Annotated in this window: 55 protein-coding genes and 1 other RNA gene (2 of these 56 running past the window's edge); 38 read left to right on the top strand and 18 right to left on the bottom strand. The window is 61.0% G+C overall.

What is annotated here, in order from left to right:
• The 3 genes from tgt to C0V97_RS03190 form a co-directional block, all read right to left on the bottom strand.
• Positions 1-270: the 5' portion of a tRNA guanosine(34) transglycosylase Tgt gene (tgt, locus tag C0V97_RS03200; protein ID WP_127100592.1), read on the bottom strand. Its footprint begins 903 nt before the window's first position; the window shows 270 of its 1,173 coding nt (coding positions 1-270); the start codon lies at positions 268-270; its stop codon lies off the left edge, out of view.
• A complete protein-coding gene (gene queA / locus C0V97_RS03195; RefSeq protein ID WP_127100590.1) occupies positions 267-1,304 on the bottom strand; it encodes a tRNA preQ1(34) S-adenosylmethionine ribosyltransferase-isomerase QueA in 1,038 nt (345 codons plus the stop codon). Before queA ends, tgt begins: the two co-directional genes overlap by 4 nt.
• A 153-nt stretch (positions 1,305-1,457) precedes the next feature.
• Complete coding sequence (locus C0V97_RS03190; RefSeq protein ID WP_127100588.1) at positions 1,458-2,447, bottom strand: LysR family transcriptional regulator; 990 nt, start codon at positions 2,445-2,447, stop codon at positions 1,458-1,460.
• A 159-nt stretch (positions 2,448-2,606) separates the two neighbouring features.
• Between C0V97_RS03190 and C0V97_RS03185 the strand changes: the two genes are divergently transcribed.
• The 5 genes from C0V97_RS03185 to C0V97_RS03165 all read left to right on the top strand — a co-directional run bounded on the left by C0V97_RS03185 (position 2,607) and on the right by C0V97_RS03165 (position 5,455).
• Positions 2,607-3,218, top strand: a complete 612-nt coding sequence (locus C0V97_RS03185; RefSeq protein ID WP_127100586.1) for an FMN-dependent NADH-azoreductase — start codon at positions 2,607-2,609, stop codon at positions 3,216-3,218.
• Between the two features lie 29 nt (positions 3,219-3,247).
• Positions 3,248-3,865: a YceI family protein gene (locus C0V97_RS03180; protein WP_127100584.1), complete on the top strand. Its 618-nt coding sequence runs from the start codon at positions 3,248-3,250 to the stop codon at positions 3,863-3,865.
• 28 nt (positions 3,866-3,893) lie between these two features.
• Positions 3,894-4,481: a cytochrome b gene (locus C0V97_RS03175; protein WP_233581934.1), complete on the top strand. Its 588-nt coding sequence runs from the start codon at positions 3,894-3,896 to the stop codon at positions 4,479-4,481.
• Positions 4,478-5,077, top strand: coding sequence for a YceI family protein (locus C0V97_RS03170; protein ID WP_233581933.1), 600 nt, complete (start codon positions 4,478-4,480; stop codon positions 5,075-5,077). The genes C0V97_RS03175 and C0V97_RS03170 overlap by 4 nt, the downstream gene beginning before the upstream one ends.
• A 153-nt stretch (positions 5,078-5,230) precedes the next feature.
• The gene (locus C0V97_RS03165; RefSeq protein ID WP_127100580.1) at positions 5,231-5,455 is read left to right on the top strand and encodes a hypothetical protein; all 225 of its coding nucleotides are present in this window, start codon (positions 5,231-5,233) and stop codon (positions 5,453-5,455) included.
• Between the two features lie 114 nt (positions 5,456-5,569).
• On the opposite strand, the gene C0V97_RS03160 is transcribed toward C0V97_RS03165, so the two are convergent.
• From C0V97_RS03160 to C0V97_RS03150, 3 genes are read right to left on the bottom strand one after another with little or no spacing between them, the layout of a single operon-like run.
• Positions 5,570-5,962 carry a VOC family protein gene (locus C0V97_RS03160; protein ID WP_127100577.1) on the bottom strand — a complete coding sequence of 131 codons (393 nt, stop codon included), beginning with the start codon at positions 5,960-5,962 and terminating at the stop codon, positions 5,570-5,572.
• A gap of 28 nt (positions 5,963-5,990) precedes the next feature.
• Positions 5,991-7,073 (bottom strand): AbrB family transcriptional regulator, encoded by a 1,083-nt coding sequence (locus tag C0V97_RS03155; RefSeq protein ID WP_127100575.1) that lies wholly within the window; start codon positions 7,071-7,073, stop codon positions 5,991-5,993.
• Positions 7,074-7,112: 39 nt separating this feature from the next.
• Positions 7,113-7,679, bottom strand: coding sequence for a hydrolase (locus tag C0V97_RS03150; RefSeq protein WP_127100573.1), 567 nt, complete (start codon positions 7,677-7,679; stop codon positions 7,113-7,115).
• Between the two features lie 104 nt (positions 7,680-7,783).
• Here C0V97_RS03150 and C0V97_RS03145 point away from each other — a divergent pair, with 104 nt between their 5' ends.
• The gene (locus C0V97_RS03145; RefSeq protein WP_233581932.1) at positions 7,784-8,314 is read left to right on the top strand and encodes a TetR/AcrR family transcriptional regulator; all 531 of its coding nucleotides are present in this window, start codon (positions 7,784-7,786) and stop codon (positions 8,312-8,314) included.
• Between the two features lie 169 nt (positions 8,315-8,483).
• Here the strand turns inward: C0V97_RS03145 and C0V97_RS03140 are convergent, their stop codons facing one another.
• Positions 8,484-9,008, bottom strand: coding sequence for an SspB family protein (locus tag C0V97_RS03140; RefSeq protein WP_127100568.1), 525 nt, complete (start codon positions 9,006-9,008; stop codon positions 8,484-8,486).
• Between the two features lie 161 nt (positions 9,009-9,169).
• Positions 9,170-9,502: a transfer-messenger RNA gene (gene ssrA / locus C0V97_RS03135) on the bottom strand.
• Positions 9,503-9,683: 181 nt separating this feature from the next.
• Here ssrA and thyX point away from each other — a divergent pair.
• The 4 genes from thyX (at position 9,684) to C0V97_RS03110 (ending at position 12,294) form a co-directional block, all read left to right on the top strand.
• A complete protein-coding gene (gene thyX / locus C0V97_RS03130; protein WP_127100566.1) occupies positions 9,684-10,592 on the top strand; it encodes an FAD-dependent thymidylate synthase in 909 nt (302 codons plus the stop codon).
• A gap of 4 nt (positions 10,593-10,596) precedes the next feature.
• Positions 10,597-10,848, top strand: a complete 252-nt coding sequence (locus C0V97_RS03125) for a hypothetical protein (protein WP_127100564.1) — start codon at positions 10,597-10,599, stop codon at positions 10,846-10,848.
• A gap of 543 nt (positions 10,849-11,391) precedes the next feature.
• Positions 11,392-11,607 (top strand): hypothetical protein, encoded by a 216-nt coding sequence (locus tag C0V97_RS03115; RefSeq protein WP_127100562.1) that lies wholly within the window; start codon positions 11,392-11,394, stop codon positions 11,605-11,607.
• Positions 11,608-11,679: 72 nt separating this feature from the next.
• Positions 11,680-12,294, top strand: a complete 615-nt coding sequence (locus C0V97_RS03110; RefSeq protein ID WP_199751584.1) for a hypothetical protein — start codon at positions 11,680-11,682, stop codon at positions 12,292-12,294.
• A gap of 122 nt (positions 12,295-12,416) precedes the next feature.
• On the opposite strand, the gene C0V97_RS03105 is transcribed toward C0V97_RS03110, so the two are convergent.
• Complete coding sequence (locus C0V97_RS03105) at positions 12,417-13,358, bottom strand: hydrogen peroxide-inducible genes activator (RefSeq protein WP_127100755.1); 942 nt, start codon at positions 13,356-13,358, stop codon at positions 12,417-12,419.
• A gap of 144 nt (positions 13,359-13,502) precedes the next feature.
• Between C0V97_RS03105 and ahpC the strand changes: the two genes are divergently transcribed.
• From ahpC to C0V97_RS03085, 4 genes are all read left to right on the top strand, one after another.
• On the top strand, positions 13,503-14,066 hold the full coding sequence (ahpC, locus tag C0V97_RS03100; RefSeq protein ID WP_127100560.1) for an alkyl hydroperoxide reductase subunit C: 564 nt from the start codon (positions 13,503-13,505) through the stop codon (positions 14,064-14,066).
• An 83-nt stretch (positions 14,067-14,149) separates the two neighbouring features.
• Positions 14,150-15,709 (top strand): alkyl hydroperoxide reductase subunit F, encoded by a 1,560-nt coding sequence (ahpF, locus tag C0V97_RS03095; RefSeq protein WP_127100558.1) that lies wholly within the window; start codon positions 14,150-14,152, stop codon positions 15,707-15,709.
• Between the two features lie 102 nt (positions 15,710-15,811).
• The gene (locus C0V97_RS03090) at positions 15,812-16,924 is read left to right on the top strand and encodes a DNA topoisomerase IB (RefSeq protein ID WP_127100556.1); all 1,113 of its coding nucleotides are present in this window, start codon (positions 15,812-15,814) and stop codon (positions 16,922-16,924) included.
• Between the two features lie 119 nt (positions 16,925-17,043).
• Complete coding sequence (locus C0V97_RS03085; RefSeq protein WP_127100554.1) at positions 17,044-18,027, top strand: aldo/keto reductase; 984 nt, start codon at positions 17,044-17,046, stop codon at positions 18,025-18,027.
• Positions 18,028-18,108: 81 nt separating this feature from the next.
• Here C0V97_RS03085 and C0V97_RS03080 read toward each other — a convergent pair whose 3' ends face one another.
• The 3 genes from C0V97_RS03080 to C0V97_RS03070 form a co-directional block, all read right to left on the bottom strand.
• On the bottom strand, positions 18,109-19,539 hold the full coding sequence (locus tag C0V97_RS03080) for a calcium-binding protein (RefSeq protein WP_127100552.1): 1,431 nt from the start codon (positions 19,537-19,539) through the stop codon (positions 18,109-18,111).
• Positions 19,540-19,934: 395 nt separating this feature from the next.
• A complete protein-coding gene (gene dps, locus C0V97_RS03075; protein ID WP_127100550.1) occupies positions 19,935-20,471 on the bottom strand; it encodes a DNA starvation/stationary phase protection protein Dps in 537 nt (178 codons plus the stop codon).
• Between the two features lie 84 nt (positions 20,472-20,555).
• Positions 20,556-20,933 (bottom strand): AtzH-like domain-containing protein, encoded by a 378-nt coding sequence (locus tag C0V97_RS03070; RefSeq protein WP_127100548.1) that lies wholly within the window; start codon positions 20,931-20,933, stop codon positions 20,556-20,558.
• A gap of 47 nt (positions 20,934-20,980) precedes the next feature.
• On the opposite strand from C0V97_RS03070, the gene C0V97_RS03065 reads away from it, so the two are divergent.
• The gene (locus tag C0V97_RS03065; protein WP_127100546.1) at positions 20,981-22,192 is read left to right on the top strand and encodes an MFS transporter; all 1,212 of its coding nucleotides are present in this window, start codon (positions 20,981-20,983) and stop codon (positions 22,190-22,192) included.
• 274 nt (positions 22,193-22,466) lie between these two features.
• Here the strand turns inward: C0V97_RS03065 and C0V97_RS03060 are convergent, their stop codons facing one another.
• Positions 22,467-24,968, bottom strand: a complete 2,502-nt coding sequence (locus tag C0V97_RS03060; protein ID WP_127100544.1) for a glycosyltransferase family 2 protein — start codon at positions 24,966-24,968, stop codon at positions 22,467-22,469.
• Between the two features lie 150 nt (positions 24,969-25,118).
• Between C0V97_RS03060 and C0V97_RS03055 the strand changes: the two genes are divergently transcribed.
• The 7 genes from C0V97_RS03055 to C0V97_RS03025 all read left to right on the top strand — a co-directional run bounded on the left by C0V97_RS03055 (position 25,119) and on the right by C0V97_RS03025 (position 31,474).
• A complete protein-coding gene (locus C0V97_RS03055) occupies positions 25,119-26,057 on the top strand; it encodes a glycosyltransferase family 2 protein (RefSeq protein ID WP_127100542.1) in 939 nt (312 codons plus the stop codon).
• 137 nt (positions 26,058-26,194) lie between these two features.
• On the top strand, positions 26,195-27,169 hold the full coding sequence (gene pstC, locus C0V97_RS03050) for a phosphate ABC transporter permease subunit PstC (RefSeq protein ID WP_127100540.1): 975 nt from the start codon (positions 26,195-26,197) through the stop codon (positions 27,167-27,169).
• Positions 27,166-28,035 carry a phosphate ABC transporter permease PstA gene (gene pstA, locus C0V97_RS03045; protein WP_127100538.1) on the top strand — a complete coding sequence of 290 codons (870 nt, stop codon included), beginning with the start codon at positions 27,166-27,168 and terminating at the stop codon, positions 28,033-28,035. The genes pstC and pstA overlap by 4 nt, the downstream gene beginning before the upstream one ends.
• Before the next feature lie 19 nt (positions 28,036-28,054).
• A complete protein-coding gene (gene pstB, locus C0V97_RS03040) occupies positions 28,055-28,876 on the top strand; it encodes a phosphate ABC transporter ATP-binding protein PstB (RefSeq protein WP_127100536.1) in 822 nt (273 codons plus the stop codon).
• A 31-nt stretch (positions 28,877-28,907) separates the two neighbouring features.
• Positions 28,908-29,624: a phosphate signaling complex protein PhoU gene (gene phoU, locus C0V97_RS03035; protein WP_127100534.1), complete on the top strand. Its 717-nt coding sequence runs from the start codon at positions 28,908-28,910 to the stop codon at positions 29,622-29,624.
• The gene (gene phoB / locus C0V97_RS03030) at positions 29,621-30,316 is read left to right on the top strand and encodes a phosphate regulon transcriptional regulator PhoB (protein ID WP_127100532.1); all 696 of its coding nucleotides are present in this window, start codon (positions 29,621-29,623) and stop codon (positions 30,314-30,316) included. The genes phoU and phoB overlap by 4 nt, the downstream gene beginning before the upstream one ends.
• Before the next feature lie 168 nt (positions 30,317-30,484).
• Entirely contained in the window at positions 30,485-31,474 is a 990-nt protein-coding gene (locus C0V97_RS03025; RefSeq protein ID WP_233581931.1) for a cell wall metabolism sensor histidine kinase WalK, read from the top strand.
• Between the two features lie 140 nt (positions 31,475-31,614).
• On the opposite strand, the gene C0V97_RS03020 is transcribed toward C0V97_RS03025, so the two are convergent.
• On the bottom strand, positions 31,615-31,986 hold the full coding sequence (locus tag C0V97_RS03020) for a DUF4870 domain-containing protein (protein ID WP_127100528.1): 372 nt from the start codon (positions 31,984-31,986) through the stop codon (positions 31,615-31,617).
• Between the two features lie 107 nt (positions 31,987-32,093).
• Between C0V97_RS03020 and pstS the strand changes: the two genes are divergently transcribed.
• The 3 genes from pstS (at position 32,094) to C0V97_RS03005 (ending at position 34,591) form a co-directional block, all read left to right on the top strand.
• Complete coding sequence (gene pstS / locus C0V97_RS03015) at positions 32,094-33,086, top strand: phosphate ABC transporter substrate-binding protein PstS (protein ID WP_233581930.1); 993 nt, start codon at positions 32,094-32,096, stop codon at positions 33,084-33,086.
• Between the two features lie 213 nt (positions 33,087-33,299).
• Entirely contained in the window at positions 33,300-33,767 is a 468-nt protein-coding gene (locus tag C0V97_RS03010) for a low molecular weight protein-tyrosine-phosphatase (RefSeq protein ID WP_127100524.1), read from the top strand.
• 2 nt (positions 33,768-33,769) lie between these two features.
• Complete coding sequence (locus C0V97_RS03005; RefSeq protein ID WP_127100522.1) at positions 33,770-34,591, top strand: fructosamine kinase family protein; 822 nt, start codon at positions 33,770-33,772, stop codon at positions 34,589-34,591.
• 79 nt (positions 34,592-34,670) lie between these two features.
• Here the strand turns inward: C0V97_RS03005 and C0V97_RS03000 are convergent, their stop codons facing one another.
• Together C0V97_RS03000 and C0V97_RS02995 are read right to left on the bottom strand one after the other, a co-directional pair.
• A complete protein-coding gene (locus C0V97_RS03000) occupies positions 34,671-35,987 on the bottom strand; it encodes an FGGY family carbohydrate kinase (RefSeq protein WP_127100520.1) in 1,317 nt (438 codons plus the stop codon).
• Positions 35,988-36,034: 47 nt separating this feature from the next.
• Positions 36,035-36,817 (bottom strand): class I fructose-bisphosphate aldolase, encoded by a 783-nt coding sequence (locus tag C0V97_RS02995; protein WP_127100518.1) that lies wholly within the window; start codon positions 36,815-36,817, stop codon positions 36,035-36,037.
• 389 nt (positions 36,818-37,206) lie between these two features.
• On the opposite strand from C0V97_RS02995, the gene C0V97_RS02990 reads away from it, so the two are divergent.
• Positions 37,207-38,223, top strand: coding sequence for a zinc-binding dehydrogenase (locus C0V97_RS02990; protein ID WP_127100516.1), 1,017 nt, complete (start codon positions 37,207-37,209; stop codon positions 38,221-38,223).
• A gap of 109 nt (positions 38,224-38,332) precedes the next feature.
• Positions 38,333-39,100, top strand: coding sequence for a GntR family transcriptional regulator (locus C0V97_RS02985; RefSeq protein ID WP_127100514.1), 768 nt, complete (start codon positions 38,333-38,335; stop codon positions 39,098-39,100).
• A gap of 118 nt (positions 39,101-39,218) precedes the next feature.
• Here C0V97_RS02985 and C0V97_RS02980 read toward each other — a convergent pair whose 3' ends face one another.
• Positions 39,219-40,841: a dihydroxyacetone kinase subunit DhaK gene (locus C0V97_RS02980; protein ID WP_127100512.1), complete on the bottom strand. Its 1,623-nt coding sequence runs from the start codon at positions 40,839-40,841 to the stop codon at positions 39,219-39,221.
• Between the two features lie 331 nt (positions 40,842-41,172).
• On the opposite strand from C0V97_RS02980, the gene C0V97_RS02975 reads away from it, so the two are divergent.
• Complete coding sequence (locus tag C0V97_RS02975) at positions 41,173-42,579, top strand: amino acid permease (protein WP_233581929.1); 1,407 nt, start codon at positions 41,173-41,175, stop codon at positions 42,577-42,579.
• A gap of 272 nt (positions 42,580-42,851) precedes the next feature.
• On the opposite strand, the gene C0V97_RS02970 is transcribed toward C0V97_RS02975, so the two are convergent.
• Complete coding sequence (locus tag C0V97_RS02970; RefSeq protein ID WP_127100510.1) at positions 42,852-44,099, bottom strand: dicarboxylate/amino acid:cation symporter; 1,248 nt, start codon at positions 44,097-44,099, stop codon at positions 42,852-42,854.
• Between the two features lie 342 nt (positions 44,100-44,441).
• Between C0V97_RS02970 and C0V97_RS02965 the strand changes: the two genes are divergently transcribed.
• The 10 genes from C0V97_RS02965 to C0V97_RS02915 all read left to right on the top strand — a co-directional run.
• Complete coding sequence (locus tag C0V97_RS02965) at positions 44,442-44,726, top strand: hypothetical protein (RefSeq protein WP_127100508.1); 285 nt, start codon at positions 44,442-44,444, stop codon at positions 44,724-44,726.
• A 705-nt stretch (positions 44,727-45,431) separates the two neighbouring features.
• Entirely contained in the window at positions 45,432-47,543 is a 2,112-nt protein-coding gene (locus C0V97_RS02955) for a hypothetical protein (RefSeq protein ID WP_127100504.1), read from the top strand.
• 217 nt (positions 47,544-47,760) lie between these two features.
• Entirely contained in the window at positions 47,761-48,195 is a 435-nt protein-coding gene (locus tag C0V97_RS02950) for a DUF3576 domain-containing protein (protein ID WP_233581948.1), read from the top strand.
• Between the two features lie 47 nt (positions 48,196-48,242).
• A complete protein-coding gene (leuS, locus tag C0V97_RS02945) occupies positions 48,243-50,840 on the top strand; it encodes a leucine--tRNA ligase (RefSeq protein WP_127100500.1) in 2,598 nt (865 codons plus the stop codon).
• Between the two features lie 4 nt (positions 50,841-50,844).
• Complete coding sequence (locus C0V97_RS02940; protein ID WP_127100498.1) at positions 50,845-51,495, top strand: hypothetical protein; 651 nt, start codon at positions 50,845-50,847, stop codon at positions 51,493-51,495.
• 6 nt (positions 51,496-51,501) lie between these two features.
• Positions 51,502-52,512: a DNA polymerase III subunit delta gene (holA, locus tag C0V97_RS02935; protein ID WP_127100496.1), complete on the top strand. Its 1,011-nt coding sequence runs from the start codon at positions 51,502-51,504 to the stop codon at positions 52,510-52,512.
• 109 nt (positions 52,513-52,621) lie between these two features.
• The gene (locus C0V97_RS02930; RefSeq protein WP_127100494.1) at positions 52,622-53,602 is read left to right on the top strand and encodes an ABC transporter permease; all 981 of its coding nucleotides are present in this window, start codon (positions 52,622-52,624) and stop codon (positions 53,600-53,602) included.
• Positions 53,599-54,579 carry an ABC transporter permease gene (locus tag C0V97_RS02925; protein ID WP_127100492.1) on the top strand — a complete coding sequence of 327 codons (981 nt, stop codon included), beginning with the start codon at positions 53,599-53,601 and terminating at the stop codon, positions 54,577-54,579. Before C0V97_RS02930 ends, C0V97_RS02925 begins: the two co-directional genes overlap by 4 nt.
• The gene (locus tag C0V97_RS02920; RefSeq protein ID WP_127100490.1) at positions 54,569-55,516 is read left to right on the top strand and encodes an ABC transporter ATP-binding protein; all 948 of its coding nucleotides are present in this window, start codon (positions 54,569-54,571) and stop codon (positions 55,514-55,516) included. Before C0V97_RS02925 ends, C0V97_RS02920 begins: the two co-directional genes overlap by 11 nt.
• Positions 55,513-56,366: the 5' portion of an ABC transporter ATP-binding protein gene (locus C0V97_RS02915; protein ID WP_127100488.1), read on the top strand. The gene runs 82 nt beyond the window's last position; only the first 854 of its 936 coding nucleotides appear in the window; it begins with the start codon at positions 55,513-55,515; its stop codon lies off the right edge, out of view. The genes C0V97_RS02920 and C0V97_RS02915 overlap by 4 nt, the downstream gene beginning before the upstream one ends.

Genomic DNA, 56,366 nt, shown 5'->3' with positions numbered 1-56,366 from the left:
GGACCAGTCCATCATGCGATGCAACCCGCCCATCTTGCGCACGCGCTCGGCGCCGGGGCGCAGCATGAGGTGATAGGTATTGCCCAGAATGATACCCGCACCCGTCGAGCGCACGGCATCCATGGTCATGGCCTTGACCGTGCCCACCGTGCCCACCGGCATGAAGGTAGGGGTCGGGATCGTGCCATGGGCGGTATGCAGATGGCCTGCACGTGCCTGACCGCAACAGGCCTCGGCCTTCCACTGCATTTTCGTGGCAGATTCGGTCATGGGGCGCGATCCAGCAAGCAGGCATCTCCATAGGAATAAAAGCGAAAGCCCTCGGCAATCGCATGGCGATAGGCGTCGCGCATCGTCTCGGTTCCGGCCAGCGCACAGACGAGCATGAACAGGGTCGAGCGTGGCAGGTGGAAATTGGTCATCAGCCGATCGACCGCACGGAAACGATAGCCCGGCTTGATGAAAATCGAAGTCTCACCTTCCCAGGGGTGGACGATGCCGTGCTCGTCCGCGGCGCTTTCTAATAAACGTAGGCTTGTCGTACCCACGGCCACGATTTTCTTGCCACTAGCGCGGGTGTCGTTGATGCGCTGCGCTGTCTGGGCGTCGATGCGGCCCCATTCGGCATGCATCTTATGGCTGGCAATCTCATCACGGACGGGCAGGAAGGTGCCCGCTCCTACATGCAGGGTGAGGGTGTGACGCTTCACACCACGTGCGTCGAGCGCGGCCAGCAGGTCGGGGGTGAAATGCAGTCCCGCTGTCGGGGCGGCGACGGCGCCCTTATGGCGCTCGAAAATTGTGGCGTAGTCGCTGTCATCCTGCGCGGTCGGGCCGGTAGGGCGGTCGATATAGGGGGGCAGGGCCAGCACACCGGCCCGTTTGAGGAAGTCGTCGAAGGCCTTCCCTTCGGCCGAGAACCGCATGGAGATGGCCCCATCTCCTTCATTCTCCACCACCTCAGCCGTGACAGGATCGCTGCCGAAATGCAGCGTGTCGCCGGGCCTGAGCTTGCGGGCATTCTTCGCCAGCGCGTGCCAGCTGCCATCGCTCAGGATACGGTCGAGGGTGATGCCGATCTTTGCCTCGCCGCGTCGTGCCGCGAGCTGAGCGCGTATGACGGCTGTGTCATTGGCCACCAGCAGATCGCCCGGCTCCAGCAGAGAGGGGAGATCGCTGATACGCGCCTCGCTCAGGGGCTGGCTGGCAGCCACGCGCAGCAGGCGCGCTGAATCGCGCGGTCGGGCGGGTTCCAGGGCGATATTCTCGCGCGGAAGATCGAAATCAAAATCGGATATCTGCATGGGCGGCTCGGTTTAGGCCAGAACCGCCCGTCAATGCCAGTGCAAATCAGGCGGTGGGCGGCTCGGATATCTTCAGACGATACGGCTCTGATGAGGAGGCGATCCGCAGTGGAAACGGCGCGTGCCGCGCCCGTATCACGCCTGTCGGCTTTTTCAGGATAGGGCCGGCTGCCTGGTACGGCAGATCGTTTGCGCGATTTGCGGCTCTGGGGGCGCCTGGCCCGTATCGGGTCCGGTCACGCCGTGTCGCCCCGGGCAGAGCTTGAGGTGATCGATCAGCCAGCGTCCTGCCGGGCCGGGGGGCTCGGCAGTTGGGTAGACAACCGTCATGGGCATGGCCGAACCACCGGGCGTGAACCCATCCATCTGCAGTTCCACCAGACGACCCGCTTCGAGATCGGCGCTGATGCTGTGCACCGGCATGCCGCCCCAGCCAAGCCCGCCGAGGAGAAAATGATGCTTCGCATACAGGTCGGCCAGACGCCACGTAGCGGGCGAGAAGATACCGCGCTCGCGACCAGCGGAAAGATCGGTCCGATCGGTCAGGACCAGTTGCACATGGCGCGCCAGTTCTTCCTTGGGGATCGGGCCGTCATGGCGGGCGAGAGGATGCTCCGCCGATGCCACCATCATGAATCGGATGTCACCCAGCGCCTCCGAGGAAAGGGCATCGGGCAGATCGGGCAGGGGGCCTGCAATGCCGATCTGGGCGCGTGACTCGAGAATAGGCTGAAAGACCCCGCCCAGCGCCTCGACATAGAGACGCAGCGGCGTCTGGGGGAAAGTCTCGCGAAAGCCGCGCGCCACGCGGGTCATTCGGTCCATGGGAAAGAAGACATCCACTACCACGGAAAGCTCGGGCTCGATGCCCGACGCCATGCCATAGGCACGCGCCTTCATGTGATCGACGCCCATGACGATACCGCGCGCATCGGCGAGCAGGGTCTGGCCCGCCTTTGTCAGTTGTGGATAGCGCCCCATACGGTCGAACAGGGCCACGCCCATCTGGGATTCCAGTGTCGCGATCATTTCGCTGATCGCAGGCTGCGAGCGTCGAAAGCGCCTCGCCGCTGCCGAAAAGCTGCCATCATCGGCTGCCGCGATGAAGACACGGAGCTGATCGAGCGAAATCCGGTCCAGCATGATCCCCCCATCCATAGTCCAGAGCGATACTATCCATCGGAAGATATCGAGTGTCGAGATGGGTTAACGTATGGGACGGTATGCGGGAACAGCAGGTTGACGCCCCATCACGGGGTTTTCCTGCTTCCTCATCAGGCCCTGAAGCAGAGAGCGCCCATCATGAAGATCCTTCACATCGATTCCAGCATTCTCGGTGACAATTCTGCCAGTCGCGCCCTGACGGCCGAGACCATCGCCCATCTCAAGGCAGCCCATCCCGAAGCCGAGATCACCTATCATGACCTGGCCGCCCATCCGATCCCGGATCTTTCGGCCGGTCATGTGGCGGCGCGTTTCGGCGCGGAGGTGACCGATGAGGCAATCCAGGCCGATCTGGCGCGAGGCAACGCCCATGTGGAGGAACTGCTCGCCGCCGATATCGTGGTGATCGGCGCGCCGATGTACAATTTCACCGTTCCTGTCCAGCTCAAGAACTGGATCGACCGTATTGCGGTAGCGGGCAAGACCTTCCGCTATGGTGAGAACGGTCCCGAGGGGTTGGTGCCCGGGGGCAAGAAGGCGGTTCTGATCTCGACCCGCGGCGGCAATTATACGCCGGGTACTCCGGCGGCGCCGATGGACCATCAGGAGCCCTACATGACGGCTGTGTTCAGCTTCATCGGACTGCGCGACATAACCTGGATCCGCGCTGAAGGGCTGAGCCGCGGGGCAGAGGCCCGTGACGCGGCCATGAGCGCCGCCAAGGCCGATATTGCCGCGTTGACACTCTGATTCAATTCGAAACGAAGGAGCTCTTTTCCATGAACAAGACCATTCTCGTTAGCGCCGCCCTTTTCGCGGCTCTCGTCTCTGTCCCGCACGCGCACGCCCAAAAGGGCGGCACGCCTGACCCCAAGGCGGTTCAGGCTGGCAGTTACAGCATCGAGCCCTATCATACCCAGGTCGCGTTCACGCTCCTGCATATGGGCTTCACCAATTTCTCAGGCTTTTTCTCGCAGGCCTCAGGCACGTTGACCCTCGACCCGGCGCATATCGACGCGACGAAGCTGGATGTCACCCTGCCCATCGCCTCGGTCCAGACTACTGTGGGCAAGCTCGATGGCGAGCTGAAATCCGCTGACTGGTTCGACGCCGAGAAATTCCCCACGGCCCATTTCGTCTCCACACGCGTCACGCGCGCCGGAAGCAGCATGGCGACGATCACGGGCGATCTGACGCTTCATGGCGTGACCAAGCCCGTCACCTTCAAGGCGCGTCTGATCGGAAGCGGCGTCAACCCGCTCGACAAGAAGGAAACGGTTGGGTTCGAAGGCACCGCGGTGATTTCGCGCAGCGCGTTCGGCGTTTCGCGCTATGTGCCGTTGGTGGGTGATCAGGTGACACTGCATATCGCCGGCGCTTTCGAAAAAGCCTTCTGAACAGGGGCGATCGGAAGTGATGGGCGGTATGCGCGATCGATCTGGCATGAAGTCGCGTTATGACCTCGTGGCCATGGGCCTTCACTGGCTCATGGCCCTGGGGATACTGGCGCTGATCGCGATCGGGTTGGCCATGGTGCATGGCGGGTTACCCCCCGGTACGATGTTCCGGCTATTTCAGCTGCATAAATCGATCGGGATCACGATCCTGCTCGCGGCGCTGTGTCGTCTGGCGTGGCGCCTTGCACACCGCCCTCCCGTTTTTGTCGGAACGATGCCGCGCATGGAGCGTCATCTCGCGGCGCTCGCCCATGCCGTTTTGTATGCGGCCATGATCCTGCTGCCTCTGAGCGGATGGGCCGTGGTGTCGAGTTCCGTCTACGCCATTCCGACCGTCCTCTATGGCCTCATACCCTGGCCGGATTTGCCCTACCTGCCGCATCTGGCGAACAAGCAGCCGGTCGAGGACGCATTCTCCGCCCTGCACAGCTATGGCGCTTATGGTTTCATTGCCCTGATCACGCTCCATGTGCTCGCGGCGTTGCGGCATCAGCTCATCCTCAAGGATGGCGTGCTTGAGCGCATGCTGCCCCAGTTGGGAAAGAAAGATCGATGATCACGCTCAGGATGGCGCGTCGCGCCCAGCCAGTACTCGTTTTACACGCTCTGGCCTTGCCGGTTCTCGTGCTCCTCGCCTCCGCCCCCGTGCGGGCGCAGGACTGGGTGCTCGACAAGGCACAAAGTCATATCGGCTTCACTGGAACCCAGACCGGGACACGTTTCGCCGGGGAGTTCGGGCGATATGATGGCGAGATCGCGCTGGACCCCGCGCATCCCGAGAGCGGGCATATCGAGGTGACGATCGATCTTGCGAGCGCCCATACCGGGGACACGCAGCGTGACACGGCCCTTCCGGGCGCAGACTGGTTCGATGTGGCCCAGTTCCCGAAAGCGCGTTTCGTCTCAACTGCCATCCGCTCAGTGGGCGAGAAGCATTATGAGGCACTGGGAACGCTTTCGCTGCGTAATGTCACCAGGCCCGTCACCCTGCGCTTCACTCTCGAGGCGAAAGATGGCAATGCCCATGCGCAAGGTCAGGCAGATCTCGTCAGAACGGCATTCGGCGTCGGGCAGGGGCCCTGGGCCTCAGGGCAATGGGTGGCACTCGAGGTTGGCGTAACCTTCGACCTCGTGGCCCATGGCAAGAAGTGATCATCTCCAACTGACCTCGCCTCAAAAATTCCCTCCATAAGATCTCCGACTAGTTCCCTGGGCGACGTCTTTCGACAGGGCAAAACCGGGAGGGGGATGAACTGCGCCCTCAAATCGACTAGAAAGGGAGCAGATCATCACTGGAGAAATTCGATGTCTTACGCCGCCCTTGACGCTGCCCGCGTCGCAAAGGCCTCAAAATCCGCTCTGACTGCTCTAGGGCAGGTCAAGGAACAATCCGAAACCCATCAGCGCAAGACGATCATGATCGAGCGTATCGAGGCACTCGCCGGTGCGGCCGCCGAGACGAGTCTGCCGGGTGGTGGTCTGGTCACGCTGACATCGGAAGAATTCTGGCTGATCAGCAAGAACTGGTAACATCGCAGTGTTGCGCCATCCGGGTTGTCCCGGTGGCGCCTGCATCTCTCTGCGTGTCGTGAAAAGGAACTGGAAACATCCTTTCGAAAGGCCGCGGCGATCCGGGCAGCACGTTCAGCCCTGATAAGAGGCGATCTCGATAAGGTTCTGATCCGGGTCATGAATATAGACCGAAGTGATCGGCCCGAGCGCCCCGATACGGTTCACCGGTCCCTCGATGATGGCCACGCCGCATTTTTCCAGATGGCGTATGATATTTTCCGAATCGATTGCCGTGGTGAAGCACAGATCGCTCACCCCCGGAGCCGCTTTCCCGGCTGTGGTCCAGCCTTCTGAATCCAGCGGCCGCAGATTGATCTTCTGGCCGCCAAAAGAGAGCGAGACGCGATTGTTGCGGCCATATTCCTCGATTTCCATCCCCAGAACGCGCTGATACCAGTTGGCGGAAAGGGCGCGGTCACGAACCGTGAGAACGATATGGTCGAGGCGATCGACGGTAAAACGCATGAGGTCCGGACTTTCGCTGACAGGGGCCTCAGTGTTCAGTATCAGTGTTCCGCCCCGCCTGACTAGAGATCTCCGCTGTCTCACCCGGCAGGAAGCGCATGAGCGACGTGGCGATCATGGGGGCCACTGCGATCAGCACCATGAAGCGCGCAATCTGCATGGCCATGACAAAAGGCACATCGATCGGTGTCGAGGCGGCGATGATGGCGATTGAGTCCGCGCCACCGGGGCTGGTGGCCAGATAGGCGCTGAGCAGATCCACATGCGCGATCCGGGCCAGCGGCCAGGACAGGAGCGCACATCCTGCAATGAGCACACAGGTCGAGAGCGTGACAGCGGGCAGGGCGCGCCAGACGTGGCCAAGTACGTCGCGGGTGAAGCGTCGGCCGATCATCCAGCCGATGATCACATAGCTCGGGGCCAGCAGCCATTCGGGCAAGGTATAGCGGAGCCCCAGAAAGCTCTGGCACAGCACGCCCAGCGCCAGACTGACCAGAAGCGGCGCGGCACCCAGGCGCAGGAATGGGGTGACGACTGCCGTAAGCGCCACGATGATGAAACAGGGCCAGATTGGCAAATGTGGGTCGCTAGGGAAAAGTGGATGCGCCCCATGCGAGGACACCACGATATGCGAGACGATCGAGGTGGCGATCGTGACAAGAAAGACGCGCAGATAGACCATGAAAGCCACGAGGCGCTGATCGGCGCCATAGGACTCGCAGAGCAGGGTCATGGCGGTTGCGGCACCGGGGGACGAGCCCCAGAGCGCGACGCTGCCGGGCATGACGCGCAGCCGGGCGAGGACCCAGCCCAGCGAGAAGCTGATCAGAATGACCGAAAACACCCCTCCGAGGAAAATGGCCCAATGGCTGACTACCTCGTGCAGGACGCGAAGTGTCAGGGAATGGGCCATCAACTGGCCGATGATCGACTGGGCGAGGGGAGGCAGCCGCCTGTCGAGCGGTATGCTGCCTCCCGAGACCGCAACGATGATGGCCGCAATCATTGGGCCGATCAGGAGAGCGGCGGGAAGACCGGCGATCAGCAGCCCCCCGGCGAGCATGGCCGAGAACAGCATGAGAATGACGAGGATGCCTGTCGCGTTCTTCATGGGCTCTGTCTTTTCCACCTGCGCCGATCTCGCCTCAACTCAAGCCGAGAACCCGATATCCTGCGTGGTCGTCACGCGGCACAGCCGGGGGAATACATGGGTGATCGTCATCTCATGCATCTCCTTGTTCAGCGAGGAGCAGGCATCTTCAGGGACCACCACATCATAGCCAAGCTCCCAGGCGTGGCGCAGCGTCGATTCCACGCCAAAATTCGTGGCAATACCGGCCAGAACGATGGTCCTGATACCGCGGCGACGCAGTTGCAGGTCGAGATCCGTTCCCGTGAAGGCGCCCCATTGGCGCTTGAGGATCACGAGATCGCCCTCCTGCTGCAAGCCCGGCGCCAGATCGCTCCAATTGGCAGGCAGGGCAGTGGCGGTGGACAGGGGGGAATCGACATTATGGGGCGGGGCATCCGCGAAATCGGGCGCGAAGCCGACATGAACGAGCGCAACGCAGACTCCTGCGGCGCGAGCGGTTTCCGCAAGTTTCCTGCCCTTGGCGAGCACTTCCTGGCTTGAATGAGGCGTTACAGGCAGGGACAATATGCCGCTCTGGAGATCGATCAGGACGAGCGCCGTCGTTTTGGGATCGAGAGTGAGCATGGGAGAGCCTTTCATCGATGGAAACGTCACCGCCCAGTTATGCGAGGAAATCCTCGCATAAGTCAAATGCCATCGCCCCTAAGAGGCAGCGTGGCCGGGAGCGCGTGGCCCTGATCCTCGATGCAGCGTCCTCGCTTTTTGCCGAGAAAGGCGTCGAGGGCGCGACCATGACGGAAATCGCCGCGCGCTCGGGAACGGCCATAGGGTCGCTCTACCGTTTCTTCCCGACAAGGGAGAGTATTGCCATCACGCTGCTGGAGCGGTTCATCGAGGATCGTCTCGATCTGCTCGATCGCATGCATGAGGAACTCGGGCCTGGGGCTCTCGACGCCGCCGCCGAACTCCTGATGAACGCCTGGCTGGAAAAGCGTGAAGAGCGCGATGTGACGACCATGCTCATGGCAACACGCTCCGATGCCGGGCATTACACAGCGCAATGGCGTAGCCAGTTTCTGGAGCGCGTGGTGCGTATCCTCGAGCGCGTAACACCTGACAAAGCTGAAACGGCTCCGGCGCGAGGCGTCGTGGTGCTTCACGTCCTGAAGCTTGCCCCGCAACTTGTGACAGGCTCGCTGGGTGGGGAGATCGAGAAGGAGTTGCGTCAGGTAGTCCTGGGGCTGGTCAGGGGTGCCTGAGCTCGCGACCCGCATGGGCGCACAGACCGCAGACCGCAGCCGGGTTGATACTCGGCTGCGGAGAGGCTTCCAGGCCGCTTGGCCTTGATGGGCCTCTCTGCCCTTTGCTCGCGGTCATGGAACCTGACGCCGGGATGGGATGGAGTTCGGGGCGGGAAAAGGGGTGAGATCAGTGCGGACGCTTGCGGAAGGCGTCCAGGCTGACAACCTGACCATCCTCGCTGCCGGTCTGCGTCGACGCGCTCTCGTCCTCAGCCGTGGGCTCCGCCTCATCGATCTCGGCGGCCATCTCGCCCGGCTCGACCGTGAAGCGCAGAGCCATACGGATATGGGGATCAGCGAAGGCAGTGATCGCGGCGAAGGGAATGACAAGCACGCTGCCGATTCCCCCGAAAGAGAGACCGACCGACACCGTCATGGCCTCGCGATCGACCCTCAGATCCCAGAACTGATGCTGCAGCACGATCGTCATGTCATGCGGGTATTGCGCGCGCAGACGGTCGGGAATGATGATGCCAGGATAATCGGTCAGAAAGGTGAGATAGAAATGATGCTCGCCCGGGAGACCCTCTGTGCTGGCGTAATCGAGTGCGCGCAGCATGACTTCACGATAAGCGTCTTCCACCCATTCATCATAGGGCAGCAGGCTTTCTGGCAATTCGTGATCCATGCCGTCACCCTGATCATCGCTCATTCTAATCGATCCATTTTCGAGACACTGATCACTCAGGGATGCGACGATTCAGGGCCCATGGCAAGGGCTCGTGTCGGTAGACTATATCCCGAACCCTCGGCGTATGGGCGGGAAATGCCTGAACGCCTGCGGCCGCGTTCCAGAGGATGGGGGATGAATGAAGTGGGAGGGCTTCTGTTGCCCGGTGCCCTCCCGAACCGCGCTTATCGCTTATGCAGCGACAGCGAGCACCTTTGTGTTATCATTGGCACTTGTGATTTAGCCCGATAACGGCGGTACAATGCCGGGCAAAAGGCAAGTCTTTACCACGCACGTCGAGCCTGTTTCGTCCCCTGACTTTCCGTTGGGCAGGGCCCTCGGGAAGGAATGGTGGAGACGCCGGGCACTGCCCCCGGGTCCGTAACGATTATTCCACTTACCGTTTATCGCCATAGCCAAGGGCAAGCCCTCCGGCACCGATGCATATAGACGCGCACCGCTTTCACGGCAAGGGGCTGCCCGGCCTCGGAGCGGATTGAGCGCGCAAGGCGGTCCAAGTCCGGGCAATCGCAATGGACCATGATGGCGATCGGCCTTGCGGGCGCTTGGGTGGAGGATGGATGCGTGCGGACCGAATCATCCCGTGACATGAAGTGCTGGTGTTTTCCCAAGCCGTCCTGTGATAAGCGTCGGCCCATGCCGCTGACACCAGAACAACGCGCCGAGATCGACGCTTCCCGCCTCACGCCCTCTCAGACGAGCCGGCCGACCGTGCCTGCCCTGGAGGCGATTCTCTTCACCCCCATCGAACTGCTCGACCATGGCTTCGTCCGTGTCGTCGATTACATGGGCGATGACGGGGCCATCGTGCAGGCTGCACGTGTTTCCTACGGGCGCGGCACCAAGAAGGTCTCCGAGGATACGGGGCTGATACGCTATCTGATGCGGCATCGCCATTCGACCCCGTTCGAGATGTGCGAGATCAAGTTCCATGTGAAGCTGCCCGTTTTTGTGGCGCGTCAGTGGATCCGTCATCGCATGGCAAATGTGAACGAATACTCGGCACGCTATTCGATTCTGGATCGCGAATTCTATCTGCCCGATCCCGAGCAGGTGTCGGCACAGAGCGTGTCGAACCGCCAGGGCCGCGCCGAGGCCCTTTCTCCCGAAAAGGCGGCTGAGGTGCTCGACCTGCTGCGTCAGGATGCGGCGCGCTGCTATGACAACTACGAGACGATGCTCGACCCTGAGGGGTATGGTCTGGCGCGCGAACTGGCGCGCATGAATCTGACGCTCAACACCTACACGCAGTGGTACTGGAAGATCGATCTTCACAACCTGCTGCATTTCCTGAGCCTGCGCGCCGACAGCCACGCCCAGTATGAAATCCGCGTCTATGCCGAGGCCATGCTCGATGTGCTGCGCGCCTGGGTGCCCATCACGGCTTCCGCTTTCGAGGAGTATCGTCTGGGGGCCTTCACCTTTTCATCAGGCATGCTGGCCGTCCTGCGTCGCCAGTTGGCCGGTGAGGCGGTGACACAGCCGGAATCGGGGCTCAGCAAGCGCGAATGGGAAGAGATGCAGGCCGTCCTGCAAAAGGCGTGATGCGGTGACCGATCTTCGCCGCATGATGGAGGAGGGGGTCCCCGACCCCGAGCCTCCGAGAAAGCTGCCCTCGATCCTGCCTTGGGCCGCTCTTGCAGGTGTTCTTGTCGTGATCTCGCTGGGCATACGCTTGTTCTGGCCGGTGACGGCGCCCGCCCCCCTGCCAGAATGTGGCGCGACTCCCGGGACACAGAGTGCCTGTGTCCGTAGCGAGTCGGCGCCAAGCGGCGCTCAGGGAACACGCGGCGCGCACTAGACGCCTTTGAAGGGCCCCGCCTCATCCTTGCCGGGACATGGTCCGCGTCGCGCAGATATCGGGTCTCTCAGGGCGCAAGGCCCATCCAGCGCGGGTGACGATGCTCGATCCAAGCCAGAAGTCTTCCGCTCAAACGGCGAAGGAAGGGGATATCCTCCGCAAGGAGGAAGAAGCCCAAGGGAAGCATCCAGAGCCCTAATATCGGTAGGAAAGCCAGACACCCCCCGATCATGAACAGGACGCCTGCCGGAATCCTCACCCACCAGCGTGAGGGCGTAAGGAGCCAGCGCGTCAATCGCTGAAGCTTTTCGGGCAGGCGTGCAAGCAAGAGGGTAAGTCGGCGTTGCCTCTCCTCCTCCGCCGAGATCGGGGCAGGGAGGAGGCCCGGTCTGGTTGACATCATGATGCGATAAGCCCCCGAAAATCTGTCGGAAAAGTGACGGCTACGGCGCCCCCAGAGACAGAAACCGCGACAGGGCTCGCCGGTTTTGCCTGCAACCCGGAATTCAATAACCGGTTCACCTGGAAAAGGTCACTCTGCTCATGATGTATCCGACGCTCGACAGCCTTTATGAAGCCATCAAGACCGGATCGGTCGGCCTCTCGTTTTCCCTGCCGACCTATGGTGGAGCCGAGCCGGTCAATGCACCTGAAATCTGGTCCTGGGACGTTGATCGCTATATGGTCGGGACCTGCGCAGCCGATTTGTCCCTGATCCCGCGCGATGAATGGGCCGGGGACGTCAAGCTCGAAGGCTGACAGGTCGTATCGTCCCTGACTGGACCGGAATGGCCTGGCTGGGTCATTCGGGTGTCAGGAACTGGGGCGAGAGTGTCTGTCAGAAAGCTGATTTCGTCGATTGCCCCTGCGGCCTTGTTGCTGGGGGGCTGTACGCCCACGCCCCCTGCGCATCCGGACGATATCTGTTCCATCTTTCACGAGAAACGGGGCTGGTATCATGCGGCGCTTCGGCAGGAGAAGAAGTGGAACGTCCCGTTCTCCGTGCCCATGGCGATCATGTATCAGGAATCGGGGTTCCACAGTAATCTGCACACCAAGCGCACCTATATTCTATGGTTCATTCCATGGGGATATATCACGACCGCCTATGGGTATCCTCAAGCCAAGGATGAGATCTGGCAGGATTACCAGCGAGCGACCGATACGAGCGCCAGTCGTGAAGATTTCGCGGATTCGCTCGACTTCATCAACTGGTATGTCACCAGCACGAAGAGACAGGCCCATGTGCCCGTGACAGACGGGATGAGGCAGTATCTGGCTTATCATGAGGGCTGGGGCGGATATCGCAAACGCTCCTACGCCAGCAAGGGCTGGCTCATAACGGTCGCACGCAAGGTGGGAGCGCGGTCGAATGTCTATGCCGCGCAATATGCGAGTTGCGAAAATGACCTGAAGGACAAGGGCTTCTGGAGCTGGCTGTTCTGATCAACGAGAGAGCGCTGTGAGCGCAGGGCGACCTGCGCGCTAACGCGCCATCTGCCTGATCGGACTTCAAGGCGTGTGCCCAACACCGCCTTGTGAGAACCTTACAGCATTGGTCATGTTGCTCAGCCTGCGCTCGGTGGCAGGCAACCCTCGGGGATATTATCTGCCAGAAAAGCCGCGAAGTCCCTGAATGCGGGACCACGAGGGTCCGAACTGCGCCAGACCAGGCCGATCTGCCGACTGGCAGGGGCCATGGGGCGTGTGACCACGAGTTCGTCCCACTCAGCGCGGTTCCTCAGAGCCAGCTGAGGTATGAGGGAATAGCCTTCTCCCGCGCCGATCATGTGCCATAGCATTTCCAGGCTGGTCGCCAGACGCTGCTGATCCCGTGCCGGCATCATGCCACACACGGCAAGTGCCTGATCGCGCAGGCAATGCCCGTCTTCCAGCAACAGCAATCCATTTTCATCGTGATCGGCGGCCAGATCCTGCATCGTCAGTGCGTCCCGCGTGGCGAGCGGATGGTTGCGCGGAAAAACGGCCAGGAAAGGTTCCTCGAAGAGCGGAAAGGTTTCGAAGCTCTCGCCCGGAACGGGGAGGGCTGCGAAAACGAGATCCAGCTCGTTCTGGCGCAAGCGTGACAGCATGCTCTGGGTCAGGCTTTCCGTCAGCTGCAGTTTCAGTTCGGGATAGGCGCGGCGCAGCAATGGCAGGAGGCTCGGTACGTAGTAAGGGCCGAGGGTTGCGATCACTCCGATACGTAGCAGCCCCTCCAGGGGGCCCGTGCGTGCGCGTGCGGCCTCTATCATGGCGCGTGCTGAGGCCAGAACCTCCCGGCCCATGGCAATCAGGCGAATACCATCCGGAGTCGGCGCGACATGGCGGCGCGAGCGCTCGAAAAGGGTGACATCGAGTAGTAACTCGAGCTTGCGAACCTGTTCTGATAATCCCGCCTGGCTCACGCCACATCGCTCGGCGGCCCGCGAGAAATTGCGCAGATCATCGACCGCCACCACATATTCGATATCGCGAAGGGAGAGGCCGGAAAGAGGAATATAGGTCATGGACATAGATAGGACCAATCCGTGATGCCGGTAAAAACGGTTCTGCCTATATCTACCATTGACAGAAACGATTTCCGAGGCGTTCGTGTTCGTGGGACAACGAGCCCGTCATCAAACAGCGATGTGAACCAGGGAGCATATGACATGCCACGCATCAATTCGACCGTGAAGCCTTTCGAGACCGATGCCTACCACGATGGCAAGTTCATCAAGGTGTCGGAAGCGGATGTGAAGGGAAAGTGGTCCGTCTTCTTCTTCTATCCTGCTGACTTCACTTTCGTCTGCCCGACCGAACTTGAAGATCTGGCCGAGAATTACGCTACCTTCAAGCAGCTTGGCGTCGAGATCTACTCGGTCTCCACCGACAAGCACTTCACTCACAAGGCTTGGCACGACACGTCGCCAGCTATTGGCAAGATCCAGTATGTCATGCTGGCCGATCCGACGGGCACGATCAGCCGCAACTTCGACGTCATGATCGAGGAAGCAGGCATGGCCGATCGCGGCACGTTCCTGATCGATCCCGAAGGCAAGATTCAGTACATCGAGGTTACTTCGGGTGGCGTTGGCCGCTCCGCTGCCGAACTGATCGAAAAGATCCGCGCAGCGCAGTATGTTGCCTCGCATCCGGGTGAAGTCTGCCCCGCGAAGTGGAAAGAGGGTGAAGCCACCCTGTCCCCGTCGCTCGACCTGATCGGCAAGATCTGAGGTCGTCTGGCCCGGCCTCCGCGCCGGGCCAACCCCGCCGGATTGCTTCGGCGCAGTTTATCGGAAAGAGCAGGATCAGCCTGATGTTGCAGGACCCCATCAAGTCACAGCTTTCGACCTATCTCGCCAATCTGGCCCATCCGGTCGTACTTGAAGCGTCCCTCGACGGGAGCGCGAAAGCGCGGGAGATGGGTGAACTCCTCCAGGAAGTTGCTGCCCTCTCCGATAAAGTGACCTATTCGGCAGACGGTGTGAGCGAGCGTCGTCCCTCCTTCCTGATCCGGCGCGGCGATAGCCGTCATGGCGTGAATTTCGCCGCCATTCCTATGGGGCATGAATTCACCTCTTTCGTGCTGGCGTTGCTTCAGGCAGGCGGTCATCCGCCCAAGATCGACCCGGAGATTGCCACGCAGATCAAGGGGCTCGGGGGTGAATTCCGGTTCGAGATCTTCGTCTCCCTGTCCTGCCAGAACTGTCCGGATGTGGTCCAGGCTCTGAACGCCATGAGCGTGATCAATTCTGCGATCAATGTGACGACGATCGACGGCGCGTTGTTCCAGGAGGAAGTGGCCTCCAAGAACATCATGACCGTGCCCCAGATCTATCTGAACGGCATGGCCTTCGGCTCCGGGCGCATGGATGTGAACCAGATCCTCGCCAAGCTGGATGACGATGCACCGCGCCGTGCAGCCGAGCGCCTGAAGGACATGCCGGCCTTCGATGTGCTGATCATCGGCAGCGGCCCTGCCGGTGCCTCCGCCGCCATCTATGCAGCGCGCAAGGGATTGCGCACGGGACTCGTGGCCGATCGTTTCGGCGGTCAGGTCATGGATACGGCGGGGATCGAGAACTTCATTTCGATCAAGGAAACCGAGGGCCCCAAACTCTCGGCCCAGCTCGAGGCCCATGTGCGCAGCTACGACGTGGAGATCATCTCGGGGCAGCGCGCCAAGGAGCTGTTTCCGGCATCCCGTGTGGGTGGGCTGCATGGGATTGCGCTTGAAAGCGGGGCGATCCTGCATAGCCGCACAGTTATTCTGACGACCGGTGCCCATTGGCGTCAGCTCGGTGTGCCGGGTGAGGAAGAGTATCGCACCAAGGGTGTCGCCTATTGTCCGCATTGTGACGGCCCGTTCTACAAGGGCAAGCGCGTTGCTGTGGCCGGTGGGGGCAATAGCGGTGTCGAGGCAGCTATCGATCTCGCTGGTATCGTTGGTCATGTCACGCTGTTGCAGCGCAGTTCGAAGCTGAAGGCTGACAAGGTATTGCAGGACAAGCTGCGCAGCCTGCCCAATGTGACGGTACTGACCGAAGCGCTGACGAGCCGGATTGAAGGCGATGGCACCAAGGTGAATGGTCTGACCTATCGCGGGGGCGATGGCAAGGATCACAGGATCGACCTTGAAGGTGTGTTCGTCCAGATCGGTCTGCTGCCTAACACGGAATGGCTGCGAAACACGCTCGCGCTGAACGATTTCGGCGAGATCAAGGTCGATGATCATGGCGCGACCTCCGTGCCGGGCGTCTTTGCCGCCGGTGATGCCACGACGACGCCCTATAAGCAGATCGTCATTGCTGTCGGTGAGGGAGCGAAGAGCGCGCTTTCTGCCTTCGACTATCTCATCCGTTTGCCGGCAGAATAAGGCACCATATGATCGTCTCGTCTGGCAGGGGCAGGAGGGGGAACCCTTCTGCCCCTGTCGCGCTTTTTCCTCCCCATGCGAGGGGATCGGGAAGGGAGCGCGATGGACAATCAGACGATGAGCAGTGCCGAGCAGGAGGCACGCGATCACGCCCGATCTGCCCGGTTGACCTATGTGGATCGTTCCCGCCCGGGCATCACACGGCATAGGGCCGGTCGTGGTTTCTTCTATCGCACGCCGGACGGCGAGCGGATCACCACTCCCGAGAGCCTGAGTCGTATCAAGGGTCTGGCCATCCCGCCTGCCTATCAGGATGTTTGGATCTGCCCCAACCCGAAAGGGCACCTGCAGGCCGTCGGCAAAGATAGTCGCGGCAGGCTGCAATATCGTTACCATCCACGTTGGCGTCTTGTGCGTGATGAAGACAAATTCGCCCGCATGCTCGTCTTTGGCGACAAGCTGCCTCTCATAAGGCAGCGTGTGGATGAGGATCTGCGCCACCCGCATCTCAATCGAACCCGTGTTCTCGCCGCTGTGGTCAGGCTGATGGAGCGCACCATGGCGCGTATTGGCAACGAAACCTACGCAAAGGAAAACCGCAGTTTCGGCCTGACGACGCTGCGCCATCGTCATGCGACCGTCGAGGGCGGCAGGCTTGCCCTCGATTTCAGGGGCAAGCACGGTATCGAGGCGCATCTGGACGTGCGTGATCCCAAGCTGGTGCGCGTGATTTCCCGGCTTCAGGACCTGCCGGGTCAAAAGCTCTTCCAGTACGTCGATGATGAGGGAGAGCGCCACGAGATCCACTCTCATGACGTGAATGCCTATCTGCAGGAGATCAGCGGCGAGGAAATCACGGCGAAGGATTTCCGCACCTGGGCCGCCACGCATTTGGCAGCGCTGACTCTGGCCAGCCTCGAGGAGGGCGATAGTCGGGCCCGCGCAAAGAAAAATATCCTGCGGACCATCGAGCAGGTGGCAGCGCGATTGGGCAACACGCCCAGCGTCTGTCGCAAATGTTACATTCACCCCCAGATCCTGACGGGTTATCTCGATGGAAGCTTGCGCAAGGCCTTCGCCCGACAGGCCGAAGACCTGCTGGAGCAGGAAACCGGGTGCACCTCGCTGAGTGCCGATGAGGCCATGATGGTAGGATATCTCACCCGCCTTCTGGAAAAACCGGCCAAACCGCCGGGCAAGCGCAGGAAACCCTGACACGTTCCTGGCTTTAGTTTTCCCTGAAAATTCCGGAGCGGCGTCAAAGCCGGATAGGGTGCTGCGCCTCCCCCAGGGGCGACGGCCGCCGCTCCGGGTCGATGACAGAGGAGAGGGTCATGGAATATCGCGTTCTTGGAACGTCAGCACTGCGCGTTTCCGCTCTGGGGCTGGGCTGCATGGGCATGAGCCAGTCCTATGGGGAAGCTGATGAGCGTGAGAGCCTCGCAACGCTCGACCGCGCTATCGAGCGGGGAATTACCCTGTTCGACACCGCCGAGGTCTATGGCCCCTTCCGCAACGAGGAACTCCTGGGGCGCGCCCTGTCATCCCGTCGAGGGAGGCTGACACTGGCCACCAAATTCGGCTTCCGAATAGAGAACGGGAAATCCGTTGGAGTGGACAGTCGCCCGTCCCATATCCGGGAGGTGGTCGAAGCCTCCCTTCGGCGTCTGCAGACCGATCGCATCGACCTGCTCTATCAGCATCGCGTGGACCCCGCCATTCCCATGGCTGAGGTCGCTGGGACTGTGGCCAAGTTGGTCGAGGAGGGCAAGGTCTTGCATTTTGGCCTCTCTGAGGCCGGAGTGGGGGCCATACGTGAGGCGCATGCCGTCTATCCCGTGACCGCCTTGCAGAGTGAGTACTCGCTCTGGGAACGCAATGTGGAAGCCGAAATCCTGCCGCTTCTACGCGAACTCGGCATCGGCTTCGTACCATTCAGCCCGCTTGGGCGCGGGTTTCTGACGGGCACGGCCAAACCCGCAGAGGACTATCCGGTGACCGATTTCCGCCACACAGATCCACGTTTCCAGGGGGCGAGCTTTACAGCCAACCAGAAAGCCGCTGAAGTCGTAGGGGTTATTGCCACCCGCCATGAAGCCACGCCTGCCCAGATCGCACTGGCGTGGTTGCTTGCAAAGGGGCCGGACATCGTGCCGATACCCGGTACGAAGCGGCAGACTTACCTTGATGACAATCTCGGTGCCCTGACGGTCAGGCTCGGGCAGGAGGATCTTGCGGCACTCGACTCTGCGTTGAGCGCTGACCGGGTCACGGGTCAGCGCTACAATGAGAGCAACATGAAGCTCGTCAACCGGTAGGGCGGTTCCGTTGCCGGAAATACTGCGTGCGGATGCCCTGATTGGGCATCTGGCTGTTTTTGCAGGAGCGGAAGGGGGGCCTCAACTGATCGAGAAGTCAGATGCCTTGAGGTCTGTGACACCAAGGAAAGTCACTTTCATGTCATTATCGAGCATGATGGAGGTGTTACCTCCGGATACCGTCGCCGTACCGAGCAAGGCGTTGATCTCCTTCTGGGCGTTGCCAGGCTGATAGTTATACATGAAGAACGTATTGCCCGCGGCCGCCGAGAAATCGGTGATGGTCACATCACCCGCTGTATGACCGGACAGCACGCCAAATGTGTTTGCCGCGCCGCTGCCACCGGTGACGGTCACGTTGGTCGCCCCTCTATTATCGCCGAAAGATGTTCCGAATACGAAATGATCACCTCCCTGGCCCCCGATGAGGGTCTGGTTGCCAGCACCGCTCCAGGCTTCGAGGCGTCCGGTCGATGAGGAGGCGTCGACGAGTTCATTCGTGCTCGAGGCGCTCTGATTGCCCGTCCACAATGCCGTTCCGGTGACATCGAGTGACAATGACAGATGATCCGCGCCCCATAGCGTGGCCTGACTGGCCTGGACCTGGGTGCTCCCCGTCCCGGCGATGAAGGAGAGCGCGCCCGTGACACTCAGTGTCTGCCCACTCCCTTGATCGACGCGCAGATCGCCCAGAGCCGAGACCGTATCATTGCTTGCACCGGTCAAGGTTCCCTTGGCACCAGTGAAGAAGACAATCGAGCCCGATCCTCCGACGACGCTGCTATTGTCGCCCAGTGTGATGGTGCTGGCCACACTCCCCTGATCGGCGACATAGGCGTTTTCCTTGAGCGTGACAAAGGAGTTCCCGCCCAGCAATGTGACTGAATCCTGGCCACCGCTGATCCCGCGGATGGTATCGCTTCCCTCAGAGACAACCCTGTTCACACCGCGCTGCAGCATGATCAGGTTTTCACCCGTGCCGGCATCGATGTCATTTGTGCCGTTCGTCGCCAGGATGGTGTCATTGCCCGCAGCGGTTACGATCGTCCAGTTTGCTGACTGGCTTGCACCGTTGAAATAGTTATCGCCACTGACACCCAGAAAACTTCCATTCGAACTTCCGGCGTTGAACGTGATTCCATCGGTATTTCCGCCGAGGATCGTCACGATACCCGTGGAGGTGAGTCCAGCGCCCTCGATCGTGACGCGTCCATCTGCTGTCTCGCCCGCGCGATAGGCTGTGCTGTCGGCCCAGTTGCCCACCCCGATGAATGTGTAATCGCCATGCGGAGCATAATCGCCGGTCGACGCGATCATGCCCTGCAGAGTGACACTGTCGGTGCCAGTCACCGAGCTGTCTCCCTGGGCAAGACGCACAGAGGCGAGTTTGTTCTTTTGAAACGCATCGGCCATCTGCTGCGCGTAGAGCTCAGCCAAGCCCTGTGCACGTCCACCGTCAACGGTGACGTGAATCGCGGTACCAGACGTTCCGACAATCGTGACAATACTCATCCTGTTCCACCCATATGAGGAAAGCCCGGGGGAGCCATGAATGTTATGCCGTTAAACAGACTGTAACCGGAACGCGAGTTACGTTAATTTAAGTGGAATCTCGCAAATCGCGACGGCTCGACCATCAACAATCATTATTATTGCGTTTTTTGTTAACGCTTACCGCATTGTAGCGTCGTAGGTCGCGTACACCGCAAGATTACATTGCCGCGCAGCGCATGCCGTAAATCTTTTTTTCAGGGGAAAGGTGAGCACCCGCATCTGAAGGCACGACAAGGGCCGCTCGGGCGATGTGGGGACTATCCTGATAAGACGCCGCTGTACGACGCATGAAAAAACCCCGTTCTCATAAAGAGAACGGGGTTTTTTCATGCTGCTTCCGCTAGAGCGGGAGCTTAGCGGGCGCCCGTATGGTCGCCGTCACGCATCTGCCCCGTCGGCTCCTGGGTGTGCGCCTCGAGGAACCAGAGATGCTTGTCGAGTGCGCGCGATGCTTCGGTGAACAGGTCTGCCGTATCGGCGTCACCTGCCTCATCGGTTACGTCAATGGATTCGCGCACGTTATTGGCGACCGTGGCATAACGGTCGATAAGGGCCGAGATATGATCGGCAATCTTGTAGACATCGGTCGGATAGGGAGTGCAGGCCGAGTTCTTGGACACGTCCTGAACCGTCCCGTAGGCGGTCCCTCCCAGCTGCACGGCGCGCTCGGCAACCTTGTCGACCAGATCGTCGACGCTGTCGCGGAAGCCATCGAGCATTTCGTGCACACCGATGAACTGCGGCCCCTTCAGATTCCAGTGGGCCTGCTTGGTGATCAACGCGAGATCGATCAGGTCGGCCAGGCGTGCATTGAGTGTCTCGATCGAGACCGTCTTGGCGTTCGACTTGAGAGCATTCTGGGTCGTATGCATCGCGTGTTTGGTGGTCATTGTTATACCCTTGCGTTTTAGCTGTCGGACATTCGCAGAAAGCGATGAGAACTGAACGCTCATGATATGGGTCGGTTGCGCCACTCAGACAAGGAAAGACACATGAGCGACCAGGATACGCCAGTGGTTTCCCTCCTTGATCCAGGTCTGGCTCTGCCTACCAGTCTGACCTGTGCTGAGGTTCCTGAAGAGGATCGTGACGCACCCTGACAAGGGGCTGGTGGCCACGATGTCCCGGCGGAGGCGTTCACGCGGCGGTGCGCCCCCGGTCCGCCCCCGTCTGAAGGCAGCAATCGCCTCCGGTCCGAACAGATTCTCGGTCGCGCCGAGGCGGATCACATTCGGGTCATCGCTGAACAGGGCGTCGAGGCGCGGGACATCATTTTGTGCCAGTGCCTCTTCATATTCGTCCGATGCCAGAGTAAGGGCAGAGACGGTCTCGGGATATGCGGCAGAAGTCATGGGCGCCCTTATTTGCGAGAGTAATTCATAGACTTGCTGAGGGTGGCATGAGCGGCTTGGGATCTGGCGATCTGGCACGGTCGATGCGCGACATACGCATCATATTTTTTAGTCTCGGCCTTGGGGCCTTTGCAATTGGCACGGCTGAATTCGCCGCGATGAGCCTTGTACCAATGATTGCCCATAGTTTCGGTGTGACCGATCCGGAGGCGGGCCATGCCATCGTGCTCTATGCAGCCGGTGTGTGCGTGGGCGCTCCCACAATCGCGCTGTTCAGCGCGGGGATCAGCCGTCGTACCATGCTCATCAGCATGATGCTGCTCTACATGCTGGGCAATGGTATCAGCGCGATCGCGCCCAATTATCTCCTTTTCCTCGCGTGCCGTTTCATCAGTGGCCTGCCGCATGGCGCCTATTTTGGCATAGCCGGTATTCTGGCTTCCTCGCTGGTGCCCCCGAACAAGCGCTCCCAGGCTGTGGGGCGTGTGATTCTGGGTTTGACCATTGCCACGATCGGGGGGGTGCCCCTGGCGAATGGGATCGGGCAGATTGTCGGGTGGCGCTGGGCCTTCGCGCTGATCTCCTTCCTGGCCCTGTGCACGGCGCTGCTCCTGATGGCTTTTGCCCCCCGCGATACGCCGCGCAAGGACGCCAGCATTCTCAATGAGTTCACAGCGCTCAAGCTCAAGCAGGTCTGGCTGACCCTCGCCATTGGCGCGGTGGGATTTGGCAGTGTGTTCTGTGTTTATACCTATCTGGCCTCGATCATGATTCATGTGACCGAAGTGCCCGAATCCTATGTTCCGATCATGCTGGCTGTGTTTGGTATCGGCATGACCATCGGCACACTGGTTTGTGCCTGGCTCGCTGATCACAAGATGATGCCCACGCTTGCAGGGGTGCTGCTCATGGGAGCGGCGTCCATGGCGGGCTTTCCCGAGGCGGCCCATAAATTCATCCCGCTGGCCATCAATGTCTTCATGATCGGCGCGAGTGGCGGTTTGGCGACAGTGGTTCAGGCGCGCCTGCTTACCGTTGCGGTCGGAGCAGAAGGCCTGGCGGCGGCGCTGAACCAGAGTGCGTTCAACATCGCCAATGCCGTCGGCCCCTGGCTTGGGGGGCTCGCGATCTCGGCAGGGCTCGGCTGGACGTCGGTGGGGTGGGTCGGCCTTGCCCTCTCACTGGGAGGTTTTGGCATCTATGTGCTGAGCATCGCCGATGAGTTCAAATCGAAGAAGAACAACATACCCAGAGTTTGAAAAAGGGGGCTTCGGCCCCCTTTTTTGTGATCATGGTGCTCGGCCTGACAGGTTCCGGGTGCGGGAGGGCGCAAGAAGGACGAGCTCGTGCCAGGCCATTCCGCAGGGAAAATTCAGCGGCAGTGCGACGGGGAAACGGACGCACCGGAGCGATCCTGCGTCTGTCAGTCCCACCCCGGGGTCAGTCGCCTTTTAGTCTCGCCCCTGCCAATCGCCCCCTGCCAATCATCCCCCTGCCGCTCTCGCTTCTTATCGGCGCATCATGTCCTGCAAATCAGCTGCGGGTGGGGTCGACAAGATCGAAGAAGGGCTGGAGATCGACAGTGAAAAAACGAGGATAGGCCGGATCGCGCTCGAAAAGCGGATGGCCCGCCCAGCGTTTTTGCATGATCTGGCCTTCCTGGAAGAACCGTGCCTCATGTTCGGGCACATCGTCAGAGCCGCGTGTCAGGCTTTCGTGATGCCAGGCCACGGCCTCGGCGCAATAGATGATCCTGTGCCCTGCATCCCTGATCCGGAGACAGAGATCGACATCGTTATAGGCGATCTTGAGCTCGATCTCGTCGAAGCCACCGACTGACTCGAACACCTCCCGACGCACGAGCATGCAGGCTGCGGTGACGGCGGTCACTTCATGGCTGAGCAGGATCCGCCCGATATAGCCGTAATCCTCGGGACCGCATCCGCGATGGGCGTGGGCACCGACACCGGCGGGTCCCACGACCACGCTCGCATGCTGAATGGTCTGGTTGGGGTAGAGCAGCCGCGCGCCGACCGCGCCGACCTGCGGATCGGCGAGGGCCTCGTTGACCATCAGCCGCAGCCAGTTTTTCTCTTCCACGAAGACATCATTGTTGAGAAAAAGCAGGAAATCGGCGGAGCAGCCATGAGCGGCCAGATTGTTGAGCCGCGAGTAATTGAACGGCTCCTCGATGGTCAGAAAGCGCAGTTTCTCGTGTGCGCCGAACCTTTCCATGAAAGCATGGGCCTCCGGCGTGACCGACCAGTTATCGATCAGCACGATCTCATAATTGTCATAGGCGGTGCGTTCGAGAAGGGTTTCGATGCAGCGCTGTGTGATATCGATCTGGTCCTTGAACGGAATGATGATCGACACTTTCGGGGAAGCGCTGAGGCGCCAATCCACGCGATACAGGGTGAGCCCATTGATGGAGGAAACAGCGGCCTCATAGCCACACCGATCCAGATGATCCGAAACGGCTTTCACCCCCGCCGCGATGGCATAGTTCTTGTTGCCGACGGTCACAGCCGTCGAATTGGGAGTCATGCGCCAGTGGTATAGCAGTTCCGCAACATGGCCGATCCGGTCATGGGGAATGATCTCGCAGGCGCGCAGGATGAAATCATGATCCTGAGCGCCATCATACTCTGCCCGGAGTGGGCCGATCTTTCGCATGGTCTCGGTTTCGACCATGGTGAGATGGCAGACATAGTTGCAGCCCAGCAGATAGCGATAGTTGAAATCGGGCTTGAAGTTGGGGGATTGCCAATTATTGGCCTGATCGACCTTGTCTTCGTCCGAATAGAGTAGGAGGGCGTTTGTCTCCAGCGCCTTGCGCATCATCGTCTCGATTGCGACATCCACGAGCATGTCGTCATGGTCGAAAAACACCGTGTACAGGCCTGTGGCGGCGTCCATACCCGCATTGGTAGCGCCTGAAATGCCCAGATTCTTCTCGAGAGGCAGAACGCGGATGCGTGCATCACGGGCGGCATATTCCTGCATCAGTGCAGTGGTCTGCGGGCAGACCAACCCGTCATCGATCAGAATCAGCTCCCAGTTGTGCCAGGTCTGACGCAGTACGGACTCGATGGCCGTCACGTAATCAGCCTTGAGAGGCTTGTAGGTCGGGCACAGGATACTAACGAGCGGCTCCGTCCCCAGGGGGGCCTTCACGCGCAGTAGCGCGGTGCGTTCGCGCAGGGCCGTGTAATAGAGCAGGGCCCAGCGATCGTAATTGCCGAGATTATACCCGGCGCGCGGGATCGCATTGCGTATTTCGGTGCGCAGCTTTGTCAGTTCACGATGCAGCTTGTCGATGGTCTCGGCGATATCGAGCAGGCGTGTTTCAAGCGCGTCATCAGCAATCGAGGTGGTGAAGGGGCTGCCCATCAACTCCTCGCTCTCGGGCAGGATCTTGACCGAGAAGCTGCGCGGAGAAGACCCTCTGAAGCGCTGCGGGATGGGAATGTCGAAACCGCAATTGGGGTTGCAGCCCACAGCCGCTGCTACATCGCCGCGATAGCGATCGGCCCGTACCTGTGCCACCAGAACGCCATTGGCGGTCACGGAGACAATGCAATCGCCTCGCCATTCGCTCTCCCCCGGCATCTTCTGGAGAACCCAGCCTTTCAGAGCGCCCTGTTTGACCCCGTCGACACAGCTCGTATATTCCGGTCGCGCATCTATTTTGAAGCTTTGGGACGTGCGGGCGTTTTCTCCGTTCTGCTCGGCAATCGGCAGGATCGTCCGGTCCGGCAGGCGTATCGACAGTTCATGCGCCACGCCATCCATAAAGCGAACCGGAATGGTGAAGCTGAATCCGAGGCGATCATGGGGGGTCTTCAGTGCGGTCTGAACGTCTGATCGGGACTGGTCCGCGAGGATCTGGGCGATTTCCTGGCCGTCTATCAGGACGTGCAGGCGCACCGGTTGATAGGGATCCAGACGGTTGACTGCCCAGCCGATCAGTATTTCTTTATGAATACCGTCGCAATAGCCCAAAAACGGGCTGTTTCCCTGGGAGCTCGTCATGAAAAAAATCCCGATACAAGAAAAACTATGTCGAAAACCCAATTTATACTGGATTGGGAGTAGCGAAACGCAGGGTCTGATATGCGTCGCCGGTGAGAACCGTACGCGCGGAGAAGTCTCATTCTGACCTCGCCCCGCATTCGTGTGGTCATGATGCAGCGTGACGAGGGCGCCATGCTGATGGCATGGCTCTCCTATTATGGCCAGATTTTCGGTTTTGGAAATCTTGTCATCTTCGACAACGGATCGACTGATCCGCTGACCCTGCATCTGCTCGATCAGGCCGCGCGTTGTGGCGCCACGATCAGACGCGACCACAAACTGCCCGATGACTTTCACGGCAAGGGGCGTCATTTTGCCCGTGAGATCAGGCAATGGGACCGCCTCCACAATTACGACTTTGCGTTGCCGGTCGATTGCGACGAGTTTCTGGTGGTTGCGGATGAGGAGGGGATTTCGACCAGTTCGGCAAAGATACACGCCGAATTTGCCCGGTTGCACGGGGAGAAAAGCGCGTTCCGGATCGGCGGGTCCTTCTTCAATGTCCCGGGCAAGCCGGGCTGGTTTGCCTTCGAGCCCGAATTCATCAAGGGCTTCGTGGCGGCGCGGACCGTAGGCGTGGTCGATAACGGGCAGCATAATCCCGCCTCGCGCGTGGCGCCCGGCTATGTATTGACACGCTTTGTCTATCTTCATTGGCATAATCACGATTATGCAGAGATGCGTGGGCGTGCTCGGGTGAAGCTGAGCAATTCTCTGGTTGACCCCGATGATCGGGCAGCGCTGATGCGCTACGCGATCACGCCCAATCTGCCCGGTCGTCATCTCGTGAGTGTTCTACTCGAGGACGAAGCGCATTATCGCGACCGCTATAATGGCATGCTGCATCTCTATCTGCCCTGGGCAGGTTCGCCCTCCGCCCTCCCGGTTCACGTCGAGAACGGGCCTTCACTTCTGGCGGATGGCCGGGTTTCCAGGCAGTGGTCCGGGCAGCGATACCTGGAGATGAATGGCGATGTCGCGGGGTGGCCACCGGGGGCGCTCATGCATTTTCTGGTTCATGGCTGGGCAGAAGGGCGTCAATTCTGAGAGTGTCATGAAATATTCACAGGCTGGCGGCGGCGAGGCTTGTTGTCTCGCACGGGCTGGAAAGCTACACGACAAACTGGCACAGGATGCCTGACCACCCTGATCCCTCCTCGTTTGAGCCAGGACGCAACGACCGTATGACTAGTGCTGCCGCTTCGCGGACCCAGCCTGCACCGATCCAGGAAGCCCGCAAAACTCCCTTCTGGAAGGGTGACCGGCTGTTTCGTCTGCTCGTGGGGGCGTGCGCCCTGCTCGTTCTGGTGTCGCTGGGCGGTCTGGTTCTGACCATGGCGTTCGGCGGCAGCAAGGCCTTCGGTGCGTTCGGCCCGGGGTTCGTGTTCAGCAATGTCTGGAATCCTGTCACCAACGAATATGGCGCTCTGGCACCGGTGTTCGGTACGATTGGCTCGACGCTGATTGCCATTGCCATCGGTGTGCCGCTTGCATTCGGGGCCGCCTTCTGGCTGACCAACATTGCGCCACCCATGGTGGCCGGGGTGGTGGGGACAGCGGTGCAGCTTCTGGCCGCAGTGCCCTCGATCATTTTTGGTATGTGGGGCTTCTTCGTGGTCGTGCCTTTCATGGCGCAGCATGTTCAGCCCTTTTTCCGGCATCATTTCGGTCATGTGCCCGGTGTGCGCTGGCTCGTTCATGGCGCGCCCTTCGGATACGGCCTGCTTACGGGCGGTCTCGTTCTGGCTGTCATGATCACTCCGTTCGTCACCGCAGTCATGCGTGATGTGTTTGCTGTCATGCCGCCCATGCTCAAGGAGAGCGCCTATGGGTTGGGTGCGACGCGCTGGGAGGTCATGCGTCGCGTGATCGTGCCCTGGTCGCGCGCTGGCATGATTGGCGGTGTGGTGCTGGGCATGGGCCGTGCCCTGGGCGAGACTATGGCTGTTACCTTCGTGATCGGTAATGCCAATACCATCGGCTGGTCGCTTTTCGCCCCGCGCAACACGGTGGCCTCGCTCGTGGCGCTGGAATTCCCCGAGAGTGCCGCTGGCAGTCTCAAGCTGTCCTCCCTGCTGGCTCTGGGCTTCATTCTCATGCTTCTGTCCTTCACAACGCTGGCCATTGCGCGCTGGCTGCTGAGGGAGAAACGCGCATGAGCAAGTCGATGGGACAGGGCTGGCGCAAGGACCCGCGCGCTACGCAGCGCCTCTTGATGGACCGCCTTGCGACCGGGATGAGCCTGACGGCTACGGCTATCCTGGTCCTCGCGCTCGCCTCAATCCTCTGGACACTGCTCTGGAACGGGCTTGCAGGGCTGTCGCTCGCTGCGTTGCTGCATCCCATGGGACCGCCCGGCAGCAATGGTGGTCTGGCCAACGCCATTCTGGGTAGTCTTATTCAGACCGCGGTGGCCCTTCTGATCGCCACCCCGGTCGGATTGGGATGCGGTATCTATCTGTCCGAATTTGGTACCGGATCGAAATTTGCCACTGCCGTGCGTTTCGTGTCGGACGTGCTGCTTTCGGCACCCTCCATTCTGATTGGTCTTTTTGTCTATCTGGTTCTGGTGGCGCCCTTCGGGCACTTCTCCGGCTTTGCGGGTTCTGTGGCTCTCGCCATTCTGGCAGTCCCCATTATCGTTCGAACCACCGAGGACATGCTGCGTCTGGTGCCTGTCGCGATGCGTGAGGCGGGTTCGGCGCTCGGCGCCGCCCATTGGCGCGTCGTGCTGTTCCTGTGCCTGCGCTCGGCAGCGCCGGGCGTACTCACTGGCATCCTGCTCGCCCTGGCGCGCGTGAGTGGTGAGACGGCACCCTTGCTGTTCACCTCGCTCGGGAACCAGAACTGGTCTTTCAGTCTCGATAAACCCATGGCAAGCCTGCCTATCGCCATCTATCAATATGCAGGCGCCTCCTATGATGACTGGGTGCGTCTGGCCTGGACCGGTGCATTGCTGGTCACGCTTGGCGTTCTCGGTATCAATATCATCGTGCGGTTCGGCTTCCGCAGCAAACAGTCATAAGCAAGAGGACGACACGCTCATGAGCGAAGCCCTGCAGGATCTTTCCGCATCATCGTCGGCCCAGGGGGCCGCACAGCCTGCGACACCCGAGGCCGCTCTGGCCGTGCGCGAGCTCGATTTCTATTACGGTGAGAAGCAGGCGCTGAAATCCATCACCATGGATTTTCGCAAGCAGAACGTGACGGCCATGATCGGGCCTTCGGGCTGCGGCAAGTCGACCCTGCTGCGTATCTTCAACCGCATGTACGACCTCTATCCGGGTCAGCGCGCCACGGGATCGGTACTGTTCGATGGGGCCGATATCCTCGACCCGGCGCTGGATCTGAACATGCTGCGCTCGCGCATCGGCATGGTGTTCCAGAAGCCCACGCCGTTTCCCATGTCGATTTACGACAACATCGCTTTCGGCGTGCGCCTGCACGAAAAGCTGTCGCGCGCCGAGATGGATGCGCGCGTCGAGGACGTGCTGACCCGTGTGGCACTCTGGAAGGAAGTGCGCGATCGCTTGAAGGAGCCCGCTGCGGGCATGTCGGGCGGTCAGCAGCAGCGTCTGTGCATCGCGCGCAGCATCGCGACCAAGCCAGAGGTGCTTCTGCTCGATGAGCCGACTTCGGCTCTCGATCCGATCTCGACGGCACGCATCGAGGAACTGCTCGACGAGCTCAAGCAGGATTTCACCATTGCGATCGTGACGCATAACATGCAGCAGGCGGCGCGCTGCGCGGATCAGGTGGCGTTTTTCTATCTTGGCTCCCTGATCGAAATGGATAGTGCTGACCGGATGTTCACCAATCCGCGTCAGAAGCAGACTCAGGATTACATCACCGGGCGTTTCGGTTAAGTTTTCCCCAAGCGGGTAGGGACAAGGTATCATGCCAGCGGACAGCCTTCACACCGTCAAGAGCTACGAGCAGGAACTCGATCGTATGCGCGCCATGATGGCGCGTATGGGCGGGATCGTTGAAAGTCAGGTAGCCCAGGCGGTCGCCGCAGTAACCGAACATGACGAGGATGCCGCTCAGGCCGCACCGGCACAGGACCCGCAGGTCGATCTGCTGGAACGCGATGTCGAGGCGCTGGCCATTCGTCTCCTTGCCTTGCGCAGCCCCATGGCGGGCGATCTGCGTGAGATCGTGGCGGCACTCAAGATCACGGGTGATCTGGAGCGTATCGGCGATTATGCGGCGTCTATCGCCCGGCGCAGCCAGCGTTTCGATCTGGTTGATCGTCAGATCTCGCTCTCCGGGCTGCGCAGCATGGGGCGCCTGGTGCAGGAAAATCTGCGCCGCGTGATCGACGCCGTGACCCAGCAGGATTCCGATCGCGCGACCGAAGTCTGGCAGGCAGATCGCGAGGTCGACGAGTATTACACGGCCATGTTCCGTGAGCTCGTGACCTATATGATGGAAGACCCGCGCAACATAAGCCCGTGCACCCATCTGCTGTTCATCGCAAAGAACTTCGAACGCATCGGCGATCACACGACCAACATCGCCGAGCGCGTCTATTACGCCGTGACGGGCGAGAACCTGCCTGCGGTACGCCCGCGTGGCGGTCTGGCCGCAGGGGATGATGTGGTCTCACGATGAGTGGTTCGCTGGTGAAGATAGTCGTCGTAGAGGACGATCCCTCGCTGCAGCTGATGATCCGTTATAACCTCGACAAGCTCGGTTATGACGTCTCGGCCTTTCCCGAAGCCGAGCAGGCCTGGGAGTTCATCTCCCGCGCCCGCCCCGACGCGATCGTGCTCGACTGGATGCTGCCCGGCATGTCGGGCATCGATCTGTGCAGGCGCATCAGGGGAACGTCGACTCTCCACGATCTGCCAGTGCTGATGCTCACGGCGCGTGCCGACGAGCAGGATAGTATCCGTGGTCTCGATAGCGGAGCCGATGACTATATCGCCAAGCCCTGCAGTATCGAGGCGCTCGATGCCCGGCTGCGCGCCTTGCTCCGTCGCACTCAGCCGGTCAAGCAGAACGTGCTGAACTTCGCTGATCTTCAACTCGACCTGCAGACCCACCGCGCCGAGCGCAATGGGCGGGCCCTGACTCTCGGTCCGACCGAATTCCGGCTGCTCGAGTTTCTGATGCGTCATCCGAGACGAGTTTTTTCGCGTGAGGATCTGCTTCAGAAGGTCTGGGGTTCGAATGTCCATGTCGAGCTGCGTACGATCGATGTGCATATCCGTCGTTTGCGTCGGGCACTCAATCTGGACGACGAACTGGATTATGTGCGGACTGTCCGTTCTGCCGGTTATGCGCTTGACGATCAGGCCTGAGGAAACGCGCCTCTGACTCTTTTTCTCGCCACCCTCCTTTGTCTCTCCCTGGTCGGGTGGTTCATCTCGTGGCGATACTGGCTCGGCAGGGCACGTCTCGATCGGCATTCGGTTCTGCCCGCTGCTCCGAGACCGCATGAATCGCCGGCCGCGCCTGCCTTTTGCGAGTTGCTGCCGATACCGGCGGTCCTGCTCGATGGTGGCGGGCGTATCTTCCATGCCAACCGTGTGGCGCATTCGATATTCGGCGATGCGCTAGGGGCTGTCATTCGCCACCCGGCTGTGCAGTCGGTGCTCTCCACACTGACGCCCGAAACCGGTGTCGTGACCCGTGTGGAGCTGGATGTGCCGGTGCGCCGCATCGTTCAGGTGACGTTCCGCCAGTGGCCTGAACGCTTTGCGAGCGCCATCGGATGGCATGAGGGCGTTCTGGCTGTCCTGGAAGATTGCTCTGAATTCGAAGTCGTGGACCGCATGCGCGCCGATTTCGTGGCCTATGCGAGTCACGAATTACGGACGCCTCTGGCATCGCTCATCGGGTTCATTGAGACCCTTCAGGGACCAGCGTCAGATGATCCTGCTGCCCAGCAGCAATTTCTGGCCATCATGGCAGCGCAGGCGGCGCGTATGGAACGCCTTATCGAGCGTCTGCTTTATCTGTCGCGTGTTCAGCGTCTTGAGCACATGCGCCCGCACGACATGGTCGCGGCACAGGACCTGATGGACCGTCTTCTGGAAGATAGTCAGATCCTGATACGCGCCTCGGAAGCACGGCTGATCCTCATGCCGACCGAGGAGGATCTGTTCTTTCCGGCCGATGAGGACCAGATCGTGCAGGTGCTGCTCAATCTGGTCGAAAATGCTCTCAAATATGGTGGACCGGATGTGGAAATCCGCGTTGGAATCGTGCCCGAGAATGGCAAGGGCGTCGAGATTTCGGTGTCGGATAATGGGCGCGGCGTCGACAGTCAGCACGTTCCCCGACTGACCGAGCGCTTCTATCGTGTAGAGGGGCGCGCGACCGCTGCCCAATCGGGCACGGGGCTGGGGCTTGCCATCGTCAAGCATATCGTTGACAGGCATGGCGGTAGGCTGCGCATCGAGAGCGCCCCTGGCAAAGGGATGACCTGCCGCATCTGGCTGCCCAAAACCAGCTAGGGACCGCGGTCTCGGAAAGCGCATCTGTTGGGGGGAAGGAACGGCCTGCTTCTCCGTCAAACAAGCAGTCCACGGGGATGGGGCAGAGAGTCAGGCCAGGGAAGCCGGGCGAAACTCCGCCCGGACTGATAAAAGCGTACTCAGAACCAGCCGCGCGGATTGCGCATGGGTGCTTCATCGACGAGGGCAATGACGGGGCGAATCACGCGGATGAGCCACCAGACAAAGAGCAGGCCGAACAGGGCATAGCCGACAATGACGAAGCAGAGCACGCCCGAGATTGCCGCGCCGAGAAGACCCAGCCAGAACGTGCGGATGGCATAGATGAAATGGCTCTCATAGATCGTGCCCTGCGCCTCACCACGCTTCATATAGGCCACGATCACACCGGGAATACTGGTGATGCCGCAGAAGAAGGAGGCGATGAACAGGATATGGACGATCCATGCCCAGCGTCGTGAGCGCTCCGCGCGCGGAGAGGTCGGCCAGGCCTGTGTGAAACCGGATTGCATGGGCGATTTCAGTCCTTTTACTGTGCTGTGCTAGAATTCAGGTCGGGTCGCGTCGGGCAGGATATCCCGATGCAGGTTCATGTCGATAAAGAAAAATGATCGGTGCCATGATTTCGATTTCGCGCCCTGTGCTGTTTCTGGGTCTCGCTGCCTCGCTCTCCCTCTCCTGCGCGCAGGCGCAGAGCGTCACGGGAGCCGGTTCCAGCTTTGCAGCCCCGCTCTACGAAAGCTGGGGCACGCTCGCGCGTGACAAGGCCGGAATCAGCGTCAACTACCAAAGTGTCGGCTCAGGGGCCGGGCTCAATCAGGTCGTGGCAGGTACTGTCGATTTCGGAGCCTCTGACAAGCCTGCGTCCAAGGCGCTGCTGGAAGAGCACAAGCTTCTGCAGTTTCCGACCGCGCTCGGAGCTATTGTGGTGATCGTCAATGTCCCCGATGTGCCTCCGGGGGTGCTTCATCTCGACGGTCCTACGCTGGCAGCGCTTTATGACGGACGCATCACTGAATGGAACGATCCGCGCATTCAGGCGCAAAATCCGGGGCTCAAACTGCCTGACGCCGATGTGGCCCCCATTCACCGCGCCGACGCGTCAGGGACGAGTTTCGTATTCACCTCCTACCTGTCGCATGTCTCGCCGGAATGGAGAGCGAAAATCGGTGCGGGCACTTCGGTTGCCTGGACAGAGGGGGCAGGCGCACGAGGCAATGACGGGGTGGCGGCCAGCGTGCATGAGACGATCGGCGGCATAGGATATGTCGAATATGCCTATGCCAGCCACAATCATATCCCCATGGCGCAGCTCAGGAGCCATGACGGCGCCTATGTGGCAGCGACCCCGGCCAGTTTTGCAGCCACGGCTGCGCAGGCCGACTGGCAGCACGCACAGGGGCATGTGGTCGATTTGCTCGATAGCGCGGGCGCGAATGCCTGGCCGATCATGAGCGCAACCTATGCCATCGTCCCCAGTCAGACCCGTCCTAAGGTCAAACGTTTTTTCGAACTGGGGCTGAGAGAAGGGAATGAGGAGGCAAAACGTCTCGACTATATTCCGGTCCCGGAGGCGGTGCGCGAGGATTGCCTGGCTGGATGGGCCCATTAGGATAGAACGAGTTGAGGGGGGCGTCACGCCTGCGCCTCTTTGAGGGCGCGTAGCGTCGATAATTGCGAATAGTTCCCGACCGCTCCGGTAGCAAAGTCTTGATAGGGTGTGGCATTTTCAACCGCGTCGGGCTGTCTATTCTGGCTTTTCCTCCCGAGGCCGATACGCCAATTCTGGTCTTGGGCAAAACAAAGACCGCGCGGGATAGAGCCTATGCCTTTGCCTTCATTCCTTTTCGTCTGCACAGGCAATATCTGCCGTTCTCCCCTGGCAGAGGCCGCCATGCGGGCTGAGGCGGCCAAGCGCGGCCTGACGCTCGATATCGATTCCGCCGCGACCGGTGTCTGGCATGTGGGCGAGGCACCGGATCTGAGGGCGCGCCGCGTGGCCAAACGTCATGGTCTGGACATTGATTCCTACGTGGCCCGTCAGGTGCAGGAAGATGATTTCAGCCGCTTTGACCATATCATCGCCCTCGATTCCGGCCATATGAGAGCCTTGCGCCGCCTCGCACCTAAGGCGGAACAGGAGCGCATACGTCTTCTGCTCGATTACGTGCCTGAGCGCGTGGGTGAGGAGATTTCCGATCCCTTCTACGGCAAGGATATTGATTTCGAGACGGCGTGGCAGGAGATTGCGCTGGGCTGCGCGCATCTGGCCAGCTTCACGCTCGATTCCTGAGCATGACGCGGCTTGAGACGGCCGCGAGGCTGATCGGCGAAGCGGGGTCTTTCGAAGCCTCCCCCTTGGGTGGGGGAGATTTGTCCGAGATATGGCAGCTCCGTTTTGATGATGAGCGCTCGGTTGTGGTCAAGCTGGGTGCGCACTCGCCGGTTGAGGCGGGCATGCTTGAGGCTCTTCGGCAATCAGGCGCGCGAACACCGCAGGTGCTGGCGGTGCAGGCAGATCTGCTCGTTCTGGAATATGTGACGCCCCGCAGGCTCGACGCGCAGGGCTGGCGGGTGCTTGGGCAAAGCCTGGCGCGTCTGCATCAGGCCCCACAGCCGTCCCGTTATGGCTGGGATCAGGATTACGCTTTCGGTCCGATGGCGCTGCGCAACGGCTGGACCGCCGATTGGCGCCTGTTCTGGGCAGAGCATCGCCTGCGTTCATGTCTGGATTTCCTGCCAAGGGAACTGGCTGCGCGCGTGAACCATCTTGCGGGTACGCTCGATCGTTTCCTGCCCCAGACACCCCGTCCCGCCCTGCTACATGGTGACCTTTGGGGAGGGAACGTCCTCATCTCCTCTGCATCCTCTGGACAGGAGGAGGCCGTCCTGATCGATCCGGCCTGTGTCATCGGAGATGCGAGTGCCGATTTCGCCATGCTGACCCTGTTTTCGGCGCCTCCTGCGGGGTTCTGGCGGAGTTACGGCCCCCTCCCTGAGGGATATGAGCGCGCCATTGACGTGTATCGCCTGTCCCCGGCGCTGGTGCATTACCGGCTCTTCGGAGCGTCTTATCTCGGTATGGTCACAGCCCTTCTGGATGCGCTTGAACTCTAGGCAAGGCCCGCGATCAGGCCCGCCTCGGCACCGCGCCTTCATCGGCTGGGGCGCTGGACGTGTCAAAAGAGCGCCGCATTCACCCTGGCATGAGAAGAGCAGGTACATCCGGCGCCCAGCCGATGGCGCGTGCGGCCAGCAGGGCGGCGCTTGCGGCGGTCAACTCCGGCTCGCGCACGACATCGAACGCCCGAGAAGAAAAGCGACGCTTGATGGCGATCCAGCCTGGCGCACGGGACCAGCCTCCCGAAACATACAAGGTTGACGGCGTATCCCGCAAAGCCGCGAGACGCTCCACCGCCTGATTGCCGATGCGCGCCAGGGCGCCCGTGACCGCCGAGGCGCGCGAAAGCGGGGAGTCCGGGAGAGAGGGCGCATAGGCGGGCGCGTATCCGCCATGGCCTCCTGGCGTGAAATAGGTCTCATCGAGACAGGAATCGGGCGTGAGGGCGCCCGAGAAAAGTGCCTTGATCGCGTTGCCTGTGGCTTCATCCTCAGAAGCCCAGGCGAGGTTGCGCGCCAGTTCCTCGACACGCATGACCGTTGCTCCCTGGGACAGAATGCCCGGTGCAAGATCGAAGGCGCTGATTTCAGTCGCTGGATATTCTGGCATCTGCATGGCCACGACCTCTGCCGTGCCCATCGAATCCAGAATGGCGTTAGCGTTGATCTGGGTGATTCCCCAGCCTCCGACGGGGTGATCATGTCCCCCTGCCACCACCACCGCCTCTGTCGTAAAGGGGGAAGAGACGCCGGGTTCCGGGTGCCGGACGGGACCGACGACACTCCCCGTGGGCAGGACGGGGGGGAGCCATGCCAAATTGCCCAAGGTCAAAGCCACACGGTCATCCGCCCAGCGGCGTGTTCTGGGCAGAAAGGCAGCGCTCCGGGCGGCGATCGTATCGCTGATGAACGGCCTGCCGCTCCAGTAACATGCGGCGTAATCCGTGACGGCCAGCCAGTGCCTTGCCCGTTCATGGCCGGGTTGCTGCCGGGCCCAGTACCAGCCCGTCAGGGTGCGAAACGGATCGGCGACGATGCCTGCCGCGTCACAGGGGGGGAGGCGCGACGCGAAGCGCTTGAATAATGCGTGACGCTGGGTATCGAACCAGGGCAGAGCCGGGGTGAGCGGGGCAAGTGACGGATCAACCAGCATGCCATCCTCACCGATACCTGCCGAGGCGATGGCAGCGATGCGATAATCAGTCCCGCAAATCTGCCCGAGCAGGGATGTTGCCTCCGTCACGAGAATGCGCGCATCGATCATTCTGTCGGCCGTGCGCCGGGGCGTCGGCAGGCAGGCCCGCCCGATGATTCTTCCCTCCCGCGTGATGGCCAGGGCCTTGAGATTGGTGCTGCCGATATCGAGACCGGCAGCCACATGTTCGATTCCCATGACGATCTCTCCGCCCCTTTCGGGCCGATCATGCGGTTGAGCTGTAATCAGTCGTTGAAGGTGACCGACTGCGCGAGCGTGTTCAACTGGTCCAGGAGCCGGGTGGCGGTCTTTTGGTCACGCTGCCAGATATTGCGCCCAACGATCACGCCACGTGCCCCGGCGCGAATGGTCTGGCCTACGGCGTCCAGTGTGTCTTCGGGGGTGCCGGCCAGCGGACCGCCTGCGATCACGAGCGGAACCTGCAATTCCTCGACAAGGCGCTTGGTGCGGGCCTCTCCAGGGAAAGCGATCTTGACCACGTGTGCGCCCAGATCATAGGCGATGCGAGCGATCTTCTCTTCCTCGATGATCACTTCCTCGGTGCGGGGCGCGCCAATCAGGACGGGCTCGAGCACGAGAGGAATATCCCAGCGATCGCAGGCGGAAATGACCTTCCCGGCCCGATGGCAAAGCGCGACGCGCTCCTTGTTCGACATGTTCCACGGGAAGAGCATCTTGACCGCGTCTACCCCCATGCGCACGGCGTCTTCGACGGAGGTGATCAGGTCATGCGCTCCGCCGCCATCGAGCTGGCGGTAATCGTAATAGGTGTCGATGGTGAGCACGCGGGTCAGCTCGGGATGCGCGGCGAAGAATGCCTCTGTCTGTCGTACCTGGCCCGGCGTCAGCATGAAGCCCGTGACACCCAGCCCGGCCCATCGTGCAAAAGGCGATGAGGGGGTTTCGAGCCCTTCGATCCTGTCAAAGATCAGGCCATGATCGACAGGCATGATGATGGCGGCGCGGTGGCTCGGAAGAGTGCGGCGCAAACGATAGGTCATGGACATGAAACGGGTTCCTGGACTGGACGATACGGGTTCATTCGGGCCGCCTCTACAGAAGCCCGATGAATTGTACGGTCTGTACGTACAGGTCGAAAGAAGCGCGTCTTTCCCATGATGGTCAACCGGCAAAATCGGCTCGCACCGGTGTTCGAGTACACCGGTGCGGGCAGAAATCTTTGAAAATGCAGCAGTTTGGGCACTTTTCACAAAGTGCTGATCATCCGTACTGTCCGTACAGGATGGTCTGCATCGAGAACGCTGTTATGTAGGCGTCAAGGTAGGAGCTGCGATTGCGCCTCAGCGCGCGTATCCCGATCGTCCGTGGCATTCTTCGAGCACGGGCATTGGGATATCACGCTGTCTGCCGGATAGGTTCACTCAGGATAAACGCCATGCGTGCTTTGGTATTTGACGGCAGAACGAGCGGTTACGAGGGCGGAATGCGCCTCGAAAATCGGGAGAGCCCCGTTGCGGGGCCGGGCGAGGTGCTGATCGCGCCGGAACTGGTCGGGATCTGCGGGACAGACCTCCATCTTCTCGATGGGGAATATCCTCTTGGGCGTTTCCCCCGCATCGCAGGTCATGAATTCTCCGGGCGTGTTCTGGCCATTGGCCCCGGTGTGACGCGCTTCGCAATTGGGGCACGGGTTTGCGTGGATCCGAATATTGCGTGTGGCACATGCTCCATGTGTCGCGAGGGCGCTTTCAATCTCTGCTCCAATCTCGTGCCTGTCGGGGTCACGATCGATGGCGGGTTTGCCGAAGCTGTGGCGGTGCCTGAAAAAATCGTCCACTTGCTTCCCCAATCGCTCGATGCTCAGGCGGGGGCGTTGATCGAGCCCCTTGCCTGCGTGCTCCATGCTTTTGAGCGGGCTCCCACCCTGCGAGACGCCTCCGTCTTGGTTTATGGGGCGGGAAGTATCGGCCTCCTTGCGATCGCCCTGGCCCGCCATCAGGGAGCGGCGCGCATCGAGGTGATCGAACCCAGCGCCACACGCCGTGTGGCGGCACTCGAGTTGGGCGCTGAAGTCGCTTTTGCACCTGGCGAGCGGGAGACCCGGCGCGACGTGCGTTTTGTCATCGAGGCGAGCGGCCATCCTGCTGCGGTAGCCGATGCGCTTGACCGCCTCGCCCCCCGGGGTGTGCTGATACAGCTGGGTGTTTGCGCTCCCGAGGCGCAGATTGCTCTCACGCCTTTCGACCTGTTCGATCGTGAACTCAGTCTCATCGGCTCTCAATCGCTTTCAGGGGCCTATGGTCGGGCGATCGAGGTCATGACGATGCTTGCGCCTGCGTTGCAGGGGCTTGTCAGTCATGTATTCGCCCTTGACGAGGCGCGAGAGGCTTTTGCCACCGCCCGTTCCGAAATGGCCCGCAAGGTCCTGATACGCTGCAATCTCTCTCCCTGAGAAGCAGATGAAAAGGGAGGGCCCGAGAATCGCGCCTGACCTGCATTGAGGATTTTCCGTGCTAACATGCGGGGTCGAGACGCTGACGAGAGAGACCGGAACTCCCCGCATGACCACATCCCTGCCGGACGGCACGATCGATCGCCTGTCGACCACGCCTTACTATGCCCAACTCTCCTCGTATCTCGAGACGCTCATCGCTTCCGGCCAATACGCGACAGGCGCGCGCCTTCCGAGCGAGCATGAGCTGTGCACGCGGTTCGAACTGTCCCGGGCGACGGTGAGGCAGGCGCTTCAGACACTCGAGACGCGCGGTCTGATTCAGCGTATCTCCGGGCGCGGCGCTTTCGTATGCGCAATCGAGGCGCCGCAGGGCTGGATGATCCAGGGGGATAAGGGGTTTCTTGAAACCGCCTTGAGTCATGGCCGCCACGATGTCAGCACGGCGGTATTGAAGGCAGGAGAGACGATCCTGCCCGAATGCGCCTGCACTGCGCTCGAGCTCGCCCAGGAAAGCGCAGGATACGAACTGGTGCGCCTTCGCGCGCTGCGCGATGTGCCCGCGCTCTACAGCATCAATTACAGCCCTCCTGCGCTTATTCCGGTGCTTGCTTCAGGTCGGGAGGTTCTCGAGGGGCGCTCTTCGCTGAGCAGCCTGCTGGCGCGGTCGGGCTATCCACTCCAGGGGGCTCATCGGTCGATCATGGCGGTCGCTGCGCCGCGTGAGATTGCACACGCGCTCGATATACGTCGTGCGGCACCGCTTTTACGCGTGCGCTCAGTCTCCTGGCGGCCTGATGGTACGCGCTTCGACATGTACGAGGCCTGGGTCAGGAGCGATCTGATCCCGCTCGAAGTCGATGTGAATGCGCTCTGATCCCTGCCCGGGAGGCGGCATTCGGGCAGGCAGGGAAGTGGCGCAAACCAAGAAGTGAAAAGGGCGTCCCCAGGCGCCGGAAAGGGGAGCAGGCTTTGCATCCCCCCTTTCTGACGTTTCAGAGCGCTTTCGCCATCGCCTCGAATAAGACTGCAATCGCCTCAGCGCCTGGATCGGGGATATCGGCGAGTTGTTCGGCCGGGATATAGGAGGCGCGCCCAGCCCGCGCCGTCATTTGCCGTGTGGCATCGGCACCGGCCCGTGCGGCTTCAGCAGCATCGCCAAGCGATTTGCCGGCTTCCAGCGCCGAAATGGCGGGCAGCAGCGCGTCGAGCATCGTGCGATCGCCCGGTTTGGCTCCGCCATAGGCCTGCATCTGCGCCGCCCCCTTCTGTAACCCACTGCGCCAGTCGGTTTCTCGCCCCGCTGTGGTGGCGAGAATCGAGAGCAGTACACCACTCGAGCCACCGCTATGCCGCGCCAGCAACCGGCCCAGCGTTGCGAGAACCTTCTGCGGCGCAGCAAGGGGGAGGGAATTGAGAGATTTGAGGATTTGTCTGCCGGATTCGGCGAAGGTCGAGCCGGCATCGCCATCCCCGCATTTTGCATCGAGCGCGTTCAGGGCGGATTCGTGGCTCAGCAGGGCTTCGGCACCCGTCGTGATCAGCTTGCGTAGCAGCGGGGCATCAGAGGGCGCGTCGATAAAGGTTTCAGGCAGTTCAGGCGAGGGCAGGGTGGCGACGGGTGCATAACGCGCCATACCCGGCCAGGCCCTTGGACCGACCTCTGCTGCCAGAGCGTCCACAAACGCCGTTTCAGCGGGCACGGCGGTGAGGGAGAAGCCATTCATGTCCAGCGCCGTCATGAGCGGAGCCGGGCCGATGATCCAGGCGGTACGTTCAGCCAGAGCGGTACGGGAGAAACCGTCCAGCAACGCGAGGGCCTCGATAGGGGGGACGCTACCGAGCATGTTGAGCAGGATGATGAAGTTGCCTTCTTTCGGCAGGCTGGCCTCGAGTTTGTCGGCGGTACGGGCCATCAGCCTGTCGAGGCTGTCCATGGGAATGCGCTCGACGCCGGGTTCCCCATGAATGCCAAGGCCCAGCTCGGCCTCGTTCTCGCCCAGTCTCGGGGGCTGGTCCGGGGTGAACACGTTGCAATCGCTCAGAGCCAGTCCGATGGAACTGAGCCCGCTTGCGACCTTGCGGGCGAGCGCGGCGACCGCGTCAAGCGACTGTCCGGATTCCGCAGCGGCACCGGCGATCTTGTGGACGAGCACCGTTCCGGCAATGCCACGCGCCCTGTCCGTGCGCCCCAGAGCGATGTCATCGCCCACGATCACCAGTTCGACCTTGAGCCCGAGGGCCTTTGCCTGCTCGGCCGCGATCCCGAAATTGAGGCGATCGCCCGTGTAGTTCTTCACGATGAGCAGGCAGCCCGCATCGCCCGTGACGGCGCGTATGGCAGCCAGAATGGCATCCACGCCGGGCGAGGCGAAAACCTGACCACATATGGCTCCGGTGAGCATGGCCCGGCCGACGAATCCGGCATGGGCCGGCTCGTGGCCCGATCCGCCGCCCGAGAGCACGGCAACGCGATCCTTGTTCCAATGCCGGCGCAGAATGACGTGGATATCCTCTGCGCCATCGAGCCGGCAGAGATCGGCGCCGCTGGAGGAGCGAAGCAGGCCCTCCAGCCCCTCCGTCACAATCGTTTCGCGCTTGTTGAAGAACCGCTTCATTCTCTTCTCCACCACGGTATCAGAGGCTTCCTGGCCTCGAAGATCGTTCAGGTGGAGGAGCGTAAGAGGGGATCGGGATCAGGAATATGACATATCGATGTGATGAAAGACACATTGATGTGACATCTGACTAATAGACCATATGAAGCCGCCATGACGCGGCCAAGCGGGGCTGCCTGCGGTGTTGGGCGACTTGACATCATTCCCCTGGTGCTCTGGATTTCAGCCTGGCGACCTCTGCCGCCCCGATCATGTAAACGATTGGCAGAGGCCGAGGAATTCGTTACGATTATACAAGAAATTTCGTCAACTGGGTCAGGATTACAGAGTTTTGGACATTCCATCCAAGTCGCATCATCATCCGCCTCCGCAAGTGGATGAGGGCTACCACAAGGATCTGGGCCGCCGTCAGGTCCAGATGATCGCCATCGGTGGCGCGATCGGCACGGGACTTTTTCTCGGAGCCGGAACACGTTTGCAACAGGCGGGTCCGTCTCTTGCCATCGATTACCTGGTCTGCGGCATCTTCTGCTTCCTGATCCTGCGCGCGCTGGGCGAGCTGGTCATGTATCGTCCGAGTGCCGGCAGCTTCGTGTCCTATGCACGTGAGTTTCTGGGCGAAAAGGCGGCCTATGCCGCCGGGTGGCTGTCCTTCCTGAACTGGGCCATGACAGGCATCGTCGATATCACCGCTGTTGCGCTGTACATGCATTTCTGGGGCACCTTCGATCACGTTCCGCAATGGGTGTTCGCGCTTGTGGCCCTCGGGATCGTGGGCACCATGAACATGATCGGGGTGCGCTATTTCGGCGAACTCGAATTCTGGTTCTCGCTGATCAAGGTCGTGGCCCTTGCCCTGTTCCTCATCTTCGGATGCGTGGTTCTGGGTCTGAAGATGCCGGTAGCCGGGCAGGTGCCTGGCTTCCATCTGATTTCCGAAAACGGGGGTATCTTTCCCCACGGGATCATGCCGGCGCTGTTCCTGATGCAGGGTGTCGTCTTCGCTTATTCAGCGATCGAGCTTGTCGGCACTGCGGCTGGCGAGTGCGCCAATCCGCGCGAGATCATTCCCCGGGCGATCAACAGCGTGATCTATCGTATTGGCTTGTTTTATGTGGGCTCGGTGATCCTGCTGGTCTGCCTGTTGCCCTGGAACGCGTATCACAAGGGTGTCAGCCCTTTCGTCACCTTCTTCCAGGCTCTCGGCGTCCCTCACGTGGATACGGTGATGAATATCGTCGTGCTTACCGCCGCTCTGTCGAGCCTCAATTCAGGCCTGTATTCGACCGGACGCATTCTTCGCGCGCTTGCCTTGGGTGGTTCGGCCCCACGCGCCCTGGCCAAGATGAACCGGCAGTCGGTGCCCTATGTCGGCATTCTGACCACTGTTGCGGTCTATCTGATCGGTGTGGGACTGAACTACCTTATTCCGGCACGTGTGTTCGAGATCGTGCTCAACGTGGCGGCGCTGGGGATCATCAGTACCTGGAGCTTCATCCTGATCTGCCAGATACGCCTGCGCAAGCTGGTCAATACGGGTGAGGTCGAGAGCGCCGGGTTCCGTATGCCCGGCGCACCCTATACGGCCTGGCTGACCCTCGGCTTTTTGGGCTTTGTGGTGGTCATGATGGGGCTGGATTACCCGGAAGGGACCTACACGGTCATGGCCATACCGCTCATTGCGGCGGTGCTCGCCGGTGGGTGGGGTCTGATTGCCCTGGCTCGGCGTCAAGCCTGAAGCAAGGGGCCGACGCCCCTCTTGCTGAAGGGGCGATTTGAGTTCGAGAACGCGCTTGAGGGAAGTTTTCCCCTCGGGATATGCCCGCGGTGTCGTTGTAGGGACACCGCGACACGACAAGCCTCTTTCGAGGAACCTCGGCGGTACCGCTCTGAGCGAGCCGCCGATCTTTCATCCCGTAGCTGTAACGCATGATCGCTCTGGGTGCGGGCTGCCCGCCGCGACATTCGTGCCGTGTGACGAGCCGCTTTCCGGCATGAGCGTCCCGGTTTTCAGGCTTCTGCAGCCGGGGCGGGATTTCCTGGGTTCTGGCCTTCCCACTTCGCGACGACGGCCGTCGCAAGAGAATTCCCGACGACATTGGTCGCAGAGCGCCCCATATCGAGAAATGTATCGATCCCGAGAATCAGCAGGACGCCCTCTTCCGGGAGCTTGAACTGGCTGAGTGTTGCCGCAATCACGACCAAGGACGCGCGTGGAATGCCGGCCACTCCCTTGCTCGTCAGCATCAGCGTCAGGAGCATGACGATCTGCGTGCTCCAGGGCAGGCTGATATCATAGGCCTGGGCGATGAAGATGCTCGCGAAGGTGCAATACATCATCGTGCCGTCGAGATTGAAGGAATAGCCCAGGGGCAGAACGAAGGACGAAATCCGTCGCGAGATGGGGAAACGCGAGAGCTGATCGAGCATCAGCGGATAGGCGGCTTCTGAACTCGCGGTGGAGAAGGCGAGCAGGAAGGGTTCGCGCATGAGCCCGATCAGGCGCCGGGCCGGGCGCCCCAGTATCAGGAACGCGGCAGCAATCAGGGCGCACCAGAGCAGCGCCATGGCGATGTAGAACTCACCCATGAACTTGCCGTAATTGATGAGCACGCCGAGCCCGTTGGTCGTGATGGTGGCGGCCATGGCGCAGAACACGGCGACCGGTGCCAGCATCATGACATAGCCCGTGACCTTCAGGATGATCTGGGAGAGGCTTTCGGTCCATTCCATGATGACCCGTGACTTCTCGGGCATCGAGGCGCAGGCCACGCCGAAAAAGACCGAAAACACGACGATCTGGAGGATCTCGTTATCGGTCATGGCCCGGAAGACGGAATCTGGCACGATATGCTTGACGAAGCTGTCGAGCGACATGCCATCGGTTGCCAGCGGCGAGGTCGCGACACCGTGGAGGCGATGCATGCCGACCCCTGGGCCGAAGAGATTGACCAGAATCATGCCCAGCGTGAGCGAAAAGAGCGAAGCGCCAACGAACCAGATCATCGCCTTGGCACCCACGCGCCCGACCGTTGCAGCGTCGGACATATGGCCGATGCCCACGACGAGAGTCGAGAACACGAGCGGGGCGATGATCATCTTGATAAGGCGCAGGAAGACCGTGGAGCCGATCGACATATAATGGGCGAAATGCTGCTGTTGCACAGTATCCGCGATCAACGCATGGGCGGAGCCCCCCACGAATATGCCGAGCAGCATCGCGATGACGATGATGGTGGTCATGCTCAGACGCTTCATCCTGTGGCCTCCCTGCGTGTCAGATGGGGCTGGTCTAGGCCAGAATCGGTCCGGACACCAAATGACCAGTCATGGGCGGGCGATATCGGTCACGCCGGGGAACTCTGCTCAGGCAAACCCTGACGCGTTCCAGGAAGCGTGGTCGCGCCTCTCTTGCTGGGGCGGTGTGGGTGACGGGGAAAACGGACGCAAGTGACGTCGCTGAGCGCCGTTGAGAGGCAAGACGACGCCTTGCCAGTGCGGCCTCCTCCCTCATTCCTGCGTTGTGGGAACGGGTAATCTCGGTCATATGCTTGATCAGGCAAGGCCGCTTGGGTCGGCTCAAACGGAGGGACGGCTGCGGTGATACAGAATACGCTGGCAGTGATCGTGGGACTGATCATGGGTCTCTTCACCCTCATCGTCTCCGTGATCGCGTTCATCGAGGAGACTGCGCGCAGGGTGCTGGCCTCACTCGGGGTGCCGCATCAGATACAGACCGCGCTGCTCGCGCTTTTACTTCTCTTGCTCGTTATTACGGCGTTTCGTCTGTTCGGTAAGCTTTTCGGTATTCTGATCGCGCTTGTTCTGCTCGCGCTTTTGCTTCACGCGATTTTCGTGCCCGAAATCCAGACTGTCGCGCTCTGAAAACTATTCGTCCCCTGTCGGGGAGTATAAACATTGGTAATGATGGTGTCCGCGGCGGGATTCGAACCCACGGCCCCAGGATTCATACCACTTCGACTTTCGCCGCCGATGCTGCGTGACCGGGGTCATCGCAGATCGTTCGTGGTCTGGACTGTCTCTTCACCATGGCCCGGCAGAACCGGACGACAGGCGCTGCCCGTACAGTCTCTACACCTCCACCGCCCTGACAGGGCGGTGTTTGGCTCGGGATTGGCACGGCGCAAGGCCAGAGCTTTCCCCGAATTTGAGCAGATCCACCATAACGTTTCCGTGTATGGCGCCCAATTTTAGGAATCCTGTGCTCTATCCTGCTGAGCTACGCGGACAACCATAAGCATTCTACGGGCAGCGGATCGGCCAGGCAAGCGTCGAGCCTTCAACTTTTTCTGTTCCCAGTGATCGGTTGCAATACTTCAAACACATCTTATTATAACTTTGTTTAGTAAGTCTCAAAGCCGATAGGCAGAGGGCAGAAACTTTTGCCCCGCATTTTGGGAAGGATGATTTACTGTGTTTCTTCCCCAAAAGGTTGTAGCCGATACCCACGCTCCTGTTATCGCAGGTTTCACGATCAACAACGTGCGATACCTAATCAGAGAAAACGTTTCGTAAAAATAAGCGACAGGGAATGTGATATAAGGTGCTGAGAAGAGAAAGCGTAAAGTAATGTTCGATCTTGCCCTCCGAGGTGTTGCAAAAACCGACTCTACCCTGCTGCGTCTGCGCCTTATCGGGCGCATGGAAGCGACGACGCTGACAGGTGAAAGCGTTCTTCCCGTTGGCGGGAAGACGAAGGGTCTGCTTGCCATTTTGGCACTCTCCGATCGCAAGCCTGTAGCGCGTTCCCATCTGGCAGAACTATTGTGGAGCCGGCGCCCGGATGATCTCGCCAGAGCCTCGCTGCGTCAGGAGATTCATCGTCTTCTCGATGCGCTGAGCCCGCTCGGTGTGGATGTGATCGACGTGCAGCGTCATACGCTCGCGCTCAAGCCTGCCCTGACCTCGGTCGATGTGGAACGTATCCTCAATGGTGGCAAGTCTATCCTGCGCGAGCTCCCTCCTCCGAGTGAAGTCCTGCTTGGCGAACTCAATGGGATCGATCCAGCGTTCAATGAGTGGATCGAGGGGCAGAGAACGCGCCTGAACCGGCATATCTACCAGCTTTTCGAGAGCGCGCTGCGGACACAGGTCGATCCGGATGCCATTCTCGAGACGGCTGATCATCTGCTGCTGCGTGACGGATTGAATGAGGCAGCGTGGCGCGCCCGTATCCAGGCATGGGTGACCAAGGGTGAGTATGCTCAGGCTGCGGCGCTTGGCGATCAGGTTGTGCAGCTGTTTCAGGATCAACTTGGCACCGTTCCCGGCCCTGCGACCATGGGGCTGGTGCGGGGGCTGCAGGAACGCATCGCCTTTGATGCCTATGCCAAGACTCACCATGGTGGCGTCTCCGAAGCCGATCCCGCTCTGGTGCATGCGGATATCCATGTCGAAAGCTCGGGTCTTTTCGGCGGCAATGGCAGTGAGGCCGGGTTCCTCTCACCTGCGCCCATGCCGCGCACGCTCGGCTCCATCGCTGTATCGCCACTCAAGGCTACGGGGGGTGATCATGCAGAGGGGCTCGCCGCAGAGCTGACGGAGCGCCTCGAGGTCAAGCTCGTCGGGCTGCAAACCTTCACGGTCGTGCCTTTTCCGGCCACGCCCCAGGGTGAAACCGGCCCGCTTCTGGGCAATACCCATAATCCCGGGACCGATTATGTCATCTCTGGGCTGGTACGGTCCAATTGCGAGCATGACGAGCTTTCCGAAGGTTATGTGATCATACGTCTGCTGAGCCTGCGTCAGGAGGGAAGCGTCGTCTGGGCTGACCGCTTCGAATTGCCGCGTGACACGCGTGCGCAGCGCGCCCTGCTTTTCTATGTCATGAAGTCGCTTCAGTGGTCGCTCTTCATGTCTGAGGGGCAGCGCATGATGTCGCGTCCCATCGCGGAGCTTTCGGCGTTCCAGATGGCCATTCGGGCCTTGACGCTGTTGCTGCGCTGCGACGTCACGCTCGGGTCGGAACTCGAAGATCTGGTCGAGCGTGCCTATCAGCTCGATCAGGAATCGGTTTTTGTCCTGTATGTCCGCTCGTTGATCCGTTTTTTCCTGTATCTCGATGACTGGTCGGGCAATGCGCAGGAAGACATGGAGGATATAGCGGCGTCCGCCGGCTACGTGGCGGTGCAGTTGCGCGCCAACCCGCTGGGTGTCTGGTTGTCGATGCTGACGCGTACCTTCACCCCAGGACAGTTGGACGAGGCAAGAGCCCTCACGGCGGAATATACCGGTGCCGGAGGTGTTTTCCCGGCTATCGCGATTTCGCCGTCCATCCACGCGCTCAAGGCCATCCAGGCCCTGCTGTCGGACAACAAAGCTGTCGCGCTGGACGAAATCCAGCAATTCCGGGCATTGCGCGCTTCGCAGCCTCTGGCCGTTCTTTCGGAGCCCTTCAGCATTTTCGTGCTCAAGGCGTCGGGGAACTCCGAAGAGGCGCGCCAGGCCGGTGCCGCTTTCGTCAGCCTCTATCCGCGCAGTGCCGCCGGGGTGCTCTATTACCTCGTCGCCCTGGCGGGGCAGGGCGTGAGCGAGGAGGCCGAGCGCGTCAAGCGCCATCTGCTGCGTCTCGTACCGGATGTGACGATCTCTGGCATCATGGCGCGCCATGCCTTCCTGCCCGACACCATGCAGGCCTGGTTGCGCGAACTGCTTGAGCGGGTCAGTCTCCCCAACGGATAAATCATTGCCCCGCTTGGCGTGATCGGGCGGGCGCGATATGAACTGTTGTTGAAGCCGGGCGCGGGTACCGCGATCGGGGATTTCGACACGCGGCCAGTGCCAGTCTAATAGGGACAACATGACACCTCGTTTGCAGCCGATCGCCCCTCTCAACGCGCCCGCAAAGGCGACGTCACTCAAGGGACGGTTTCTTCCCGTTCTGCCGCTCTGCGCGCTGATGGCGCTGAGCGCTTGTGGCGGTGGGCGCGATCCAGACAGCCTGACCCAGCCCCGCAACCATCTGCTCGGCGTCGATCGCGGCGCCACCGGTGGCGACGACCAGCTTCAGGGCGGGGTCAATGCCTATCTGTGGCGCGGTGCGATCGATACGCTCAGCTTCATGCCTTTTGCCTCGGCCGATGCAAGCGGTGGCGTGATTCTGACTGACTGGTATCAGCCACCCGCCAGCACGAATGAGCGTTTCAAGATCGCGGCCTACATCCTTGATCGTCGTCTGCGTTCGGACGCGCTGCGCGTTTCGGTATTCCGTCAGGAAAAGCAGGGGGGTGAATGGGTGGATACCCCGGTTGCCAATAACACGACCTCGGATATCACGACGCGCATCCTAGCCCGCGCACGCCAGCTTCGTGCCGATAACGGCAATCGGGACTGATTTTCCCGCACTGAAGACCACGTGACGCGAACAGACGACAGAAGATCATGACGGAACAAGAAACACTCGGCTACGATTTCGCCAAGGCTGAGCCCGAATGGCAGGCAAAATGGGACGCTGTGCGCGCTTTTGCCGCAGACGACCATCCTGCCGCCGACAAGCCGAAATATTACGTGCTCGAGATGTTTCCGTATCCGTCGGGTCAGCTCCATATGGGCCATGTGCGCAATTATGCGCTTGGTGATGTCGTGGCGCGGTACAAGCGCGCGCGCGGTTTCTCGGTTCTGCATCCCATGGGCTGGGATGCGTTTGGTCTCCCTGCTGAAAACGCGGCGCGTGAGCGCGGGGTGCATCCGGGGCAGTGGACATCCGACAACATCGCTGCCATGCGCGGCACCTTGCAGCGTCTGGGCTTCTCGCTCGATTGGGAGCGCGAAATCGCGACCTGTCTGCCGGAATATTACGGCCATCAGCAGAAGCTGTTCCTCGATATGTGGCGCAAGGGTCTCGTCGAGCGACGCGAATCCTCGGTCAACTGGGATCCGGTGGACAACACCGTTCTGGCGAATGAGCAGGTGGTCGATGGCCGTGGTTGGCGCTCCGGCGCGCTGATCGAAAAGAAGCGCCTGTCCCAGTGGTTCCTCAAGATCACCGATTTTGCGGCGCCCCTGCTCGAGGGGCTGGACAAGCTTGATCGCTGGCCGGCGCGCGTACGCGTGATGCAGGAGCGCTGGATCGGTCGTTCCGAGGGCGCACGGGTGCGTTTTGCGCTTCATGCGCCGCCGGAAGGATTCGATGTCGATCTGGATTCGGTCGAGGTCTTCACAACGCGTCCCGATACGCTGTTCGGTATGAGCTTCGTGGCGATTGCGGCCGATCACCCGCTTGCTGCCAAGGTCGGGCAGGGGAACGAGGCGGTACGCCGTTTCATCGAGGAATGCCAGCGTCTCGGCACGTCCGAGGAAGCGATCGAGGCCGCTGAAAAGCGCGGGATCGATACGGGATTGCGTGTCAGCAATCCCTTTGCCCCCGACGAAACCGTGCCGGTCTGGATCGCGAATTTCGTGCTGATGGAATACGGTACGGGCGCCGTTTTCGGCTGCCCCTGCGGTGACCAGCGCGACCTTGATTTCGCACGCAAATACGCTCTGCCGGTGCGTCCGGTCATTCTGCCGACCGGCGCGCAGCAGGCGGAATTCACGGTTGGCAAGACCGCCGTCACGGGCGACGGCACGCTCATCAATTCCGGCTTCCTTGATGGGCTGGATATCGTAGAAGGCAAGCGCAAGGCGATCGAGCGCCTCGAGGGTATGGGGATCGGCCGGAGCGTCGTGAACTGGCGCCTGCGTGACTGGGGTATCTCCCGTCAGCGTTACTGGGGCTGCCCGATCCCGGTCATTCACTGTGATAGTTGCGGTGCCGTTCCGGTGCCGGATGACCAGCTTCCGCTCAAGCTGCCCGAGGACGTGACATTTGATCGTCCCGGCAACCCGCTCGATCATCACCCGAGCTGGAAGCATGTGGATTGCCCGCAATGCGGCGCCAAGGCACGTCGCGAAACCGATACTTTCGATACGTTTGTCGATAGCTCTTGGTATTTCGCGCGCTTTACCGCGCCTCATGCCGCCACCCCTACCGATCCGATTGCGGCCAATAGCTGGCTGCCTGTCGACCAGTATATCGGCGGTATCGAACACGCGATCCTGCATCTGCTCTACGCGCGGTTCTTCACCCGGGCCATGCATGAAACCGGTCACCTGAATGTGGACGAGCCTTTCGCCGGGCTCTTTACCCAGGGCATGATCACCCATGAAAGCTACCGCGACGAGAACGGCTGGCTTGCGCCGGAAGACGTCATGCGTTCGGGCGAGGGCTATGTGCGCCGCGATAATGGCCAGCCGGTTCAGCAGGGCCGTCTGGAGAAAATGTCCAAATCGAAGCGCAACACGGTTTCCCCCACCGCGATCATCGAGCGTTTCGGGGCAGATACGGCGCGCTGGTTCGTCCTTTCCGACAGCCCGCCGGAACGTGACATGGAATGGACGGAAGCGGGTGTGGCTGCCTCAGCCCGTTTCGGCCAGCGTCTCTACCGTCTGGTTCAGTCCGTTGCCGCACAGGTGCCGTCGGATGTTGCCTTTGCCGAGGGCGGGCGTAGCCTGCGTCAGGCTACGCATCGCACCATTCGCGCCGTGACCGAGGCTCTGGAGGGCTTCACGCCCAACGTGGCCGTGGCGCGTCTTCACGAACTGAGTGCGGCCCTTTCGGAGGCCGAGAAATCGAGCGAGGCAGGGATTGGCGCGGCACGACGCGAAGCCGCCCTCGCCCTTTCCCTGCTCGTGGCGCCCATGATGCCGCATCTGGCGGAAGAGATGGTGGCAATGCTCGATCCAGAGGGCGCGATGGTTGTCGAACGCGCCTGGCCGGAGGCACTGGAAGAATTCCTGACGCGAGACAGCGTGACGCTGGGTGTGCAGATCATGGGCAAGCTGCGCGGCACGATCGAGGTTCCTCCCGACGCGCCTTCCGACATGGTCTTGCCCTTGGCCGAAGCAGAGCCGAACGTCGCGCGCATGCTCGAGGGCAAGCGTATCGTCAAGCGCATCCATGTGCCCAACCGTATCGTCAATTTCGTTGTGGCAGGCTGAATCCATGCGTCGTCTCGTCGTGCTCGTCTGCCTGACCCTGAGCGGTTGCGGGTTTCAACCGCTCTACGGAAGCAGGAGCGAGGAGGGCGCGCGCGTCAATCGCGAGATGCAGCGTATCTATGTGGCAAACATGTCCGAGCGGACGGGGCAGCAATTGCGCCTGGCGCTACAGGAGCAGTTGGGTGCGGGCAGCACCAAGGCCCCTGATGGATATACGCTCAATGTCAGCTTCGGCATCAATGCCTCGGCAATCGACATCCATAGCGACAATACCTCGGGGCGCATTCGTGAAATCGGCAATGCGCATTGGAGGCTCTTCACAGTCGAGGCCTCCCCCAAATTCCTGGCAGAGGGCGATGCCACGCTTCTCGATGGCGCAAATGCGACCTTCGAGCAATATCTTGCCTCCACGCTCAATGACGAGACCATCCATGCGCGTCTGGCTGAGGGGTTGGCGGGGATCATACGTCAGCAGATCGCAGTCTGGTTCCGCTCCCAGATCAAGCCTTCGCGCAACAATGCCGATGATGTGCCATCGTATTTCGATCCCAACGCCATGCCGACGCGTAATGGCCAGCCCTACCAGAAGGCCGGACCGGACGGATTCCCCGCTGCCGCAACGGGTCGTACCGACCTCAACAGCACGGATGAATAACGCCGTATGAAGATCGATGCCCGCTCGACCGCGCGCACCCTGGCCGAGATCGGCAAGTGGCGCGGGGTCCTGCTCTATGGCGATGATCTCGGTCTGATACGCGAACGCGCAGCGCACTGCGTGCGCCTCGTGGCAGAGTCTCTGGACGATCCATTCCGTGTGGCCGTGCTGGATCAGGAGCAGCATGGGCGTGTTGAGGAAGAGGTCGGTGCGCTTTCCCTCATCGGCGGTCGACGGGCGGTCTGGGTGCGTGACGCCCAGGATGGGGTGCTGCCAAGGGTGACGGCAGCCCTGGGCATCGATAGCGATACATTGCTGGTGATCGAGGCACCTGGCCTGGCATCCCGCGCCAAGCTGCGCGCGGCACTCGATTCCAATCCGAAGATCGCCTCGATCGGGTGCTACCCGGAAGAGGGGCGTACCCTCATTGCCTCGCTGACCGAGCTCTTTCGCGAAGCGGGGATCGCCATAGATCGGGACGCATTGTTCTGGCTCTCTTCGGTGCTTGGGGCTGATCGTGCGGCTGTGCGTAGCGAGGTCGATAAACTGGTCCTCTATGCGGGTGAGAGCGGCAAGCTCACCCTTGATGAGTGTCAGGAATGCATCGGGGATTCGGCAAATGCCACGCTCGATGACGCGACATCTGCGGCCCTGGCGGGTGAGCGCGCTATCGCCGATATTGCATTGGAACGCGCTCTGGCCGATGGCCTGTCGCCCATTGCGCTGGCCCGGGCGTGTTTGTCGCTCATGACGCGCTTGATGCGCGTGCTGGACTGGATGGATGAGGGGCGATCCAGGCAGGAGGCAATGAAGATGCTCAAGCCTCCGGTCTTCTTCAAGAAGCAGGAGAGCTTCAGCAAGGCGCTCGAGCGCTGGGATCGCGTGGGATTGAGTCGCGCCTGCGAGGCGGTTCAGGGGTTCGAACTGGCCTGCAAACAGACAGGGTCGCCCGATCTGGCGCTCTCGCGGCGCCTTGTCGCACAGCTCTGCCTCGGGCCCCGGTCATTCCAGCGTTGAAATCACGCTGCAACTCTGCCACGCCGTTATAGGTGATTTCGGACGAGCGGGGAGATGACACGATCAGCTGTAACGTGAAGGCGCTGACGAGCGCCCGTGCAGGCTCTGCATGCAAAGCACATGGCTCGTGAGCGTGCGGAGCCTCTGGGGGGTGCTTCTGCGTCGTCGCGATGCGCTTGGCGCGTGCTGCGCGCTCGGCCTGATGATCCTGGCGGCGCTCGCTGCACCGCTCTATGCCCGAGCGGTCGGTGTCGACCCTATGGAGTCAAACCTCGCGGGAGTGGTCGTGCGTGATGGGGTAAGCCAGGACGTGATGCAGCCTAACGATAACCCGCTGCATCTCGGCCTCTCGCCCATAGGCCCCTCCTGGCGCTGGGGTGCTTATGCCCTGGGGGCGGATTCACAGGGACGCGATATTGCCGCCAGGCTTCTCTATGGTGCGCGTAGCTCCCTGTTGATTGCATTCTCGGCGGCCTGCCTGTCGCTCCTCGCTGCAACGGCCTGTGGGCTCCTTGCGGGATATTGCGGCGGCTGGGTCGATCTCGTGATTTCGCGTCTGCTGGATATTCTCTGGGCGGTACCGGTCTATCTCTTTGCCATCAGTCTGAGCGTGGTCACAATCGGCCATGATCTCGCCCTGGGTCCGTTTCACCTGAGAGCCGACTCTCTGTTACTGCCCATTCTCATCATCGCCCTCATCTACGTGCCTTACGCGGCCCGTCCGATCCGCGCACGGACCAAAAGCCTGTCCAGCGCGGGCTTCGTACTGGCCGCACGCGGGCTGGGGGCATCATCGCTACGTATCGTCCTGCGTGAGATCCTCCCTCTCCTGGCGGAAACCTTGCTGGTACTGGCCCCTCTGATCATGGCGCTCTGCCTGCTTGCGGAATCCGCCCTGTCCTTTCTCAGCCTCGGCGTTCAGGCGCCAGCCGCCTCATGGGGAAGTCTGATCCATGATGGCGAAGGACTAATCTATAGTCGTCCCGTAGTTGCCATCGCGCCTGGACTGGCGATCATCGTCACCGTGTTATGCCTCAATACGCTGGGCGATGCGGCGCAGGCGGAGCTCAGGGCTAAGGGACAGAGATGAGCGGCTTTCTCTCCCGTCTCGGTCAGATGGTGCTCGTCCTGTTCGGTATCTCGGTACTCGTTTTTGCAGTGTTTTTCGCAACGCCGGGATCAGACCCCTCCGCCCGCATCGCAGGGCGCGGGGCGAGCCCAGAAGTGGTGGCGCGCGTGCGTCATGCCTATGGGTTCGATCGCGCTTTGCCCGTGCGTTACCTGACGATGATGGACCATCTCTTCATTTCGCGAAACCTGACTTCCTACGTTAATCACGGGCAGAACGTGGTGAGCGAGGTTTTCGATGCTGCTCCCGTTACGCTGTCGCTCGTGCTATTCGCAGCGCTATTCTGGCTGGCAGGCGCCCTGGTTTTCGGGCTGATTGGCGCTGCCTGGCAAGGCAGCGCGCTGGATCGGCTGATTGGCGGGCTGGCTTTGGTAGGGCTGTCGATGCCGGTTTTCTGGCTTGGTGAGATGGTGAATCTTGTGAGCCAGAGCCGGTTTCATGAAACCTGGCTTTTTCGCTGGGTGCCGCCCCTGGGCTACGTGCCCTTCACCACCAGCCCTATCGCCTGGGCAAAAGGGCTGATTCTGCCCGCCATGACGCTCTCAGTAGCGTTTATCGGTCTATACAGTCGGGTGTTGCGTACCGATCTGTTGGTTGCCATGCAGGAGGAGTCCTTGCGCACGGCCCGCGCAAAGGGCGTGGGGCCGTGGCGGTTATGGTTTGTCCACGCGCTTCGCCTGTCAGGGTTGAGTGCGCTATCGCTTTTCGGGCTCGATTTTGCGCAGTTGCTCGGGGGCGGGGCCTTACTGACCGAGGTCGTTTTTGCGCTGCCGGGGGTAGGCCATCTGACCTATCAGGGGCTGAGTACGCTCGATCTGCCACTGATCATGGCCACCGTGCTCTATGCGGCCTTTTTCGTAGTCATTGCCAATGCCCTGATCGACGGTTTGTATCGGGTGCTCGACCCTCGTATCGTTCGAAGTCCGCATGACCGGTAAGACCCTCTTGTCCCTGCACGATCTGCGCCTTGATCATCCAAGGGCGGGAATACTGCTCGACGGTGTTTCACTCACCCTGGAACGCGGTCAGATTCTGGGGGTGGTCGGAGAATCCGGCTCGGGCAAGAGTTTGACGGGTCTCAGCGTTCTGGGTCTGCAGCCAACGGGGAAACTGTCTGGCAGGATGATTTTCGACGGGCAGGATCTGACCCGGTTTGGCGAGGCTGAATGGCGTGGGTTCCGGGGCAAGCGAGCCGCCATGATCTTCCAGGACCCCATGACTGCTTTTCTCCCGGTGAGGCGTATCGGTCCACAGATCGAGGAGCAGATCCGGCTGCATATGACGATGTCTCGGCGCGCGGCACGGGCACGCGTCATCGCGCTGCTCGGACGAATGGGAGTCCCCTCTCCGGAACGCATGGCAGAGCGCTATCCGCATGAGTTATCGGGTGGGTTGAGGCAGCGCGCCATGATCGCCATGGCGCTCTCCTGCGATCCCGAATTGCTGATCGCGGATGAGCCGACGACGGCGCTGGACGTGACCGTTCAGGCGCAGATCCTCACCCTCCTGCGTGAGATCGGCGCGCGTGATGCCAGCGTCATGCTGATCACCCATGATATGGGCGTCGTGTCGCAAAGCTGTACCCACGTCGCAGTGCTCTATGCCGGGGTCGTGATCGAGACAGCTCCGGTGCAAAAGCTCCTGGCGACTCCGCTTCACCCCTACACACAGGCGTTGCTGCGCGCGATCCCACCTCTTGAGGGGCCAAGACCGGACCGTCTGCCGGTCATCGAGGGCGTCCCCCCTACGCCGAAGACGCGCCCTTCGGGCTGCGTCTTCGCTCCGCGCTGCGCCGCGGTCGAGTCACGATGCCAGACGAGGCCGGCGTTCAGGGAGCGGGGTGATCACAAGGTCGCCTGTGTGCTGTATCCATGAGACCCTTGCTGGAAGCCCGTGATCTGGTCAGAGCCTACTCCGTCAGCGGGGGCGGAAAATTGCGCGCTGTCGAGGGCGTCTCACTCACGCTCGCGCGGGGCGAGACGCTGGCTCTGGTGGGGGAGTCTGGCTGCGGCAAGTCCACGCTCGGGCGTCTCCTGATGGGGTTTGATCGCCCGGACAGGGGGCAGGTGGTCTTCGGGGGGCAGGACCTCGCGGCGCTTTCTGCGCGTGCCACACGTCAGATACGCAGCCGATTGCAGATGGTATTCCAGGATTCCGGCTCGGCCTTCAATCCGCGCTGGACCATTGGCCAAGCCCTGGCAGAGCCCTTCCGTATCCACAGGCGTCCGTGGTCACGCGAGAGCCTCGAGGCATTGCTGGATCGCGTGGGCCTTTCGGCAGCTTTTCACGACCGTTATCCTGCCGCCCTGTCTGGAGGTCAACGCCAGCGGCTGAACATTGCCCGCGCGATCGCGCTGTCACCAGAGTTGATCATCGCCGATGAGCCGGTTTCAGCGCTCGACGTGTCAGTGCAAGCGCAGATCATCAATCTGCTGCGCGATCTGCAGGCCGACCTCGATCTGGCCTGCCTGTTTATTTCGCACGATCTCGCGGTCGTCCGTCAGATCGCCGATCGCATGGCCGTCATGTATCTTGGTGGGATCGTAGAGGAGGGGGAAACGCTCTCTGTGCTGGCGACCCCATCTCATCCCTATACGCGCGCGCTGGTCGAAGCCGTGCCGCAACCCGGCAAGCCGCTCGGGGTGCCCTTGCAAGGCGATGTCCCAAGCCCGCTCTCCCCGCCATCGGGATGCCGCTTCCACACGCGTTGCCCGGTGGCGCGATC

It is taken from the genome of Asaia sp. W19 (genome assembly GCF_003994335.1).
In the GTDB taxonomy this organism is placed as follows: Bacteria; Pseudomonadota; Alphaproteobacteria; order Acetobacterales; family Acetobacteraceae; genus Asaia.
This window is presented reverse-complemented; position numbering and strand designations above follow the sequence as displayed.

Bases quoted from the DNA above. Each gene is read 5' to 3' on its own strand.
- queA (WP_127100590.1), bottom strand. From the start codon at position 1,304: ATGCAGATATCCGATTTTGATTTCGATCTTCCGCGCGAGAATATCGCC.
- C0V97_RS03190 (WP_127100588.1), bottom strand. From the start codon at position 2,447: ATGCTGGACCGGATTTCGCTCGATCAGCTCCGTGTCTTCATCGCGGCA.
- C0V97_RS03185 (WP_127100586.1), top strand. From the start codon at position 2,607: ATGAAGATCCTTCACATCGATTCCAGCATTCTCGGTGACAATTCTGCC.
- C0V97_RS03180 (WP_127100584.1), top strand. From the start codon at position 3,248: ATGAACAAGACCATTCTCGTTAGCGCCGCCCTTTTCGCGGCTCTCGTC.
- C0V97_RS03175 (WP_233581934.1), top strand. From the start codon at position 3,894: ATGCGCGATCGATCTGGCATGAAGTCGCGTTATGACCTCGTGGCCATG.
- C0V97_RS03170 (WP_233581933.1), top strand. From the start codon at position 4,478: ATGATCACGCTCAGGATGGCGCGTCGCGCCCAGCCAGTACTCGTTTTA.
- C0V97_RS03165 (WP_127100580.1), top strand. From the start codon at position 5,231: ATGTCTTACGCCGCCCTTGACGCTGCCCGCGTCGCAAAGGCCTCAAAA.
- C0V97_RS03160 (WP_127100577.1), bottom strand. From the start codon at position 5,962: ATGCGTTTTACCGTCGATCGCCTCGACCATATCGTTCTCACGGTTCGT.
- C0V97_RS03155 (WP_127100575.1), bottom strand. From the start codon at position 7,073: ATGAAGAACGCGACAGGCATCCTCGTCATTCTCATGCTGTTCTCGGCC.
- C0V97_RS03150 (WP_127100573.1), bottom strand. From the start codon at position 7,679: ATGCTCACTCTCGATCCCAAAACGACGGCGCTCGTCCTGATCGATCTC.
- C0V97_RS03140 (WP_127100568.1), bottom strand. From the start codon at position 9,008: ATGAGCGATGATCAGGGTGACGGCATGGATCACGAATTGCCAGAAAGC.
- thyX (WP_127100566.1), top strand. From the start codon at position 9,684: ATGCCGCTGACACCAGAACAACGCGCCGAGATCGACGCTTCCCGCCTC.
- C0V97_RS03115 (WP_127100562.1), top strand. From the start codon at position 11,392: ATGATGTATCCGACGCTCGACAGCCTTTATGAAGCCATCAAGACCGGA.
- C0V97_RS03105 (WP_127100755.1), bottom strand. From the start codon at position 13,358: ATGACCTATATTCCTCTTTCCGGCCTCTCCCTTCGCGATATCGAATAT.
- ahpC (WP_127100560.1), top strand. From the start codon at position 13,503: ATGCCACGCATCAATTCGACCGTGAAGCCTTTCGAGACCGATGCCTAC.
- ahpF (WP_127100558.1), top strand. From the start codon at position 14,150: ATGTTGCAGGACCCCATCAAGTCACAGCTTTCGACCTATCTCGCCAAT.
- C0V97_RS03090 (WP_127100556.1), top strand. From the start codon at position 15,812: ATGGACAATCAGACGATGAGCAGTGCCGAGCAGGAGGCACGCGATCAC.
- C0V97_RS03085 (WP_127100554.1), top strand. From the start codon at position 17,044: ATGGAATATCGCGTTCTTGGAACGTCAGCACTGCGCGTTTCCGCTCTG.
- C0V97_RS03080 (WP_127100552.1), bottom strand. From the start codon at position 19,539: ATGAGTATTGTCACGATTGTCGGAACGTCTGGTACCGCGATTCACGTC.
- dps (WP_127100550.1), bottom strand. From the start codon at position 20,471: ATGACCACCAAACACGCGATGCATACGACCCAGAATGCTCTCAAGTCG.
- C0V97_RS03070 (WP_127100548.1), bottom strand. From the start codon at position 20,933: ATGACTTCTGCCGCATATCCCGAGACCGTCTCTGCCCTTACTCTGGCA.
- C0V97_RS03065 (WP_127100546.1), top strand. From the start codon at position 20,981: ATGAGCGGCTTGGGATCTGGCGATCTGGCACGGTCGATGCGCGACATA.
- C0V97_RS03060 (WP_127100544.1), bottom strand. From the start codon at position 24,968: ATGACGAGCTCCCAGGGAAACAGCCCGTTTTTGGGCTATTGCGACGGT.
- C0V97_RS03055 (WP_127100542.1), top strand. From the start codon at position 25,119: ATGATGCAGCGTGACGAGGGCGCCATGCTGATGGCATGGCTCTCCTAT.
- pstC (WP_127100540.1), top strand. From the start codon at position 26,195: ATGACTAGTGCTGCCGCTTCGCGGACCCAGCCTGCACCGATCCAGGAA.
- pstA (WP_127100538.1), top strand. From the start codon at position 27,166: ATGAGCAAGTCGATGGGACAGGGCTGGCGCAAGGACCCGCGCGCTACG.
- pstB (WP_127100536.1), top strand. From the start codon at position 28,055: ATGAGCGAAGCCCTGCAGGATCTTTCCGCATCATCGTCGGCCCAGGGG.
- phoU (WP_127100534.1), top strand. From the start codon at position 28,908: ATGCCAGCGGACAGCCTTCACACCGTCAAGAGCTACGAGCAGGAACTC.
- phoB (WP_127100532.1), top strand. From the start codon at position 29,621: ATGAGTGGTTCGCTGGTGAAGATAGTCGTCGTAGAGGACGATCCCTCG.
- C0V97_RS03020 (WP_127100528.1), bottom strand. From the start codon at position 31,986: ATGCAATCCGGTTTCACACAGGCCTGGCCGACCTCTCCGCGCGCGGAG.
- pstS (WP_233581930.1), top strand. From the start codon at position 32,094: ATGATTTCGATTTCGCGCCCTGTGCTGTTTCTGGGTCTCGCTGCCTCG.
- C0V97_RS03010 (WP_127100524.1), top strand. From the start codon at position 33,300: ATGCCTTTGCCTTCATTCCTTTTCGTCTGCACAGGCAATATCTGCCGT.
- C0V97_RS03005 (WP_127100522.1), top strand. From the start codon at position 33,770: ATGACGCGGCTTGAGACGGCCGCGAGGCTGATCGGCGAAGCGGGGTCT.
- C0V97_RS03000 (WP_127100520.1), bottom strand. From the start codon at position 35,987: ATGGGAATCGAACATGTGGCTGCCGGTCTCGATATCGGCAGCACCAAT.
- C0V97_RS02995 (WP_127100518.1), bottom strand. From the start codon at position 36,817: ATGTCCATGACCTATCGTTTGCGCCGCACTCTTCCGAGCCACCGCGCC.
- C0V97_RS02990 (WP_127100516.1), top strand. From the start codon at position 37,207: ATGCGTGCTTTGGTATTTGACGGCAGAACGAGCGGTTACGAGGGCGGA.
- C0V97_RS02985 (WP_127100514.1), top strand. From the start codon at position 38,333: ATGACCACATCCCTGCCGGACGGCACGATCGATCGCCTGTCGACCACG.
- C0V97_RS02980 (WP_127100512.1), bottom strand. From the start codon at position 40,841: ATGAAGCGGTTCTTCAACAAGCGCGAAACGATTGTGACGGAGGGGCTG.
- C0V97_RS02970 (WP_127100510.1), bottom strand. From the start codon at position 44,099: ATGAAGCGTCTGAGCATGACCACCATCATCGTCATCGCGATGCTGCTC.
- C0V97_RS02955 (WP_127100504.1), top strand. From the start codon at position 45,432: ATGTTCGATCTTGCCCTCCGAGGTGTTGCAAAAACCGACTCTACCCTG.
- C0V97_RS02950 (WP_233581948.1), top strand. From the start codon at position 47,761: ATGGCGCTGAGCGCTTGTGGCGGTGGGCGCGATCCAGACAGCCTGACC.
- leuS (WP_127100500.1), top strand. From the start codon at position 48,243: ATGACGGAACAAGAAACACTCGGCTACGATTTCGCCAAGGCTGAGCCC.
- C0V97_RS02940 (WP_127100498.1), top strand. From the start codon at position 50,845: ATGCGTCGTCTCGTCGTGCTCGTCTGCCTGACCCTGAGCGGTTGCGGG.
- holA (WP_127100496.1), top strand. From the start codon at position 51,502: ATGAAGATCGATGCCCGCTCGACCGCGCGCACCCTGGCCGAGATCGGC.
- C0V97_RS02930 (WP_127100494.1), top strand. From the start codon at position 52,622: ATGCAAAGCACATGGCTCGTGAGCGTGCGGAGCCTCTGGGGGGTGCTT.
- C0V97_RS02925 (WP_127100492.1), top strand. From the start codon at position 53,599: ATGAGCGGCTTTCTCTCCCGTCTCGGTCAGATGGTGCTCGTCCTGTTC.
- C0V97_RS02920 (WP_127100490.1), top strand. From the start codon at position 54,569: ATGACCGGTAAGACCCTCTTGTCCCTGCACGATCTGCGCCTTGATCAT.